Origin of the sequence: Stenotrophomonas maltophilia, from assembly GCF_002799155.1 — a bacterium.
GTDB classification, from domain to species: domain Bacteria; phylum Pseudomonadota; class Gammaproteobacteria; order Xanthomonadales; family Xanthomonadaceae; genus Stenotrophomonas; species Stenotrophomonas maltophilia_R.
This window is the reverse complement of the sequence record NZ_NERD01000002.1, coordinates 3892501-3943488: the sequence shown is the minus strand read 5'-3', so window position 1 is coordinate 3943488 and position 50988 is coordinate 3892501. Positions and strand designations below refer to the sequence as shown.

74 protein-coding genes (2 of these 74 cut by a window edge) are annotated in these 50988 nt (G+C 64.5%); 52 read left to right on the top strand and 22 right to left on the bottom strand.

Annotated elements, in window-relative coordinates; all coding sequences use genetic code 11:
- The 5 genes from kdpB to pyrE all read right to left on the bottom strand — a co-directional run.
- A protein-coding gene (gene kdpB / locus B9Y82_RS18875; protein ID WP_100474878.1) for a potassium-transporting ATPase subunit KdpB crosses the window boundary here: on the bottom strand, positions 1–320 show its 5' end (the start). It extends 1738 nt beyond the left edge of the window; 320 of the gene's 2058 nt are visible here — the first part of the coding sequence; the start codon lies at positions 318–320; its stop codon lies beyond the left edge, outside the window.
- A 10-nt stretch (positions 321–330) separates the two neighbouring features.
- Positions 331–2040, bottom strand: coding sequence for a potassium-transporting ATPase subunit KdpA (gene kdpA, locus B9Y82_RS18870; RefSeq protein ID WP_100474877.1), 1710 nt, complete (start codon positions 2038–2040; stop codon positions 331–333).
- A gap of 12 nt (positions 2041–2052) precedes the next feature.
- Positions 2053–2145: a potassium-transporting ATPase subunit F gene (locus B9Y82_RS18865; protein ID WP_005407770.1), complete on the bottom strand. Its 93-nt coding sequence runs from the start codon at positions 2143–2145 to the stop codon at positions 2053–2055.
- Positions 2146–2325: 180 nt separating this feature from the next.
- Positions 2326–2988 (bottom strand): hypothetical protein, encoded by a 663-nt coding sequence (locus B9Y82_RS18860; protein WP_100474876.1) that lies wholly within the window; start codon positions 2986–2988, stop codon positions 2326–2328.
- Between the two features lie 18 nt (positions 2989–3006).
- Entirely contained in the window at positions 3007–3666 is a 660-nt protein-coding gene (gene pyrE / locus B9Y82_RS18855; protein ID WP_100474875.1) for an orotate phosphoribosyltransferase, read from the bottom strand.
- 368 nt (positions 3667–4034) lie between these two features.
- On the opposite strand from pyrE, the gene B9Y82_RS18850 reads away from it, so the two are divergent.
- On the top strand, positions 4035–5234 hold the full coding sequence (locus B9Y82_RS18850) for a tyrosine-type recombinase/integrase (protein ID WP_100474874.1): 1200 nt from the start codon (positions 4035–4037) through the stop codon (positions 5232–5234).
- Here the strand turns inward: B9Y82_RS18850 and B9Y82_RS21070 are convergent.
- Positions 5161–5358, bottom strand: a complete 198-nt coding sequence (locus tag B9Y82_RS21070) for a helix-turn-helix transcriptional regulator (protein WP_428993190.1) — start codon at positions 5356–5358, stop codon at positions 5161–5163. The two genes, B9Y82_RS18850 and B9Y82_RS21070, sit on opposite strands and share 74 nt — an antisense overlap.
- Positions 5359–5380: 22 nt before the next feature.
- Positions 5381–5689 carry a hypothetical protein gene (locus B9Y82_RS18840; protein ID WP_100474872.1) on the bottom strand — a complete coding sequence of 103 codons (309 nt, stop codon included), beginning with the start codon at positions 5687–5689 and terminating at the stop codon, positions 5381–5383.
- A gap of 51 nt (positions 5690–5740) precedes the next feature.
- On the opposite strand from B9Y82_RS18840, the gene B9Y82_RS18835 reads away from it, so the two are divergent.
- The gene (locus tag B9Y82_RS18835; RefSeq protein WP_157804681.1) at positions 5741–6223 is read left to right on the top strand and encodes a hypothetical protein; all 483 of its coding nucleotides are present in this window, start codon (positions 5741–5743) and stop codon (positions 6221–6223) included.
- A gap of 5 nt (positions 6224–6228) precedes the next feature.
- On the opposite strand, the gene B9Y82_RS18830 is transcribed toward B9Y82_RS18835, so the two are convergent.
- On the bottom strand, positions 6229–6960 hold the full coding sequence (locus tag B9Y82_RS18830; RefSeq protein WP_157804679.1) for a hypothetical protein: 732 nt from the start codon (positions 6958–6960) through the stop codon (positions 6229–6231).
- A 73-nt stretch (positions 6961–7033) separates the two neighbouring features.
- Between B9Y82_RS18830 and B9Y82_RS18825 the strand changes: the two genes are divergently transcribed.
- Positions 7034–7261: a hypothetical protein gene (locus B9Y82_RS18825; RefSeq protein WP_100474869.1), complete on the top strand. Its 228-nt coding sequence runs from the start codon at positions 7034–7036 to the stop codon at positions 7259–7261.
- 13 nt (positions 7262–7274) lie between these two features.
- Here the strand turns inward: B9Y82_RS18825 and B9Y82_RS18820 are convergent, their stop codons facing one another.
- The 9 genes from B9Y82_RS18820 to B9Y82_RS18785 all read right to left on the bottom strand — a co-directional run bounded on the left by B9Y82_RS18820 (position 7275) and on the right by B9Y82_RS18785 (position 10915).
- Positions 7275–7736, bottom strand: a complete 462-nt coding sequence (locus tag B9Y82_RS18820; protein ID WP_238381644.1) for a class I SAM-dependent methyltransferase — start codon at positions 7734–7736, stop codon at positions 7275–7277.
- Between the two features lie 40 nt (positions 7737–7776).
- The gene (locus B9Y82_RS18815; RefSeq protein WP_100474867.1) at positions 7777–8838 is read right to left on the bottom strand and encodes a hypothetical protein; all 1062 of its coding nucleotides are present in this window, start codon (positions 8836–8838) and stop codon (positions 7777–7779) included.
- Positions 8835–9044 carry a hypothetical protein gene (locus tag B9Y82_RS18810; RefSeq protein WP_100474866.1) on the bottom strand — a complete coding sequence of 70 codons (210 nt, stop codon included), beginning with the start codon at positions 9042–9044 and terminating at the stop codon, positions 8835–8837. Before B9Y82_RS18810 ends, B9Y82_RS18815 begins: the two co-directional genes overlap by 4 nt.
- An 87-nt stretch (positions 9045–9131) precedes the next feature.
- Positions 9132–9374 (bottom strand): hypothetical protein, encoded by a 243-nt coding sequence (locus B9Y82_RS18805; protein WP_100474865.1) that lies wholly within the window; start codon positions 9372–9374, stop codon positions 9132–9134.
- A complete protein-coding gene (locus tag B9Y82_RS18800; RefSeq protein ID WP_100474864.1) occupies positions 9374–9754 on the bottom strand; it encodes a hypothetical protein in 381 nt (126 codons plus the stop codon). Before B9Y82_RS18800 ends, B9Y82_RS18805 begins: the two co-directional genes overlap by 1 nt.
- Positions 9747–9923, bottom strand: a complete 177-nt coding sequence (locus tag B9Y82_RS20700) for a hypothetical protein (RefSeq protein ID WP_157804677.1) — start codon at positions 9921–9923, stop codon at positions 9747–9749. Before B9Y82_RS20700 ends, B9Y82_RS18800 begins: the two co-directional genes overlap by 8 nt.
- Positions 9920–10255 carry a hypothetical protein gene (locus tag B9Y82_RS18795; protein ID WP_100474863.1) on the bottom strand — a complete coding sequence of 112 codons (336 nt, stop codon included), beginning with the start codon at positions 10253–10255 and terminating at the stop codon, positions 9920–9922. Before B9Y82_RS18795 ends, B9Y82_RS20700 begins: the two co-directional genes overlap by 4 nt.
- Positions 10256–10511: 256 nt before the next feature.
- On the bottom strand, positions 10512–10727 hold the full coding sequence (locus B9Y82_RS18790; protein WP_100474862.1) for a hypothetical protein: 216 nt from the start codon (positions 10725–10727) through the stop codon (positions 10512–10514).
- Positions 10724–10915, bottom strand: coding sequence for a hypothetical protein (locus B9Y82_RS18785; protein ID WP_065200523.1), 192 nt, complete (start codon positions 10913–10915; stop codon positions 10724–10726). The genes B9Y82_RS18790 and B9Y82_RS18785 overlap by 4 nt, the downstream gene beginning before the upstream one ends.
- A gap of 288 nt (positions 10916–11203) precedes the next feature.
- Here B9Y82_RS18785 and B9Y82_RS18780 point away from each other — a divergent pair, with 288 nt between their 5' ends.
- Positions 11204–11551, top strand: coding sequence for a hypothetical protein (locus B9Y82_RS18780; protein WP_065200524.1), 348 nt, complete (start codon positions 11204–11206; stop codon positions 11549–11551).
- Between the two features lie 2 nt (positions 11552–11553).
- Complete coding sequence (locus B9Y82_RS20695; RefSeq protein ID WP_155760534.1) at positions 11554–11931, top strand: hypothetical protein; 378 nt, start codon at positions 11554–11556, stop codon at positions 11929–11931.
- Positions 11932–12022: 91 nt separating this feature from the next.
- Here B9Y82_RS20695 and B9Y82_RS18770 read toward each other — a convergent pair whose 3' ends face one another.
- Positions 12023–12697, bottom strand: a complete 675-nt coding sequence (locus tag B9Y82_RS18770) for an XRE family transcriptional regulator (protein ID WP_065200525.1) — start codon at positions 12695–12697, stop codon at positions 12023–12025.
- Positions 12698–12770: 73 nt separating this feature from the next.
- On the opposite strand from B9Y82_RS18770, the gene B9Y82_RS18765 reads away from it, so the two are divergent.
- The 14 genes from B9Y82_RS18765 (at position 12771) to B9Y82_RS18705 (ending at position 18795) form a co-directional block, all read left to right on the top strand.
- Complete coding sequence (locus tag B9Y82_RS18765; RefSeq protein WP_065200526.1) at positions 12771–13229, top strand: hypothetical protein; 459 nt, start codon at positions 12771–12773, stop codon at positions 13227–13229.
- Between the two features lie 58 nt (positions 13230–13287).
- Positions 13288–13473, top strand: coding sequence for a hypothetical protein (locus B9Y82_RS18760; RefSeq protein ID WP_008268731.1), 186 nt, complete (start codon positions 13288–13290; stop codon positions 13471–13473).
- A 226-nt stretch (positions 13474–13699) separates the two neighbouring features.
- A complete protein-coding gene (locus tag B9Y82_RS18755) occupies positions 13700–14014 on the top strand; it encodes a hypothetical protein (protein WP_065200527.1) in 315 nt (104 codons plus the stop codon).
- A 1-nt stretch (position 14015) separates the two neighbouring features.
- Positions 14016–14945: a helix-turn-helix domain-containing protein gene (locus B9Y82_RS18750; RefSeq protein WP_065200528.1), complete on the top strand. Its 930-nt coding sequence runs from the start codon at positions 14016–14018 to the stop codon at positions 14943–14945.
- Positions 14935–15597, top strand: coding sequence for a hypothetical protein (locus tag B9Y82_RS18745; RefSeq protein ID WP_100474861.1), 663 nt, complete (start codon positions 14935–14937; stop codon positions 15595–15597). The genes B9Y82_RS18750 and B9Y82_RS18745 overlap by 11 nt, the downstream gene beginning before the upstream one ends.
- Positions 15594–15788 (top strand): hypothetical protein, encoded by a 195-nt coding sequence (locus B9Y82_RS18740; RefSeq protein WP_005418745.1) that lies wholly within the window; start codon positions 15594–15596, stop codon positions 15786–15788. The genes B9Y82_RS18745 and B9Y82_RS18740 overlap by 4 nt, the downstream gene beginning before the upstream one ends.
- Positions 15788–16153, top strand: a complete 366-nt coding sequence (locus tag B9Y82_RS18735; RefSeq protein WP_100474860.1) for a Ref family recombination enhancement nuclease — start codon at positions 15788–15790, stop codon at positions 16151–16153. The genes B9Y82_RS18740 and B9Y82_RS18735 overlap by 1 nt, the downstream gene beginning before the upstream one ends.
- Positions 16150–16353 carry a hypothetical protein gene (locus B9Y82_RS18730; protein ID WP_100474859.1) on the top strand — a complete coding sequence of 68 codons (204 nt, stop codon included), beginning with the start codon at positions 16150–16152 and terminating at the stop codon, positions 16351–16353. Before B9Y82_RS18735 ends, B9Y82_RS18730 begins: the two co-directional genes overlap by 4 nt.
- Entirely contained in the window at positions 16350–16577 is a 228-nt protein-coding gene (locus B9Y82_RS18725) for a hypothetical protein (protein ID WP_100474858.1), read from the top strand. Before B9Y82_RS18730 ends, B9Y82_RS18725 begins: the two co-directional genes overlap by 4 nt.
- A complete protein-coding gene (locus B9Y82_RS20690) occupies positions 16574–16741 on the top strand; it encodes a hypothetical protein (RefSeq protein WP_157804675.1) in 168 nt (55 codons plus the stop codon). Before B9Y82_RS18725 ends, B9Y82_RS20690 begins: the two co-directional genes overlap by 4 nt.
- Positions 16741–17100, top strand: coding sequence for a hypothetical protein (locus tag B9Y82_RS18720; RefSeq protein WP_100474857.1), 360 nt, complete (start codon positions 16741–16743; stop codon positions 17098–17100). Before B9Y82_RS20690 ends, B9Y82_RS18720 begins: the two co-directional genes overlap by 1 nt.
- A gap of 99 nt (positions 17101–17199) precedes the next feature.
- A complete protein-coding gene (locus B9Y82_RS18715) occupies positions 17200–17898 on the top strand; it encodes a hypothetical protein (RefSeq protein WP_238381643.1) in 699 nt (232 codons plus the stop codon).
- Between the two features lie 97 nt (positions 17899–17995).
- Positions 17996–18484 carry a glycoside hydrolase family 24 protein gene (locus B9Y82_RS18710; RefSeq protein ID WP_100474855.1) on the top strand — a complete coding sequence of 163 codons (489 nt, stop codon included), beginning with the start codon at positions 17996–17998 and terminating at the stop codon, positions 18482–18484.
- The gene (locus B9Y82_RS18705; protein WP_032129818.1) at positions 18481–18795 is read left to right on the top strand and encodes a hypothetical protein; all 315 of its coding nucleotides are present in this window, start codon (positions 18481–18483) and stop codon (positions 18793–18795) included. The genes B9Y82_RS18710 and B9Y82_RS18705 overlap by 4 nt, the downstream gene beginning before the upstream one ends.
- Positions 18796–18912: 117 nt before the next feature.
- Here the strand turns inward: B9Y82_RS18705 and B9Y82_RS18700 are convergent, their stop codons facing one another.
- The gene (locus B9Y82_RS18700) at positions 18913–19212 is read right to left on the bottom strand and encodes a hypothetical protein (protein WP_100474854.1); all 300 of its coding nucleotides are present in this window, start codon (positions 19210–19212) and stop codon (positions 18913–18915) included.
- Between the two features lie 75 nt (positions 19213–19287).
- Between B9Y82_RS18700 and B9Y82_RS18695 the strand changes: the two genes are divergently transcribed.
- The 29 genes from B9Y82_RS18695 (at position 19288) to B9Y82_RS18550 (ending at position 44096) form a co-directional block, all read left to right on the top strand.
- Positions 19288–19716, top strand: a complete 429-nt coding sequence (locus B9Y82_RS18695) for a hypothetical protein (protein ID WP_100474853.1) — start codon at positions 19288–19290, stop codon at positions 19714–19716.
- Positions 19692–19970: an Rz1-like lysis system protein LysC gene (lysC, locus tag B9Y82_RS18690; RefSeq protein WP_100474852.1), complete on the top strand. Its 279-nt coding sequence runs from the start codon at positions 19692–19694 to the stop codon at positions 19968–19970. Before B9Y82_RS18695 ends, lysC begins: the two co-directional genes overlap by 25 nt.
- A gap of 218 nt (positions 19971–20188) precedes the next feature.
- Positions 20189–20704: a KilA-N domain-containing protein gene (locus B9Y82_RS18685; RefSeq protein ID WP_100474851.1), complete on the top strand. Its 516-nt coding sequence runs from the start codon at positions 20189–20191 to the stop codon at positions 20702–20704.
- 166 nt (positions 20705–20870) lie between these two features.
- A complete protein-coding gene (locus B9Y82_RS18680; RefSeq protein WP_238381642.1) occupies positions 20871–21233 on the top strand; it encodes a DUF1064 domain-containing protein in 363 nt (120 codons plus the stop codon).
- Positions 21234–21407: 174 nt separating this feature from the next.
- On the top strand, positions 21408–21698 hold the full coding sequence (locus tag B9Y82_RS18670) for a hypothetical protein (RefSeq protein WP_100475280.1): 291 nt from the start codon (positions 21408–21410) through the stop codon (positions 21696–21698).
- Complete coding sequence (locus B9Y82_RS18665; RefSeq protein WP_099553154.1) at positions 21698–22021, top strand: HNH endonuclease; 324 nt, start codon at positions 21698–21700, stop codon at positions 22019–22021. The genes B9Y82_RS18670 and B9Y82_RS18665 overlap by 1 nt, the downstream gene beginning before the upstream one ends.
- Before the next feature lie 152 nt (positions 22022–22173).
- Positions 22174–22551, top strand: a complete 378-nt coding sequence (locus B9Y82_RS18660) for a hypothetical protein (RefSeq protein ID WP_231109154.1) — start codon at positions 22174–22176, stop codon at positions 22549–22551.
- Positions 22508–24388: a terminase large subunit gene (locus B9Y82_RS18655; protein ID WP_081275859.1), complete on the top strand. Its 1881-nt coding sequence runs from the start codon at positions 22508–22510 to the stop codon at positions 24386–24388. The genes B9Y82_RS18660 and B9Y82_RS18655 overlap by 44 nt, the downstream gene beginning before the upstream one ends.
- Before the next feature lie 8 nt (positions 24389–24396).
- Positions 24397–25659, top strand: coding sequence for a phage portal protein (locus tag B9Y82_RS18650; RefSeq protein ID WP_065186821.1), 1263 nt, complete (start codon positions 24397–24399; stop codon positions 25657–25659).
- The gene (locus B9Y82_RS18645; RefSeq protein WP_065186822.1) at positions 25637–26479 is read left to right on the top strand and encodes a head maturation protease, ClpP-related; all 843 of its coding nucleotides are present in this window, start codon (positions 25637–25639) and stop codon (positions 26477–26479) included. The genes B9Y82_RS18650 and B9Y82_RS18645 overlap by 23 nt, the downstream gene beginning before the upstream one ends.
- 11 nt (positions 26480–26490) lie before the next feature.
- Positions 26491–27735 (top strand): phage major capsid protein, encoded by a 1245-nt coding sequence (locus B9Y82_RS18640; RefSeq protein ID WP_065186823.1) that lies wholly within the window; start codon positions 26491–26493, stop codon positions 27733–27735.
- A 60-nt stretch (positions 27736–27795) separates the two neighbouring features.
- Positions 27796–28062 (top strand): hypothetical protein, encoded by a 267-nt coding sequence (locus B9Y82_RS18635; protein ID WP_065186824.1) that lies wholly within the window; start codon positions 27796–27798, stop codon positions 28060–28062.
- A 1-nt stretch (position 28063) separates the two neighbouring features.
- Positions 28064–28543 (top strand): head-tail connector protein, encoded by a 480-nt coding sequence (locus tag B9Y82_RS18630; protein ID WP_100474849.1) that lies wholly within the window; start codon positions 28064–28066, stop codon positions 28541–28543.
- Positions 28540–28875, top strand: a complete 336-nt coding sequence (locus B9Y82_RS18625) for a phage head closure protein (RefSeq protein WP_065186825.1) — start codon at positions 28540–28542, stop codon at positions 28873–28875. Before B9Y82_RS18630 ends, B9Y82_RS18625 begins: the two co-directional genes overlap by 4 nt.
- A gap of 4 nt (positions 28876–28879) precedes the next feature.
- Complete coding sequence (locus B9Y82_RS18620) at positions 28880–29371, top strand: HK97-gp10 family putative phage morphogenesis protein (protein WP_238381641.1); 492 nt, start codon at positions 28880–28882, stop codon at positions 29369–29371.
- Positions 29368–29730, top strand: a complete 363-nt coding sequence (gp17, locus tag B9Y82_RS18615) for a tail completion protein gp17 (protein WP_049450661.1) — start codon at positions 29368–29370, stop codon at positions 29728–29730. The genes B9Y82_RS18620 and gp17 overlap by 4 nt, the downstream gene beginning before the upstream one ends.
- A 78-nt stretch (positions 29731–29808) precedes the next feature.
- Positions 29809–30282, top strand: a complete 474-nt coding sequence (locus tag B9Y82_RS18610; RefSeq protein WP_053497212.1) for a phage tail tube protein — start codon at positions 29809–29811, stop codon at positions 30280–30282.
- Between the two features lie 125 nt (positions 30283–30407).
- Positions 30408–30782, top strand: a complete 375-nt coding sequence (locus tag B9Y82_RS18605) for a hypothetical protein (RefSeq protein ID WP_053497214.1) — start codon at positions 30408–30410, stop codon at positions 30780–30782.
- Positions 30783–30838: 56 nt separating this feature from the next.
- On the top strand, positions 30839–31075 hold the full coding sequence (locus B9Y82_RS18600) for a hypothetical protein (RefSeq protein ID WP_238381640.1): 237 nt from the start codon (positions 30839–30841) through the stop codon (positions 31073–31075).
- Between the two features lie 2 nt (positions 31076–31077).
- Positions 31078–33045 carry a hypothetical protein gene (locus B9Y82_RS18595; RefSeq protein ID WP_238381639.1) on the top strand — a complete coding sequence of 656 codons (1968 nt, stop codon included), beginning with the start codon at positions 31078–31080 and terminating at the stop codon, positions 33043–33045.
- Between the two features lie 4 nt (positions 33046–33049).
- Positions 33050–33811 (top strand): hypothetical protein, encoded by a 762-nt coding sequence (locus B9Y82_RS18590; RefSeq protein WP_238381638.1) that lies wholly within the window; start codon positions 33050–33052, stop codon positions 33809–33811.
- A 74-nt stretch (positions 33812–33885) separates the two neighbouring features.
- On the top strand, positions 33886–34236 hold the full coding sequence (locus B9Y82_RS18585) for a hypothetical protein (RefSeq protein ID WP_065200555.1): 351 nt from the start codon (positions 33886–33888) through the stop codon (positions 34234–34236).
- A gap of 88 nt (positions 34237–34324) precedes the next feature.
- Positions 34325–38941: a tape measure protein gene (locus B9Y82_RS18580; RefSeq protein WP_100474845.1), complete on the top strand. Its 4617-nt coding sequence runs from the start codon at positions 34325–34327 to the stop codon at positions 38939–38941.
- Between the two features lie 5 nt (positions 38942–38946).
- Entirely contained in the window at positions 38947–40761 is a 1815-nt protein-coding gene (locus tag B9Y82_RS18575; protein ID WP_157804673.1) for a hypothetical protein, read from the top strand.
- The gene (locus B9Y82_RS18570) at positions 40761–41024 is read left to right on the top strand and encodes a hypothetical protein (protein ID WP_099475744.1); all 264 of its coding nucleotides are present in this window, start codon (positions 40761–40763) and stop codon (positions 41022–41024) included. Before B9Y82_RS18575 ends, B9Y82_RS18570 begins: the two co-directional genes overlap by 1 nt.
- Complete coding sequence (locus tag B9Y82_RS18565) at positions 41024–41722, top strand: hypothetical protein (RefSeq protein ID WP_100474843.1); 699 nt, start codon at positions 41024–41026, stop codon at positions 41720–41722. The genes B9Y82_RS18570 and B9Y82_RS18565 overlap by 1 nt, the downstream gene beginning before the upstream one ends.
- A 13-nt stretch (positions 41723–41735) precedes the next feature.
- The gene (locus tag B9Y82_RS18560; protein WP_157804671.1) at positions 41736–42104 is read left to right on the top strand and encodes a hypothetical protein; all 369 of its coding nucleotides are present in this window, start codon (positions 41736–41738) and stop codon (positions 42102–42104) included.
- Between the two features lie 432 nt (positions 42105–42536).
- Positions 42537–43469: an SOS response-associated peptidase family protein gene (locus tag B9Y82_RS18555; RefSeq protein WP_100474841.1), complete on the top strand. Its 933-nt coding sequence runs from the start codon at positions 42537–42539 to the stop codon at positions 43467–43469.
- Between the two features lie 342 nt (positions 43470–43811).
- Positions 43812–44096 carry a hypothetical protein gene (locus B9Y82_RS18550; RefSeq protein ID WP_428993176.1) on the top strand — a complete coding sequence of 95 codons (285 nt, stop codon included), beginning with the start codon at positions 43812–43814 and terminating at the stop codon, positions 44094–44096.
- Positions 44097–44137: 41 nt separating this feature from the next.
- Here B9Y82_RS18550 and B9Y82_RS18545 read toward each other — a convergent pair whose 3' ends face one another.
- A complete protein-coding gene (locus tag B9Y82_RS18545; RefSeq protein ID WP_065186841.1) occupies positions 44138–44836 on the bottom strand; it encodes an NYN domain-containing protein in 699 nt (232 codons plus the stop codon).
- Positions 44837–45403: 567 nt separating this feature from the next.
- On the opposite strand from B9Y82_RS18545, the gene B9Y82_RS18540 reads away from it, so the two are divergent.
- From B9Y82_RS18540 to B9Y82_RS18530, 3 genes are all read left to right on the top strand, one after another.
- On the top strand, positions 45404–46210 hold the full coding sequence (locus B9Y82_RS18540; protein WP_049448589.1) for an exodeoxyribonuclease III: 807 nt from the start codon (positions 45404–45406) through the stop codon (positions 46208–46210).
- Positions 46207–47508, top strand: coding sequence for an AmpG family muropeptide MFS transporter (locus B9Y82_RS18535; RefSeq protein ID WP_100474839.1), 1302 nt, complete (start codon positions 46207–46209; stop codon positions 47506–47508). Before B9Y82_RS18540 ends, B9Y82_RS18535 begins: the two co-directional genes overlap by 4 nt.
- Positions 47509–47586: 78 nt before the next feature.
- Positions 47587–47817 (top strand): hypothetical protein, encoded by a 231-nt coding sequence (locus B9Y82_RS18530; RefSeq protein ID WP_005420465.1) that lies wholly within the window; start codon positions 47587–47589, stop codon positions 47815–47817.
- A gap of 72 nt (positions 47818–47889) precedes the next feature.
- Here B9Y82_RS18530 and B9Y82_RS18525 read toward each other — a convergent pair whose 3' ends face one another.
- Positions 47890–49017: an anhydro-N-acetylmuramic acid kinase gene (locus tag B9Y82_RS18525; RefSeq protein ID WP_100475278.1), complete on the bottom strand. Its 1128-nt coding sequence runs from the start codon at positions 49015–49017 to the stop codon at positions 47890–47892.
- A 65-nt stretch (positions 49018–49082) separates the two neighbouring features.
- Positions 49083–50555: a M23 family metallopeptidase gene (locus B9Y82_RS18520; RefSeq protein WP_100474838.1), complete on the bottom strand. Its 1473-nt coding sequence runs from the start codon at positions 50553–50555 to the stop codon at positions 49083–49085.
- A 167-nt stretch (positions 50556–50722) separates the two neighbouring features.
- Here B9Y82_RS18520 and tyrS point away from each other — a divergent pair, with 167 nt between their 5' ends.
- On the top strand, positions 50723–50988 hold the 5' portion of the coding sequence (gene tyrS, locus B9Y82_RS18515; protein WP_100474837.1) for a tyrosine--tRNA ligase. It continues 946 nt past the right edge of the window; only the first 266 of its 1212 coding nucleotides appear in the window; it begins with the start codon at positions 50723–50725; its stop codon lies beyond the right edge, outside the window.

Here is a 50988-nt window from a genome sequence, read left to right as displayed (position 1 = left end):
TGGCGGGCTCGGCGCAGCGAGGCGGCCTGGCCACGGCCGCGCGCTTCGGCCACCGCCTCGGCGAAGTTGCCGAACAACACGGTCACCAGCAGGATCGCGGTCACCGCCAGGCCGAAGCCCAGCGGCGCGTTGCCGGTCAGGGTGACGATCGCGGCGACGATCGTGCCGGCCATCACCACCGCCATCACCGGGCTGCGCACCAGATGCATCGGCGACAGCTTGCGCACCGCTTCGACCAGCGCACGGCGCAGGCCGGCGCCATCAAGCAGGGCGGGGCGCGGTGCATGGGTACTACGGGTTGAACTTGCTTGGGTACTCATCAGGGTGTCCTTAGTGCAGTCCCAGGCTCAGGTGGTCGGCGATCGGGCCGAGTACCAGCGCCGGCATGAACTGCAGCACGGTCAGGATGACGATCACCGAGACCAGGGTCAGGGCGAAGGTCGGGGTTTCAATCTGCAGGCTGCCGGCAGACTCCGGCGCCTGGCGCTTGGCGGCGAGCTGTGCGGCCACCACCAGCGGGATGATCAGCAGCGGGAAGCGGCCCAGCAGCAGCACCAGCGAACAGCTCAGGTTCCACCACAGCGTGGCGTCACCCAGCCCTTCGAAGCCCGAGCCGTTGTTGGCGTAGGCCGAGACATACTCGTAGAACACCTGGCTGATGCCATGGAAACCGGGATTGGAGGTGCCGGCCAGGCCGGGCACGGCCAGGGTGATCGCGGTGAACACCAGCAGGGTGATCGGCTGCAGCAGCACCAGCAGGGCCAGCAGCCGCACCTGTGGCGTCTCCAGCTTGCGGCCGAACAGTTCCGGCGTGCGCCCAGTCATCAACCCGGCCAGGAACACGCCCAGCAGCAGATAGACGATGAACTGCTGCAGGCCACAGCCGATGCCGCCCCAGATCGCGCTGACCAGCATGTTGACCATCGCGATGCCACCGCTCAGCGGCGCCAGCGAATCGTGCATGCCGTTCACCGAGCCGTTGGAGACCTGGGTGGTCACCGCCGCCCACAGCGCCGTGCCGTCGGCGCCGAAGCGCACTTCCTTGCCTTCCATCAGCAGCGGGGTGGCGGCGCTGGCGCTATGCCCTTCGCTCCACACCATCGCGCCGGTGGACAGCAGCGACATGCCCAGCATGCAGCTGAGCACCAGCGCGCCAAAGCGACGGCGCCCGGTGAACGCGCCGATCATGAAGATCACCGCCATCGGCACCAGCAGGATGCCGACGATCTCCAGCGCGTTCGACAGCGGGGTCGGGTTCTCCAGCGGGAAGCTGCTGTTCGGGCCGTACCAGCCACCACCGTTGGCACCCAGCTGCTTGGCCGCGACCATCGCCGCCACCGGGCCCAACGGCAGTTTCTGTTCGGCCATGCCGGCGCTGGCATCGATCGGCGTGGCCTGCGGCCCACCGGCCATCGTCGACGGTACGCCCTGGCTGGCCAGCAGCAGGGTCCATACCAGGCACAGCGGCAGCAGGAAGCGCACGCACAGGCGCACCACGTCCACGTAGTAGTTGCCGACCGCCACCTGGCGATCATCGCCGGTACCGCTGGCCGCCGTGGCCTGCGGCGCACGCGAGAACAACGCGCGCAGCGTCGCCACCGCCAGCGCCAGGCCCATCATCGGTGTCACCACCTGCAGGCCGGTGATGCCGGTCATCTGCGAGAGGTAGGACAGCTGTGCCTGGCCCGAATAGTGCTGCTGGTTGGTGTTGGTCAGGAACGAGATCATCGTGTGCAGCGCGGTGTCCCAGCGCATGTTCGGGATCTGGTCCGGATTCAGCGGCAGCCAGGCCTGGGTCATGAACACCGCCTGGGTCAACACAGCGACCACCACGTTGCTCAGCACGAAGGCCAGCACGTAGCCGCGCCAAGACATCGAGCGCGACGGATCGACGCCGAACACTCTGTACAGCGGCTTTTCAATCCAGTGGAACAGCACGTCGACCTTCATCGGCGTGCCGCGCATCACGCGCGCCAGGTACAGGCCCAGCGGCCAGGCCAGCAGCACGCTGGCGGCAAGAATGGCAAGAATCTCAGTCATGGCCGGCTCCGCTCAGAACGACTCGGGCCGCAGCACGACATAAAGAAGATAGGCGGCGGCGACCAGCACCAGCACGCCACACAACAACGACAGCCAGGGGGACATTGCAATAGCGTCCTGGTGGAACCCCTCCACCTCAGGCCGTCATCGTCATCCTGCCCCCCATAAACGCACTACGCGCCGGACCGGGCCGACGCGTAAAGAGTGCATAAATTCCGTGGGCCAAGCCGTAACCAGGCCCGCCTTCCGTAGAGCCGGGCATGGGCCCGGCTCTGCAACGGGGAATCAAGGAACCTGGCTCGCCGGCACCAGCCCCTTCAGTTCGCGATAACGCTGCAGGCTGCTTTCGATTTCCGCCCTCAGCGCCTGCTGCTGCTGCAGGAATCCGGCCTGCAGGCGCTGTTGCGACTGCAGCTGCACGTGCCGCTGGCGGATCGCCTCGGCCTGCTTGTCGGCCACCTTGGCACCGGCCAGTTCACGGTCACCGGCGGCTGAAAGCAGCGCCACCAGCGATTCGCGCAGGCTGGTGACGTTGTACTCGGCGGTCTTGAGGTTGTTGTCCAGCACTTCCTGGCGTTCGGCGAACACCCGGCGCAGGTCGTCCTCGCTGCCATAGGTGGACAGCATCGCCTGCTCGGTGCGCTGGCGGGTCTGCTCGGCCATCAGGTCCAGCTGCTGCTGCTGTGCCACGGTGCTGGCCGCGGCGCGCTCTTCGTCGGTCAACGCGCGCTGGACCTGCGCATTGCGCAGGCCGCTTTTCGCATTGAACTCCTCGCGGGCGTGATTGACCGCATCGGCCGGCAGCGAATCACTGCAGATCCGCTCCTTGCCCTCGTTCCAGCAGTACAGCTTCTTTTCCACCCTGCCGCCGTCGCGCGACTGCGCCGGCAGCGTGAACGGCACGGCCAGCAGCAGGCCGGCAAAGAGAACAGCAGGAACTCGGGACATGACCTTTCCCCTGGTCGGTCAGCGGATCGAACGAACGCCGTACTGGGCCCGGTAGGCTTCCAGCGGCTGTCGGTAGCCCACAAGTTCCGGGTTGCCGGAGGCGAAATCAAGCAGATCGGCCAGCGATGCCACGGCGATCACCGGAATGCCGGCCTCTTCGGCCACCGACTGCGCCGCCGAACGGCGGTCGGTTTCCGAGGCGATCTCCTGGCGGTCCAGTGCCACCACGATGCCGGCCGGGGTGCCGCCGGCAGTGCGGATGATGTCCAGCGCTTCGCGGATCGCGGTACCGGCGGTGATCACGTCATCGACGATCAGCACGCGCTTGCCATTCATGTCGGCGCCGATCAGCTTGCCGCCTTCGCCATGGTCCTTGGCTTCCTTGCGGTTGAACGACAGCGGCAGGTCGCGGCCACGCTGGGCCAGCTCGCAGGCCATCGCGGTGGCCAGCGGAATGCCCTTGTAGGCCGGGCCGAACACCACGTCGTACTTGATCCCGGTGGCGTCGATGGCATCGGCATAGCAGGCGCCGAGCTGCGACAGCAGCGAACCGGAGTCGAAACGACCGGCGTTGAAGAAATAGGGGCTCAGCCGGCCGGACTTGAGGGTGAACTGGCCGAAGCGCAGGGCGTCGGCGGTCAGGGCCAGCTGCAGGAAACGGTGGCGGTGGTCGCTCATCAAAACTCGATTCATCTTCATTTGGAGCACAAATCCTAATCCAGCTGGGCGTTTCGCGCTCGTCCGGGCCCTTGTGAAGGCTGTCCAGGCCCGGCCCTGCGGACTGCGCAGCGCTGCGGGCAACCGGTATGCTTGCCCGGTTTCCCGCCGCAGGTCCCCGCATGCGCATCATCAGTTTGAATGGGGTCACGGCAATCATGAGAAATCACAAGCTGTCATCGAGTTGCTGAAAGTGCCTTGTTTTCAGCCATAACGGCTGAATTTTGCATTCAGAAGGGATCACGAGCCGTCATAAGAGCGCACGAAATTGTTGGTACGGATGTTGGTATCATCTGGCCCACAATGCGTACAGGGACGGACGACGTTCGATGGCTCTTACAGACTTCAAGATTCGCGGCGCAAAGCCGGCAGAGAAGCCCTATCGACTGAGCGATGGTGGTGGGCTGTTCCTCGAAATCCGGCCCAACGGATCGAAGCTGTGGCGGTACGCCTATCGCCTCGATTCCAAGCAGCGGCTGCTGGCCATCGGCAGCCTGCAGGACGTGAGCTTGGCGGATGCGCGCGCTGCGATGCGCCAGGCCAAGTCGCAGGTGAAGCTTGGGCAAGATCCAGTGCTGCAACGGAAGATCGCCAAGGCCCGCAGCGAAGAGAGCGCTCTTAACACTGTCGCGGAGAACGCTGAGGACTGGTATGCAAGCGCGGAGAAGGGTTGGTCGGCCTCGCATCGAGATCGGGCAAGGCGCTACCTCGACCAGCGGATCCTGCCAGAGATTGGGAAGTGGCCGATCCGTGAGGTGACGCCTGCTGATGTGCTGAAGCTTCTACGCAAGGCCGAGAAGGCCGGTCCCCACGTGGCCATCGTCACCCGGCAGACGCTGTCGTCGGTGTTCGAGCATGCGATCGTCAACCTGCGCGCCGACGCGGACCCAACACACCCCGTACGCCGCGCGATCAAGAAGCCGCCCGTGACGCACGCTGTGGCGCACTCCGCCGCGACAATGGGCAAGCTGCTCGCTGGCCTGGAGACGTACCCCGGGAATCGTGAGACGGCCATTGCGATTGAGCTACTGGCGCTCACCTTCGTCCGCACCAAGGAGCTGCGGACCGCCAAGTGGGTGAACATTGACTGGGAAGCTGATCCGCCGCTGTTGAAGATCGACGCCGGTGAGATGAAGAAGCGCCGTAAGCACTGGGTGCCGCTGGCCCCGCGCGCTGTCGCGCTCCTCTGTGAACTGCAAGGCATCACCGGCGCCGGAACCTATCTGTTCCCCAATCAGCGGGATCCGAAGAAATCCATGTCACGCGAGGCGGTGAACATGGGCCTGAAGTACCTCGGTATGGATGAGATCTCTGGCCACGACTTCCGCGCGACCGCATCGACCTGGCTTCACGAGGCCGGATACCCGTCGGCCGTGGTAGACATGCAGCTGGCGCACGCCAAGACGAACAAGACCGGCGCGGCCTACAACCACGCCGAGTTTCTGGCCGATAGGATCAAGATGATGGACCGGTGGGCTGATCACCTGGCGAAGCAGAAGCAGCGTCAGTCCCGGCAACCCAAGTCCTGATCACTGATTCCGGCCAGCCGATGGCACGCGGCCCCAGTCGTTTGCAGGCGGGGAACGTGCCATTGCGCATGCCGCGGCGGATCGAGGATTCGGAAAGAGCAGTGATCTTCACAACGACGGGCATTTTCAGAATGGGATCGATGTTTTCAGCGGACATTGTTGCTCCCGGAAGCGTGTTTCGGAGTTCTTGAGGTCAGCCCCAACTGGAACTGCAGGACGTTGTTGGCCGTCGCAGCCACTGCGGCCGGCCGCGCGCTGCGCTCGGGACGGTTGAGCCGTCGCCACGCTGCGATGGCCTTGTCGGGATCGGCATGCTTGCTGGTCGACCTGCAGGCGCATTCGACCAGGTGGCCACCGCCGGCGGAGGCGCAGCGCTTGTCGTGGATGTGGCGCACGCGGTGTCCGGCGGCGCAGTTCGGCAACCCTTCCGGGTGGCTGATATGTTCCTGGGTCATGTGTCAGCTCCGTTGGAAACGAGGGGAATGGCTAGCGCTACACTGGGGTGCATGAGTCAATATGCGAATTCGACGCATGCGGAGTTGTGGCTCCGCGCCAAGGCTGAGGCGGGCGCTCTGCGACAAAGCGCTGACGTTCAGGACTTGGTATTGGCCAAGAGGCCGACGACGCATTGGCAGCGGCAGCAGATCCGTGCGGCCATGGCTCCTGGCGCTGACCGATCGCTGGCCGACCTTTTGGATGCGCTGGCCAGGCAGGTTCACCACGGTGAGCACCTGGAGGGCGACGCCGCGCAACAGCTTCTGGAGCCGGGCGCGACGCTGCTGACTGTGTTCGGCCCTCGGCTCGCGAATGGGCATAGGAATGCTCGCCACCAGGTCGTTCTGGAAGCGGCAAACCTGGTGCTTCGGACGCGAGCGAAGGAATGGCTCAATGCGGGAAAGCCCGGGGAGACCCGGCATGATCGAGCTATTGCCAGCAATCGCGGCCTGGCGGCCGTGCTGGGCGAGCTTGAGGCGGAGCGGAAGCGCTAGAGCGGTCATGCGAACAGGTCCAGTTGGGCCGGCAACGGCGGCGGCAGGGTGTGGGTGGGCGGTGGCACCGCAGCAGCACGGCGTGGCTTTGCCGCAGGCGGTGCACGGTGCACCAACTGAAGGTAGTCGCCGTCTCCGCGCATCTGCCAGGGGCGCCCCTTGATCGGGCAAACGTCGTGGTAGCCCGCGTCGTAGTGGGTGGCGGGCGGCCCTTCGCGATACCTGAGCTGCACTTGGTAGTGCGATCGACCGGCGAACTTTGCCGGTTCGAGGTGTGGACCCGTCACGCTCTTGACGGTGAACAGCGGAAAGCACCGACTCCAGTTTATGTCGTCGCCCGGCTGATCGGGTTGGCCATAATCAGCCCTGGGCTCGTCCTTGTACCAAGCCCAGACCTTGTCACCGACCTTGAACGGCTGCAGATCTTCAGTATCTGCATGGGTGCGATATGGAAGCGGCGGGAACAGGTCGCGGATTGAGTACCAGTACCCACGACCGTTCATATCGCTCAGCTGCGTCATCGGGAAGAGGGCGACCACGATGACGCCACCGCGCATCAGATAGAACGCACGCCCGCATGGCGACGGACCTCCCTCGATGCTGGATAGGATGGTTTGACGCGACCATCCCTTGGCCAGCCTCCGAGAAACGATGCCGTCGGCGATCTTGAACGCTAGGTCTTGATCGATGACGCCTTTGCCTTTCCCTGGTGCAGCGGTGAGCAGCTGGTCAGCCATTGTTGAGGCCATTGGGAGTAGTGGGTGCCTTGTGTATGCTCAGGAATGAGAGGTTTTGTTGAAGGGGTAGTGCATGGCAGAAGAAATCCGCTGGTACGAGAATTGGAACTTCAAGGTCAGAGCGCGTGATGTAACCGTTCGAGTTGCGTTGGATGGCCCCGGAAAAGGCTCGCTTACTGGCTTCCAAGTGATCTACGGACCGAGTCAGATTGGCCTGGACATTCCGGTGACTTCCCGCGAAGACGCGCGAAACAAAGTTGAAGCGCTGCTTTGCGAGCTGATGGGGAGAGATTGGTGTTGAGATGAGCAGCTGGTCAGCCATGGGCGGGCTCCTTCATGAAGCAGATCCAGTGGGTTCCGGCGCGCTTGCCGGACGGATGCCCGAACAGCGGGCGAGCGTCGGTCAGCGCCAGCACGTCGCGCGTGGCCACCTGCACCTCCGACCATTTGAAGATCAGCACGCCTTCGGGGCGAAGCACCCGGAAACACTCCGCGAACCCGGCGCGCAGATCCTCGCGCCAGTCGTTGCCGAGCTTCCCGTACTTGACGGCAAGCCAACTTCCGTTGCCCGCACGCACCAGGTGCGGCGGATCGAACACCACCAGCGGGAACGATCCGTCCGCGAAGGGCGGGGCGCGGAAGTCCAGCAGGCAGTCCGGATGGATGGACAGGACGCGCGTGCCGTCTGCGCGATGGGTGCGGTCGATCACCGTGATGGTTTCGTGCCGCTGGTCGCCAAACAGGGCGCGCTGGTCACTGGGGTCGAACCACATCATGCGGCTGCCACAGCACGGGTCCAGAACGGCCGGGAGAGCGTCACCCATTGCCCACCGCCTGGCTGTCGAGGACGCGCCGCGCAGCCTGCAGGTCTACGTCGTTGGCTTCCATCACATCGACCGGATCGCAGGTGCCGCCAAGATCCCTGATTCGATCCCGGCCAGATTCCAGCAGGCGGACGTAGGCTCGATACAGTGCCTTGAAGTCGCCCAGGTCCACGGCCTGCGCGGGCTTGTACTCCTCCGCCGCCTCGATGGCGTTCTGCCAAGGGCAGTTGGCACTGCTGTGCTCACCGATATCCACGCCAGTGATGGCTGCGATGCGGGCGGCCAGCTCGTCGGCTACTTCTTCGCAGCGGTCGCGCTGGTCGATGGTCTCGCTATGGGAGCGTTCTTCTGCGAGCAGCGCAGCCTGATAGTCCACGGCCTGCGCGGGCGCTTCATACGTCGCAAGCTGCAACTCCAATGCGGCAATCTTGACTTTGGCGCGTGCAAGCTCCACTGCCTGCGCGGGCGGGGCGGCGTAGAGGTAGTGCAGCGTGTGACCGTGGCGCTCTGCCCACGCGATTGCTTCCGCGCCCGGGTTCCCGCCGAATGTGACCGGCCCAGCCTCGCCGGTGTCAGAGAAACCGTAGTACCAAGCCACCGGCTCCCCCACCGGCTGGCGGGCGGCGAGTGCTGCGATAGCTGCGTCCAGTGCCTGCTTCTGATTGACCGATGGGACGAGCCGCCGCAGTTCTGCCAGCTCTTCAATAATGAAGAGCACATCCTGACCACCCGGGGAGGGCTGGGCGGAGAGGGCGGACTCGATGGCACGGCCAGCTTCCTCGGCGCCGGCCACGCCCTTTGAGTATGCGAAGGCCACAAACGGGAGAGCGGCGCGCGCTGCATCAACCAGATCCCCGACTTGCACCGGATTCTCCGTCAGGAAGATCAGGCGCTGCCCTTCCTCCGGGTAATGATTCAGCTCAGCGATCTCGCGTGCACCGCATAGCTTCGGCATCTTGTTCGGGTACTGGGTGGCCCAGCCGGTCCAGCCATCCCCCAGCCTCACCATCCCACCGGGCTGCACGTCCGCCAGGGTCTTTTTGTCGGTGGTCATGCCTGCATGTCCTTGCTGTTGGTGGAGCGCGCGCTGTGCGCGGCGAGGTGTTCCCAGCGTTCGACCTCGCCGATGTAGTGAGCGGCGCGCTCCTCCCGCTCTGCCTCGGTGAACTGCACGTCGTGCAGCGCGTGTTCGGCGGCGGCGCGGTTGGCCGCTGCCATGCGGGCTGGGTCGTGATCGAAGATGTCGAGCTGGTTACGCACGCTGGACTCCTGGAATGGGTTGCCGGCTGTTGGAACCCGGCCGGCGCGGGTTCCCTGCGCTACAGGGGGAGAGCGCAGGGCAGGGGGTCAGTGGGTGTCGTCGGCGGGCAGCGGTGTGCGCGCTCGCTCTGCCGAGCGCTGGCGCATTTCGTCGCGGAACGCGGGCCAGTTGCGCCGCAGGTCGCGCACGCCGCACCAGGTGAAGAAGACAACGCCAGCACCAAAGGGCGGGAGGAGGGAGCCGGCATCGGTGTAGATGGCGCGCGCGAGCAGCGCCAGCAGGAGGGCGACGACGACGGCGCAGTAGAAGGGCAGGGCCAGGTGGCGCATTACTCGCTCTCCCTGACCAGGCCGTAGTCGGCGAACCGGTGGAAGCTGGGGTTGTCCACTTCCCAGTAGACGGCACTGTCCGCGCTACGCACCCACGCCCCGGTAAGCTCCGCCAGCTCGGCCTTCTTCTCGGCGGAAACGCTAGTCAGGAACGCGTCTGCGGCCTCGCCGACGATCTGGAACATGGCGTCCTGCAGCTGGTCGATCAGGTGGTCAACATCGACCAAGCGGCTGGCATCGACATAGTTGTTCTCGCCGACATTCACGCCCTCGGCGTCGACCCCGCTGTCAAAAGCGTCCTGCACGGCCTCATCGATCGAACCAAAGTCGCCGGTGTAGGTGTCGCAGTTGCTGGACCAGCTGTAGGTGGGCTTATCCATTGCTCTGTTCCTTCTGGAGGGTGGTCATTCGGGTGATCGTTCCGTCGGCCGCGACCTCGGCCACGACGGTTGTGTCGGTGCCGGCGGCCAGGTCGAGGCCGATACGGATTGGCGGGGTGATGGGCGGGATGCCGACGGCCATGGCGGCGAAGAAGTCGGGATCGGTCATTCGGCACCAGCCATGGCGCGTAGGCTGGGCCGCCCGGCGACCTCTACGGATGGATAGAAGACGCGGTGCTTTCCGGTTTTGAGGTTCCTTGTCCGGATGCTGACCGAGGCCCAGGGCTCGCCATCGATGCCGATGTGCAGATCCACGGCCGTGCTGACGATCAGCGCCACGCGTTCGACAACGGGATGGCCGTAGCGCTGGGAACGGACGATGCAGCTGGCGCCGGGGGGATAGTCATCCTGTGCGACACCGAATGCCTCGCGGGCGGCCCGCTCCAAAGCCGACAGTGCTGTGTCGAGCTGCGGCAGCTCGTTTCTATACTTGCGGCTCATGCAGCACCGCCTTTGCCACGCGCCAGGGCGCGTTGGCAGCGAGGGCAGGTCACAGGATGCGATTCGCAGGCGGTCCAGCCCACGGAACGGCGCCCTGGCGCTGCCCCGCATAGGGCCTTGCCGGTGGCTTCGACATATCCACCATGACGCCGCACCTGCGCGGACGGGATCGCATGCAGGTTGGTGCCCTGTCCCCGCTCGAGGCCGTTTGCACAGCGGCCGGCCAGCTTCGCCGCCAGCACTTCAGCAGCGGCGCTCATGCAGCACCGCCTTTGGCGCGCGCTGCACGGCGGACGGCGGCGACTACGCCTGCAGCGCTCTGGCCGTGCCGCAGGACGGCATTGGCGGCGATGCTGGAGGCGATGACGACCTGGTAGGGGAGGAGGCCCCAGCGGCGCCCGGCGCGGGCGACGATGCCTGCGGCGGCGGCCGCGCGCTGAGCGTTGGAGTGGCGGGCGAGGGTAGCGCTCATGCGGCGGCGCCCTGCTGCGCGGCGCGCAGCTGCTTGGCGGCTTCCAGCAGCTGGCCGGCATAGTGCTCGGCTTCGTCAGCGGACTGAAGGAGGCGGGCAGCGCCCAGGTCGGAAACCACCTTGGCGTTGAGGCTGTCGGCGGCGACGGTTGGCGTCGACTGGCGGACGCCGAGGGAAAGGGTGGCCATGCTGATCTCCTGCGCCTGGCCCCGGGATGGGGTGATGTTGGGCGACAGGATGTAGACTACGGAATACCGTAATACCTTGTCAAACGGAATTCCGTAGAAAATTATGAACCTACGGAATTGGGTTCATGAATGGCTCGTCCGCCCCTGCAAGTGACACGGCTGAGCCAGGCTGGGATGCTGCTCCTTGGGCAGTAGTAGCAGTACTAATGACTGCAATAGGCACACACCTATATGATTCGGCTGCCCAGGACGGGCGGACGACAGGGGAATGGCTTGAGTAAGGTGACGATGAAGCACGTGCAGCACCCCGCGTTTACCAGCGCCATGGCGACTGGAATCGCGCTGGCTGGCCCTAGCCCGGACGGATATGTGCATATCCAGTACTGGCGCGAGGGTCTGCGCATGCTGCAGGAGAATTTCGAGCAAGAGATCTTTGTTCAAGACGGAATTCAGGTCGCTCGCCTTAAGGCCGAGGGCAACGAAACGGAGGCCTTCCGGGAGGACGTTGCAACGGTTCTCATCCCAGTGGCTAAGTTCGACGAATTCTGCGACGCGATGTGCAAGATGCGGGACTCACTTAAGCAGTCCCTAGCGGCGCGTGAAGCCGCAATAGCCAAGCACGGCACGGAACCTTAACGGTGTCCGGCGTAGACAAGGCTGGTGGTCTGGACTTCGTTGTTCAGTTTCCAGCAGCCATCGTGTCGTCTTCTCCGGACGGGCTGAGAACGGTAGTTGTTAGAGTAAGCCCGTCGGCCCCCATTCTGAAGACGTTGGAAACACCCGTGTCGAGTTCGGGTCCGCAACCTATGACTGATTTTTCAAAGTTCGACGACCGTCTCCGTGCGGTCGAAATCGATGTTGCGACGATCAAGGAGCGCATCACTCATATGCCTACTACCGTGAAGATGTGGGTGGCGATAGCCTCCATCACGATTCCGGTGGGAGCGGCCGTTGTGGGTATCTTGAGCTGGGTTCTTCAGAACATGCTGGAACCGCTATTGAAGGCTGCGACGTAATCGCCTTGCTTGTCGCTGGGAAGAAAGCCCCGCTCCGGCGGGGCTTTTTTGTTGTCCCAGATTGGGACGATAGTGGCAGCCTGTTGCGACCTCAGAACTTCCGCAGCCCTGCGTGGATCAGCGCCTTGCCAAGGATGCTCACATCGCCAGGATCCGGCCTATAGGCTGGGAAGTCGGTGTTGACACTTACAACGTAGAGACCGTCGCCACGCTTCTGCAGCATCTTGATCTGGGTCTCGCCCCCGATGTTGATCAGGTAGTAGTCGTCGCCGTCGAAGTAGTTGCAGCTGGTATCGATCCAGACAATGTCGCCGTCTTCGAGCTTGGGCCGCATCGATGGCCCGCGGCCGGTGATGATCTGGATCCTGCCAGGCTTAGGTAGGTATCCGAGCTTCCGGCGGACCTCCCACTCGGCGACCTCGATGGTCTTCACTACCTCCGGGTAGTCCTGGTTGACCAGCCCTGCACCCATCCCTGCACCCCCTTCAAACAAGTCGAAGCGAACATAGCCCGGGGGCGTCTCAGTCTCCGAGAACGATGCGACTGGAGCCCCACGGTCACCCTTGGGGCCGCGTCCGGTTTCCAGCCAATCGGCATGGACACCGAGTCGAGCGGCGATCTTGTGTAGGGCGGTGCTGGACTTCGATAGGCCCAATTCAAGATTGGAAAGGGTGGTCGGCGCGATGCCGGCGAACTTTGCCAGTTCCCCGCGACTGATCCCCTGGGCTTCGCGCTCTGCGCGAATTCTTGTGCCGATAGTCTCCATCCCATCATTTGAACGGAACTCCGTAACGGAATGCCGTTGACTTGATGCTACGGAATACCGTAGTGTGGCCGGCATGGACAAATCTTGGGCTTCCATCATTGGTGAGCTTCAGTCGGTGGGTATGACGTATGCCCAGATCGGCGAGGCGATCGGCGCAGCTGGGTCGACCGTGGGTGATCTCGCCACGGGACGATCACAGTCGCCTCGAGCGGCGAGTGCCTTTGCGTTGCTTAAGTTGCATTCGAGCAGGTTCCTCCAGGGCAGTCCGGCTGAAGGTTCAACCCTTCGCCAGTTGGTCGACAGCCGCATGAACAAGCGCGCGCTGCGCGCCCGGCTCGGCCTCGCAAACGACAAGCACCTCGCGACCTTGCTCCAGCTTCCCGTAGCTGAGGTCGAGGCTTGGCCGGAAGAGGGCGTTTTGCCGGCACTGCCGCAGATCCAGCGCCTGCTCGGCGGCGAGGTGAAGCCGCCCGATCCCGTAGCACCTACCGATTTCGACCATGACCGAATTGTCCCGGTCGATGCGGCCTGACGTGTCGCGCGCTGTAGCAGTTCGTTCCACAACTTCCTCCTGAACTTCTCATACGGATATGTACGCAGATCCTTCGAACCTTCGTGACAACCCGATCAAGGTCCGGTTCAACGACACGGAAAAGGCATTGATCGATGCGGCGGCGAACTTCAACGGGCGCCAGCCTGCGGTGTTCGTTCGTGACTTGGTGCTGGCCGGCCTCGCCGCGCTGGAACAGCGTAGCCCCGACCGTGATGTGGCCTGAAGGACCCAAAGAGTCCCTGGGGAGGGTCCATGGAAATTCAGCTGTCGCGCGATCAGCGAAAGCTGCTTGATCAATACGCGGCCTCGCTGGGGATCACTCCTGAGGAGGCCGCAACAGAGCTGGCACGCGGCGAACTTGGGCGCCGCTACCGGCTCCCGAGAACCAACGGCGAAGTAGTCCCTTTTCAGGGACTGAAACGGCCCGAAGACCCTACGAGGTAGTACCGATGAGCAGCACGCTCGCGCGCTCCACCGATCCGCACACCAGCCATGCCGCTGCTGCCGAACTTGTCGCCAGCGGCGCGCTACGCGTCCAACACGCCAAGGCTGAGGCTGCGGTGATCCGCCATCCAGGCCAGAGCAGCCTGCACCTGTCGACGCTGACTGGCCTCGATCGCCATATGTTGGGTCGCCGACTGCCTGAGCTGGCCCGCGAGGGACGCATTTGGCGCGGCCCAACCGCGCCGTGCGCAACCACGGGCAAGCCTGCATGCACCTGGTGGCCGGTTGCGCCGGGCGAGAACCTGACGCTGGGGCTCTGACATGTCGACCATCATCATGTCTCAGTGCTGGCCGCTACAGGGCCTGAGCGTCACGCAGAAGGCGGTGCTGATCTCGTTGGCTGATCAGGCGAACGACGACGGCGTGTGCTGGCCGGCGGTGGGCACCATCGCCGCGCGCTGCTGCATGTCGGCGCGCGCTGTGCGCACGGCAATGGATCATCTGGAGGCCGTTGGCCTGCTGACCCGTGACCGCCGGTTCAACAGCAGCACGGTCTACAGGGTCACTCCGGCCAACTTCGACAAGGCCGCTGCGCCGTCGAAGGCTGGCCGCAAGTCTGGAAAAGCAGGTACTGCACCGGGCGCAGGGGCTGCGCCCCATGCAGGGGGTGCGCCCGATGCAGGGGGGGATGCGCCCCATGCAGGGGGTGCGCCCGATGCAGGGGGGGATGCGCCCCATGCAGGGGGGGATGCACCGGGCGCAGGTCTGGGGGTGCGCCCCGTGCCGCCTAACCGTCATATAACCCTCAATGAACCGTCAGGAGAACCGTCATTTCCGGCGGGCCTGCCGGCCGCGCCGCCGGCGGCGGATTCCGAGACCGACCTGCAGGCAGCGTGCAGAGCCACCTGGGCGGCCTACGCCAGCGCTTACCGCGACCGCCATGGTGTGGCGCCGGTGCGCAACGCGAAGGTCAACGCCAACGTCCGGCAGATCGTGCAGCGGCTCGGCCACAGCGAGGCGCCGCTGGTGGCCGCGTGGTTCCTGACTGTCAACGAGCGCTACGTGGTGCAGAACATGCACGACCTGGGCGCGCTGCTGGCGAAGTGCGAGGCATACCGCACGCAGTGGGCCACCGGTCGGCAGGTGACCGAGGAAGCCGCCCGGCAGACGGACAAGACCCAGACCAACCTGGGCGCCGCCGACGCCGCCAAGGCGCTGCTGGCACAGAGGAGGGCGGCACATGCTGGGTAATCAGGAGCAGGATCGGCTAGTCGATCTGCTGGTGGCCACCGCCGAGGTGATTGGCGACCAGCTCAGCCCGAACGCCGCCGCCTACATGGTTTCGGATCTGGCGCAGTACCCGCTGCCGATGCTGGAGCGCGCGCTGGCGGCCTGCCGCCGAGAGCTGAAGGCGCGGCTTTCGCTGGCGGCGATCCTTGAACGCATCGAGGACGGCCACCCGGCACCGAATGAGGCTTGGGCCAACGCGATCCGTGCCGCCGACGAAGGTGCGACCGTGGTGTGGACTGAGCAGACCCGAGATGCGTGGGCGGCGGCGCTGCCGCTGGTGCAGGCGGGCGACAAGATCGCTGCCCGGCCGGCATTCCTGGAGGTCTACACCCGGTTGGTGAAGGAAGCGCGCGCTGCGCACCGGGGCGCCACCTATCAGCTGTCCCTTGGCGGCGACGTGTCCGGTCGGGATAGCGTCCTGCGCGAGGCGGTGGCCGCTGGCCAGCTCATGAAGGAGCAGGTGGAGGAGTACTTGGCCCTTCCGCCCGCCACTCCGGCCTTCGACCCGGTGGCGCTGCTGGCCGGAACCGTTGAGGCATCGCCGACCGCGGACGAACGGACCCGTTCGCGCCTGGCTGAGGTCGTCGCGCTGCTGGAGGGCAAAGCCGCATGAGCCCCGATCACTTCAACGTCGAAGTGCGCCCTGTGAGCGAGCCGGTGGCCGAGGCGGGCTGGTATCTGGCCTACGGCTACGGAATCAAGCCGCTGGTGGTCTACGCGACGCGCGGGATGACTGTCTGGCGCGACGGCATGCGGCGGATCCCGATCACCCGCTACGCCGGCCCGATCCCGGAGCTGCGCTGATGTGGTCGAACGCACCGCCGCCGACCGAGGCGGAGGCAGCACGCATCGAACTGGCGAAGACCGGGCCGTGCATGGCATGCCTCGTTCGCTACGCGCAGGGCCTGATGGCGAAGAAGCACGTGATCTACGGCTGCGAATACAACCACGCCAAGTCGGGAAACATCCGGCGCGGCCATTTCTTCGGCTATGCGTTGTGCCAATGGCATCACCAGCGATACCGCAGCGAACACATGACGCAGAAGCAAATGGTGGCCCGCTGGGGCCCACCCCTGCACTGGTCCAAGAGATTCCACGAGGCGTTCGGATCGGACGACGACCTGATCGCACAGCAGACCTACATCAACGAACTGAGGGCGGCAGCATGAAGAAGACGAAGACCTTGGCGCCGAGGCTGAACCCGCAACGCGCACCACGCGAGCGGCGGATGGACCACAACACGGTATCCCGGCCCAAGCGAGCCAAGGCACGTGTGCTCGCCGATGGCCCGGCCGAGACGGTGGAGCAGTTCGAGGCCCGCGGCGGGCAGGTGCAGCGCCTGACGGCCAGCTGGGAGCAGCGAGCATGAGCATCCGCCAGGAAATCAACAAGGCGTTCACCGATGCCGAGGCTCGCCGGCGCGAGGTCATGTACACCGGCAGCATCGCTAAACGCATTGGGCAGCCGACCAAGGTAGTGCTCAAGGAGATGAGGGAGCTGGAGTTGGACGGAGCGGTTGTTCGTGTCCCCAGCTACTGCGCCGTCAACAACCTGGCATGGATGCGTGTGATCGATTTCGGAGGTGCAGCGTGACCGCGCCCACATTCTGGAGGCCAATCGCCGAGGCGCCGCAGGACGGTACACGGCTGATGCTGTGGGACTCGGTGAGCAAGCGGCCAGTGTTCGGCAGCTGGCGGGGTGACAACCCGGCGATCACGCACTATGCGGCCGAGCCGGCCGGCCCGGAGGTGCGCTGATGGACGCCATCGAGAAGCGGGCGCGGGAGCTGCTGGACGCTGAGCTGCGAAAGCTTGGGCTGCATGAGGACGCCTATCACGTTGGATGCGGTGCTGACCTCGACAGGAACGATCAGGCCGCGATCCACGCCATCATCGCCGCCCTCAGGCCGCCCGAGGAACCGGATCAGGCGCTGCTGGTGAGCATGGCGATGCTCGTCTACCACGGGTTCGGCCTGCTGGCGCCAGAACAGAAGCAGTCCCAGCTGCGCGAAATGCGCAAGCTGTGGGACGAAGTCATGGGCCGAGGCTACTACTCGCCCGCCAACCGGGAGCGCTACGTCGCCATGCTCGCCGCTCGCCCGGAGGTGCCTACCTGATGGGACAGCGAGAGAGGGCCTCAATAGGGCCGCAGCAAATCACCACCTGGCGCGATCGCGCGCTGCACGAGCAAACCACCAAGGGGAAGGCGCATGGGAATGAACGAGGCACGCGAACTGCTGTCGAGCCGGACGGGACCGAGGGCACTGAGCTTCGACGGAAGCATTGGTGGACCGAGCACTGAGGAAATTCTGGCCGCCCTGGCGTACGTCCCGGCCGGCCTTGGGCGCGAGTTGCTGGAGGCGCTGTGGTGGCCGGAGAGTGGCCAGCGGAGGCGCGAGCAGTTGCGCCAGGCGGTTGTCTCCCTGGTCGCGCCCGAGTTCACCCGCCAGATGCACGCCCTTGCCGATGCCCGGACTGACTACGGCATCGCCAAAGCCAGCATGGGCTGGTGCGGTGGTTCGGTTACCGAGGCGCAGAGGCGGGAGCTGGTCCGTACCGAGAAAGCGCTGGAAGATGCGCGCGCTGCCGCCTGGCCGAACAACACGATGGAGCAGCTTGGGGTGCTGGCCGGGGCGGTGATCGAAGAGATGGCGGGGGCATGCGAGTGTTCCCACTGCGGAGGCAAGAAGGCTCTTCCCAACCCTTCGGTCTCGGGAATCGTGAGCTGCGACAGCTGCGGGGGGAGTGGCTTCGATCCGCTCAGTGGCCGAAAACGTGCGGCCGCTATCGGTGCCGATTGGTCTGCCTACAGCCGTTTCTGGCGACCGGTCTATGAATGGATGCTTTTCAGCTTCCGCGCAGCGGAAGCGCGCGCTGTCAGGCAGTTCAACAAGGCCCTCACCAAAGCCGCATAGCGATGACTTCCTAGGTCATCGGAAAAGGCGGCAATCTTGCCACCATCCAATCGCAAGCCCCGGCCCAGCCGGGGCTTTTTCTTTGCCCGGAGAAGCTATGGCGCAGATCACTCCCCAACAGGCTGGCGGCGTGAACGTCGTGGCCTTCCTCGACATGCTGGCGTGGTCCGAAGGTACGGACAACGGCAAGCAGGCCACCAAGGACCGCGGCTATGACGTGATCGTTGGCGGGCAGTTGTTCAAGAGCTACGCCGACCATCCGCGCGTGGTGGTGGATCTGCCGCGGCTGAAGATCCAGTCCACTGCAGCCGGCCGCTACCAGCTGCTGCGCCGCTACTACGACGCCTACAAGAAGACGCTCGGCCTGAAGGATTTCTCGCCGCTGAGCCAGGACTTGATCGCGCTGCAGCAGATCCGGGAGCGCCGCGCGCTGCCGCTGATCCAGGCGGGCGAGATCGAGGAAGCCATCAAGGCCGTCCGCAAGATCTGGGCGAGCCTGCCAGGCGCCGGCTACGGCCAGCACGAACACAAGCTGGCCGACCTGCTGGCGGTTTACCGCAAGGCCGGCGGGACGGTGGCGCCATGATCGGGGTCGACGTGGATTGGCAGGCAATCGGCACCGCCGTCGGCGGCCTGATGGTTGGGGCTGGCGGTGTGGCGCTGTGGTGGCGCAAGCAGTTCGTAGAGACAGCCAGGGAAGGGGCCGAGGTCAACGTGATCCAGCTGATGCGCGAGGAAGTGACACGGCTGGGCGAACGGGTTGGCCGCATGGAGGCCAGGGAGCTGCGGCTCATCCGTCACATCTACCGGCTCGAAGGGCTGATGCGTGCGGCCGGCTTGGAGCCGCCGCCGTTTGACCCGGACAGCGACACGATCAGAGCAGGAGGTTCGGAATGAACGACAAATGGAATCCGCGCCTGTGGCTGCGGGACTGGTTGAATAAGCCTTCGAAGGCAGAAAGGAGGGCCAAAGATACTCATTCGGCCCTCATGGATCTATGCAAAGAGACGAGCCTTACGGATCCCATCCGACAGTTGCTGAAATGACCTTTTCAGCTTTGTCGCGCATAGCGGCATATTTGGCTTTGCCGATGGCGTGTGCGGATGAGGCGGAATCGCCTTCAAGTGACTCAGCGGCCTTGTAGAAGAGGTTCTCCTCTTCCTTCATCAAGTGGTCGATAGCGATCCGGAACTTGTGAGGCTCTGGATGCGTGGTAATCAGCGCGGATAGCAACAGCTCGAGTGCGCGTTGTTTCCCTTGGGCCTCAAATCCTGTCAAGAAGCTCTTCTCGTCAAAACCAACAATCTCAGTCATTTCGCCCTCCTTGGGCTGTGTCGGTAGCACGCACAGCGTACCCCAGGGAGGGCGACCCATTTATGTAGGTGCCCAATGCTGGACCCACTACGCCCTTACGCCGACCTGCTCAAGCTGCTGGCGGTCCTGGCGCTGGTCGGCGGCTTGTTCGTTACGGGCTGCCAGCACGGCAGCGACCACCAGGCTGCCAAGGATCAGGAAACCATCGCCAAGGCCGACAACGCGCGCGCTGCCGCAGAGGCTGACGCTGCAGAGAACCTTCGTGCGGCCAACGCCTGCGGCCTCCTGCTGGAGGACGTGAACCGGCAGACGCAGGCATCGATCGATGCTGCCGCGCGTCAGAGGGCGGCAGCCGATGAAGCTGCGCGCCAGGCGGAAGCGGCGGCAGCCGAGAGCAAGCGCCGAGCCGACAAGGCTGAGCAGGCGCTGCAGGCCGCCAAGAGCAAGCCGGCATGCCGGTCCCAACTGGAGATGGCCCTATGCGCCGACATACCGCTGCTTTGATGCTGGTCGCTGCGCTGCCGCTGTGCGGGTTTGGCAGCTGCAGCAAGGCTGCCAAACCGGACATTCCCAAGGTGGTGTACGTCACGGTGGAGAAGCCGGTGGCGCCGCCCGCTGCGTTGACCCGGCAGTGCCCGATCACTCGGGCACAGGATCGGACCGTTGAACAGGTGGTGTCCGCCTACAACGCCAACATTCTGAGCCTGCAGCAGTGCAACAAGCAGCTGGGCGAGATCCGGCAGTTGCAGGCTGATTGAAGCGCGAATCGCGCCTATCACATCTGCGGCAGAAAGTCTTTGAAACTGGTTACCAAGACATTGGAACCAGTGAAGTCAAACCTAACGAGGCCCCGTCTGGATGTGACCCAGCGGGGCCTCAGCGTTTCAGCGCGGCCTAGGTTCGCTACCGAACGTCCGTCGTCCTGCCCGATGGGCTGGCCGCGCTTCCTGTTCAGGCAGATCCAGAAGGAGCAGGTATGTCCAACATCATCAACCTCGACTTCAAGGGGAGTGCCGTTCGCTTTACCGACGACGGCTGGTTCCATGCAACGTCGGCCGCCGATCGCTTCGGTAAGCGTCTGCAGAACTACCTGGACAACGTGGACACCAAGGAATACATGGCAGCGCTCTGTGTAGCCCTAAATCACTCCAAAGAGAGTGATTTAATCCGGGCGACCCGAGGCAGGGCCGGTGGCACTTGGTTCCACCCGAAGCTGGCGGTTCACTTCGCGCGCTGGCTGAGCACCGAGTTCGCAGTCTGGTGCGACCTCCAGATCGACGAACTGCTGCGCACTGGCCAGCGGCGGGCTATGACGGTCTGGCAGCAGCTCCAAGCCGCCCAGGTGGCGGAGAAGGACTCGGCTGCCAAGGGCTCCTATGGTTCGCGCCTGATGAACGACCGTAAGCGCGAGAAGGCTGGGCTGCAGCGGGAGTTGGCCAGGCTGGAGGCACAGGTGGTCATCCCGCTGTTCCCGAACGAGGCCGCGGCATGAATTGGATTGAGGGATTGGTGTGCATCGCGGCCATCATCGGCCTGTGCGTCATCGTGGATGCCGTCTGCGCCACGGTACGGTACTGGTGCGGGGAGCGACAGCGGCGCTACTACCCGATGCCGGCGCCGCCGGAACGCAGCCCGACCGCTCCACCAGGAGAGGAATAATGGCCGGCCAGGTTGGAGCAGGGCGCCGTATGCTGGCGCTGGGAAGGCTTAAGGCGGGAGCGCTCAACAAGACTGAAGCCGCCTATGCCGAGCGCCTGCGCGCGCTGGAGGCATCTGGCCAGATCCTCTGGCATAAGTTCGAGGGCATGAAGCTGCGCTTGGCTGACAACACGTTTTACACCCCGGACTTTGCAGTCATGGCTGCCGACGGCGTCATGGAGTGCCACGAGGTGAAGGGCCACTGGCAGGACGATGCCAGGGCCAAGATCAAGATTGCCGCGGCCATGTACCCGTTCCGCTTTATCGCGGTGAAGGTCAGGCGCAAGCGCGACGGCGGTGGCTGGGAAGTGGAGGAATTCTGATGCACGCGACAGTGACTGCGTCGGTCCGCCTGCGCTGGTGGCTGCGCTGGTGGCTGCGGTGGTATCTGGCTGCCGTGGTGTGGTTTGCCCGGGCCACGGGCATGGAACCGGACTGGGAGCGGGTCGAGTGGTGGATACGCCGCGGCCTGGTACTGCGAACGACGAGGGATGGTGATGGACGCTGCACGGATTGAAGAGGTGGCGGCTGCCCTGACCGCTGAGCAAGCGGCGCGCGCTGGTGCTGATGCTGCCCTGTCAGCGCTCATCGAAGGCAGCACCGACAGCCGCATCGACCGACTGGTCGGGATCATCGAGCAGCAGGGCAAGCAGATCGCCGAGCTGGCAATGCACGTTGGCCTGCTCGTGCAGGCGGTGGCGCAGCTGCTGGGCGAGGAGGCCGGTGCACCGGTGCAGGATGAAGATGCCGAGCCTGAGCGCGTCGACCTGGACGGGAAGCCCTACTGATGAGCGCCCGAGGGCTGGCAGGTAACCGGCAGGCCAAACGCGCCTTGCCGACGAACAGCCGAGCTTGGCGCGCGCTGCGAGAGACCATTCTGGTTCGGGACCTGTACCGATGCCAGGAACATGGCTGCGGTGTTCTCTGCACCGGGCGCGGCCAAGCCCACGTCGACCACGTGGATGGTGACCCCAACAACAACGCCCCGGAGAACCTGCGGACGATGTGCATCAGCTGCCATAGCCGGAAGACGGCCCGCGAGGACGGCGGCTTTGGGAACGCCCAGCAGGTGGTTGTGGGGTGCGACGCCGACGGTTGGCCGATCAAGTAGGCCAACAGCGCCGGCGCGGGGTTATCCACAGAAAGCTGAATGAAAAGGGGAGGGGGGGCTCAAAAGTTTGGGCCGATCGCCCGGCGATACGAGCGCCCCCCGTTCTTCGCGCATCCACAGTTGGAAAGACGACCCCCCGACCGGGGCAGAAAATGGCAAATCCAAGGACACCAGCCGCAAAAGCAGCAGTTTCTGGCGCAGCGGCCAAGAACCCAAAACGGCACAAGGACCGCAAGACGCCGAAAAAGGCCAAGGCGGTCGGGCCTCCCTACAAGGGGATGACGAAACCGCAGATCGCGGTTTGGCGTGAGCAGGTCGAAAACATGCCGTGGCTGCATGCCGGCCACCGGCTATTGCTGCGCCAGGTCTGCATCTTGGCGGCTCGGATGGAGACCGACCCAGAGATGGGGGTTTCGGCCCTCCAGGCGCTGGGCTCCCTGCTTTCCAAGCTCGGCGCAACGCCGGTTGACGAGACAAAAGTGAATCATGGCGGCGAAGAGGACGAAGACCCCGACGACAAGCTCTTCTGATCGCACTTCGGCCTATGCGCTGGCCGTGGTAGCAGGTGAGATCGTGGCCGGTCCCCATGTGCGAAATGCATGCCGCCGGCACCTTAAGGACCTGCAAGACGGTCACGAGCGCGGCCTCTACTTCGACCAAGCTGCGGCGCAAAGGGTTTTTGAGTACTTCGAGACGATTCTGAAGCTCTCCGAGGGCCAGTTCGAGGGCCGCTCTTTTGAGCTGCACCCCTCGCAGGCATTCATTCTCGGATCGCTGTTTGGCTGGAAGAAGGCGGACGGCAACCGGCGATTCCGTCGCGCCTATATCGAGATGGGCAAGGGCAACGGAAAGTCGCCCATGGCCGGCGGCATTGGTTTGTATGGGATGACCTCCGACGGGGAGGCTGGCGCGCAGATCTACGCCGCGGCCGCGAAGAAGGAGCAGGCCGGAATCCTGTTCGCCGACGCGGTGAAGATGGTTAAGGCGTCAAAGGCGCTGATGAAGCGTCTGGAGTTCTCCGGCGGCGAGGGGCGCGAGTACAACATCGCTCACCACAAGAGCGGCAGCTTCTTCCGGCCGGTTTCGCGGGACACCGGGCGAACAGGCTCCGGTCCTCGCCCGTACTTCGTGCTTGCCGACGAAGTCCACGAGCTGCCCGACCGGCGCGCCATCGAGATGCTGGAGCGCGGCTTCAAGTTCCGGCGACAGCCGTTGCTGTTCATGATCACCAACTCGGGCAGCGACCGAAACAGTGTTGCCTGGGAGGAGCACGAGCACGCGGTGAAAGTGGCGGCTGGGCATACCGAGGCGGTCAACGATCCGACCTTTGTCGGTGAGCCGCTGGACGATCGCACTTTCAGTTACGTGTGCGCGCTCGATGATGGCGACGACCCACTGGAGGATCCGACCTGCTGGGCCAAAGCGAACCCGTTGCTCGGGATCACGATCACGGAGGAGACGCTGCGGGACATTGTTCACCAAGCGAAGGCGATTCCCGGCCAGTTGAACGGCGTGCTGCGCCTGCACTTCTGCGTCTGGACCGATGCTGAAACTGCATGGATGACCCGCGCGACGCTGGAGCCGGCATTGGCCGACTTCGAGATTGCCGAACACCACGGAAAGCCGGTGTATGGCGGGCTCGATCTGTCGCAGGTGCGCGATCTGACCGCTGCGGCGTTCGTCGTCCAAACCGGCAGCTTGCCGATCACCGTCATGGTGGAGGGCGAGGAGCGCGTGGTCGAGAAGCCGACGTTTGATGCTTGGATTGAGGCATGGACGCCCGGCGACACGGTGGACGCACGCCAGCTGAAGGACAAGTTGCCCTACCGGACGTGGATCGAGGCTGGCCACTTGCACGCGCCGAAGGGCAAGACGATCAGCTTCCGACATGTGGCTCAGACGCTGGCCGACTACGACCAGGGCTACTCCATTCAGCTGATGGCCTATGACCGGTATGTGTTCCGCCGCTTCGAGGACGATGCCAAACAGATTGGCCTTTCGCTGACCTTCGCCGAGCACCCGCAGGGCGGCACCAGGAAGGGCAAGCCGCTAGAGGCCGCAGCCGAGGCCGCCAAAGCAGCAGGGCAGCCGGTGCCAGAGGGCATGTGGATGCCCGGCTCGCTCAACCTGTTGGAAGAGGCCCTCTTGGAGGGCCGGATCCGACTGAAGAAGAACCCGGTCCTCGTTTCAGCGCTCATGTCGGCGGTGATCGAAACCGACAAATGGGATAACCGCTGGCTCTCCAAAGAGCGGTCCATCAACAAGATCGATCCCGCCGTCGCACTGTGCATGGCTATTGGTGCAGCGCACGCGAGCTTTGTCCGCTCAGCTTCTGTGTACGAGAAGCGCGGGATCCGGTTTCTATAGGGAAAACCATGTCCAGGTTCAATGAAGAAGACCTGAAGTCGCTGGACCGGCTCTGGAATCCGCCGCCGGCGGCGCCACCCAGCGCACGCGCTGAGGCCGGCCAGTTCACGGGAATGAATGACCCGGCTTTGCTGGAGTTCATCCGATCACAGGGCGGCCACGGCGGCGGTGGCTACCAGCTGCGCAACATGGCGGTGCTGAGGTGCCTGTCCCTGATCTGCGGGACCATTGGCATGCTGCCGCTGAACCTGGTTGAGTCGGGCGGGAAGAAGCGGATAGCGGTTGAGCATCCCGCGCACCGCCTGCTGAAGATCAAGCCGAACCCGTGGCAGACACCACTGGAGTTCAAGCGGCAGATGGAGCTGGCCCGGCAGCGGCACGGGGACGCCTACGCGCGGATCGTTTGGTCAGCAGGCCGGCCAATCCACCTGATCCCGCTGGACTCCCTCGCGGTGCGGGCTGAGCTGGGCGACGATTGGCGGATGATCTACCGGTTCAACAGCAAGAAGCGCGGCGAGGTGATCCTCAAGCAGGAGGAAGTGCTGCACATCCGCGATCTATCCGTGGACGGCGTGACAAGCCTCTCCAGGATGAAGCTGGCAGATCGGGCCATCCGCCTGGCGCTTGATGCGGAACAGGCGGCGAGCCGGATCTTTGAAACCGGCAACATGGCTGGCGGTGCCATCGAGGTGCCCAATGCGCTCAGCGACGTGGCCTACGAGCGCATGCGCACGTCCCTCGACACCGAGTATGCCGGCGCCGCCGCGGCGCAGCGCTGGATGCTGCTGGAGGAGAACGCCAAGGCCAACAAGTTTGGCAGCACCGCGCAAGAGGCCCAGCACGTCGAGAACCGCAGCGCACAGGTGGAGGAAGTGGCCAGGCTCTATGGCGTTCCCCGCCCGCTGCTGTTCCTGAGCGACACCAGCTGGGGCACAGGCATCGAGCAGCTGGGCATCTTCTTCCTGCAGTTCACGATGCTGGAGCACTTCACCAACTGGGAGCAGGCGGTCGCGCGATCGCTGATCGATGAGCGGGACCTGGAGCGCTACCAGCCGAAGTTCAACGTGCGGGCGCTGATGCGCGGCACGCTCAAGGATCAGGCCGAGTTCTTTAAGGCGGCTCTGGGTGCGGGCGGCAGCCAGCCATTCCACACTGCGAACGAGGTCCGTGACCTGCTGGATTACCCCGAATCGGATCAGCCCGGGGCCAATGACCTGATGAACCCCATGACACAGAAGGGAAAGAGCAATGAGCCTCCGGCAGCTGCCTGAAATCCGTGCCGAGCGTCGGCTCGGCGCCGCCCAGTTCGACATGCGCCCTGACGCGCTCGAACGCTGGGAGCCTGAAGTACGCGCCGCCGGCAACGACGCGAACAGCATCTCGATCTATGACTCGATCGGCGAGAACTGGGAGGGGACCGGCGTAACCGCCAAGCGGATCAGCGCCGCGCTTCGTGCCATCGGCGCGAAAGACGTGGTGGTGAACATCAACTCGCCCGGCGGCGACTTCTTCGAGGGAGTTGCGATCTACAACCTGCTGCGCGAGCACCAGGGCAGAGTGACCGTCCAGGTGATGGGCCTGGCCGCGTCAGCAGCGTCGGTGATCGCGATGGCCGGTGACGAGATCCTGATGGGCGACGGGTCGTTCCTGATGATCCACAACGCTTGGGCGGTGGCCATCGGCAATCGGCACGACATGGCCGACGCGGCAAAGCTGCTGGAGCCCTTCGACGCAGCCATGGCAAAGGTCTACGCGGCCCGCTCGGGTGTCACCGCGGCCGAAGCGGCCCGGATGATGGACGAAGAGACCTGGATCGGCGCCGCCCAGGCGGTAGAGGACGGCTTCGCCGATGGCTTGCTGGACGGAGCTGCCGCTACCAAGGATGCCAAGCAAGCATCGGGTGGACGCAAGGCCCTGGCCTTGGTCGAGGCGGCGATGGCCAAGGCAGGCCACTCCCGCTCCATGCGGCGCGACACCCTGAAATCGCTGTTCAACGGCAAGCCGAGCGCTGCCGGGTCCGCCACGCCGAGCGCTGGCGGCAACGAAACCTCGGCCCTGCTGCAGGGCCTTCTCGACAACATCAAAGCCTAAGAGGCCAACACATGACCAAGATGACCCATGGCCGCGTCCCGCGCGGCCTCGTTTCCGTGCACGCCGATGGCGGCAGCCAGCCCGACGTGAAGGTGCTGGTGGAGTCGCTGAACAAGGCATTCGCCGACTTCAAGGCCGAGCACACCAAGCAGCTGGAAGAGATCAAGAAGGGTAGCGCCGATGCATTGCAGGCCCTGAAGGTCGACAACATCAATGCTGACATTACCCGCCTGCAGGCCGCGGTCGACCAGGCCAACACCCAGATGGCCGCGTTCCAGATGGGTGGCGGTGCGGGCGGTGAACGGCTGGCCGATGCGGAATACAGCACTGCCTTCTCGGCGCACTTCCGCAAGGGCGACGTGCAGGCGGCGCTGAACAAGGGCGTGGCTGAAGAGGGCGGCTATCTGGCTCCGGTGGAATGGGATCGCACCATCACCGACCGGCTCGTCATCCTGTCGGACATGCGCCAGCTGGCCAACGTGGTGCCCTGCTCGGGCGCTGGCCTGACCAAGCTGTACAACATGGGCGGCACGGCGTCCGGCTGGGTCGGCGAAGAAGATGCTCGCCCGCAGACCGCTGGCCCGCAGTTCAAGTCGCTGGGCTTCGGCTGGGGCGAAATCTACGCCAATCCGGCCGCCACCCAGCAGCTGCTGGATGATTCGGAGATCGACCTGGAAGCATGGCTGGCTGGTGAGGTGGATACCGAGTTCGCCCGGCAGGAGGGCGTCGGCTTCTTCGCTGGCGACGGCGTGAACAAGCCGTTCGGCATCCTCACTTACGTGGAGGGTGGTGCCAATGCGGCCAAGCACCCGTTCGGCGCCATCAAGGCGGTGAACAGCGGGGCGGCGGCAGCGATCACTGCCGACGGCATCATCGACCTGGTGTACGACTTGCCATCGGCCTTCACCGCCAATGCGCGCTTCGCCATGAACCGCAAGACCCAGGGCGCCGTGCGCAAGCTGAAGGATGCCCAGGACAACTACCTGTGGCAGCCGTCGCTGATCGCCGGCCAGCCTGCCACCCTGGCCGGCTTCCCCGTGCAGGATGTGGCGGCGACCCCGGATGTGGCCGCCAACGCTGTCGCAGCACTGTTCGGTGACTTCAAGCAGACCTACACCGTCTACGACCGCAAGGGTGTGCGCGTGCTGCGCGATCCGTTCACCAACAAGCCCTACGTGCAGTTCTACACCACCAAGCGTGTGGGCGGCGGTGTGCACAACCCGGAGCCGATGCGAGCCCTCAAGATCGCCGAGTAATCGGCCCAGGGAACAGCGGAACCTGGGGCGGCTTCGGCCGCCCCTTCACTGGGAGAAGCTATGAGCAAGCTCACGAAGCCGTTTCGCGGTGTACGCGACGGCGAGATTTACCCGACTGATTTCACCGTCGGGGATGAATGCCCGCCCGAACTGGAAGCAGGTGCCCGGGCCTTGGGTGCGTTGTCAGAGGACAAGTCTTCGGCTGGACCGGAATCGGATGAGAAGCCGGCGCTGATAGCCAAGCTCGAGGCCGCCGGCATCCCGTTCGACAAGCGCTGGGGGGCGGAGAAGCTGGCCGCGGCTCTGGCTGAAGGGAAGAAGGACTGACATGCCCATCGTCTCACTCGCACAGGCCCGCTCGCATGTGCGAGTTGAGGCCGATTACCCCGAGGAACAGCTGCAGGCCGCCATTGCCGGCGCGCAGGATGCAGCGCAGGCATACCTCAATCGGCGGATCTACGAGGACGCCGACGCCTTGGCTCTGGCAAGGCGAAGCTACCCAGCCGTAATGCAGGCCGCCGCGCTTGCAAAAAGCCAGGCGCTGGCAGATGCGGCGTTCATTGAGGATGGGGACGAGCGCACCGCCGCGATACGGCTGGCGGTTGTCGCCCATCGCGAGGCGACAGTAGAGGCGGAGGCCTGCATCCACGGCGTTGTTGCGAATCCGAGCATCTTCTCTGCCATCCTGCTGACGCTCGGTCACCTCTACGCGAACCGCACTGATGTGATCGTGGGGGCTCAGGCGGTCGAGCTACCCAACGGTGCCAAGAGCCTGCTGCGCCCATACCGAAGGGTGATGATGCCATGACGCTTCTAGATGGCGATCTGCAGCACCGAATCCGCTTCGAGCGCAAGACCGAAACGCGCGACCCGCTGGGCGGCCCAGGTAAGCCGGTGTGGGTCGAGGTTGTGAGTGTGTGGGCCAAGGCCACCAACAATCTTGCGGCAACGACAGAGGCGGTCGCCGCCGGTGCCGAGCGCTACCGGGAGCAGGTTCGGTTCGATATCCGCCCGCGTGACGTTGATCCTCAGTGGCGGATCGTGTTCCGTGGCCGTGTCTTCGATATCAAGAGCATCGCACCCAGCAACGACCGCAGCGAGATGGCGATCATCGCCGTAGCGGGGTTGACCAATGTCTGAGCAGGTGAAGATCGACGGTCTGGACGGCCTCCTGCGTTCACTACGGGCCGCTCCCAAGGCGATTCAAGGGCGAGCCGTGCAAGCCGGTATGCGCAAGGGCGGCAACGTCATCCGCGACGACGCCCGGCGGCGGGCTCCGAGAGCATCGGGGTTCATGGCCTCGCAGATCGTCACCCGCCGGGCCAACACCAAAAGCCGGCAGCGGGCAGGTGTGGGCCAAAGCGGCGAGTACTTCACGGTTGGGGTTAAGACCGGTCGTCGCCGCAAGTACGCCAACACCAAGCGGAACCGGCGCCGTGGCCGCGTCGGGAAGGTCTATGAGGAGGCGGGCTGGGCCTATTACTGGCGCTTCAAGGAATTCGGCACCAGAAAGATGAGGGCCGAGCCGTTCCTCACGCCGGCAGGCGAGGCCAAAGGGCCGGAGGCGGCGCAGGTAATCATCAATGAAGCCTGGGCGGCGCTCGACAAGCAGCTCAAGAAGGATGGCTGGCGATGATGGTTCCCCTGATCCAGTCCCTGCTGCAGGGTGATGCAGCGGTTCGGCACGTGCTGGGCGACCCGATCCGGTTGTGGCCGGGAACCGCGCCACAGGATGCAGCACTGCCCTACGCGACGTGGGAGGTGGTCGGCGGATCGCCCACCGCGATGCTGTCCGATGCGCCGCCGGCCGACGGCTGGCGAGTCCGATTAACCGTGTGGGGCAAAGCCATGACGCAGGCCAACGGCGCGGCCGTCGCCATCCGCGACGCGATCGAGCGCGTGGGCAGCATCGAGTCTTACAACCCGACGCCTGACAGCGACGGCACGGACGCCTTTGGCATCTCCTTCGACGCCAGGCTCCTGCAACTGCGCTGAACCACACAACGGCAAACCACTGGCCCCGCAAGGGGCCTTTTTCATGCCCGGCGACGGGCGCAACACAAGGAAACCCTTATGGGACAGGTAATCAAGTCGAAGCACTCGCAGCTGTTCGTCGCCATCGCCGCGGCCGAGGTCATCAAGGTGACCCGCCTGCGTTCGGTCGGCTTCCCCGATGGCCAGGCATCGGAGATCGATATCTCCGACTACGACGACGACTGGGACCAGTTCGTCGCCGGCCGCAAGCAGACCGGCAGCACCAGCATCGAGATCATCTACGACAGCGTCGACCACGAGAAGCTGGAAGAGCTGCACGAGACCGGTGCCGTGGTGAATTGGCTGGTGACCGCGCCGCTGTCGGAAACCGAGGGTGTGGCCAAGCCGACCGCCGTTGCCGGCAAGATCACCCCGCCGGACACCGTGCTGTCCAAGCAGTTCGACGGCTTCGTGCAGAACTTCGCGGTGACCAGCCAGGACAACGATGTGTGGAAGGCGACGATCACCATCCGCGGTTCCGGCGCCGTCACCACGCACCGCCCGACGCCGTAAGGCTGCGGCAACGGCGCACACCCAGGCCCGCTCCGGCGGGCCATCTCTCTGACGGGGCGCGCGGATCCTCCGCGTGTTAGCCGTGCGCGGCCCGCGCGCCCTGTCGCCATTCAAGGAAACGGCCAATGAGCAAGACCAGCGAAACCACCCAAACCCAGCCGCAGCAGCCCGTGAGCATCCTGCAGTCGTTCACCAACCTGGGCATGTTCGCCTCCAAGGACGTTCGTGCCGACACGATCACCTTGCCCAACGGTGCCAAGGCGCAGTTCCATGTTCGCGAGCTGCCGGATGCGGAGTTCCGCAAGCTGTGGGGCGAAGGCGACCGCGCCAAGCTGATCGCAGCGACCATCTGCGACGAGGACGGCAAGCCCGTCATGAATGTGGAGCAGGCCGCCCAGCTCAAGCCGCTGGTTGCCGCTGAGCTGCAGCGTGTGGCTATGAAGCATTCCGGCTTCGGCGAGGATGCTGCCCAAGCCCAGGCCGACGCGGGAAACGGCTAAGGCAGCGCGGTGAGGACTGGTTCTGGAAGGTCCTCGCCGGCCACCTGCATCGCACGGTGTCTGAGCTGCAGGCGAGCATGTCGCGCCGGGAGTTCTTGGAATGGTGGGAGTTCCATAAGCGGAATCCCATCGACCCGGTAAGCCTGCACATCAAGCCCGCTGCCTTCGCCGCGTACATCACCGCCTCACACAGCCAGGGCGGCACCAAGCGCTCCTTCCAGGAGTACTTGGAAACCCTCGCGCCGCGTTCCGAGGAGGACGAGGCGCAGGACTGGTTCGATCGACTGGGATGACCATGACCAACACCTTCGGGCGCTTTGCTGCCCTCCCCATCGGCCCTCTGCTCGCTGCGCGCGACGGAGGGCTCACGCTCGCCACGACGAGCGCGGCCGACCTCAACCGCATGGCACGGTCGGACATAGCGCAAAGTGCCGGCACGGTGGGCGCAGAGTTCGCCCTATGGGGTGAGGACGATATGTCGGCGGTGGTAGGCATCGTCAACGGCGCGGCATCGTTGGCCGGCTATCCGGGCTCAGATGCCGGCGGAATCGGCTGGAACCTTGCTGGGGGAAGGGTGATCGCCAATGGCAGCGCGGTCGCGGTAGGGCTTCCATTCGTTGGCCGAGGGGATACCGCTGGCGTACTGGTGGAAATCGGAATTCCGAACCGCCTTAAGCTGTACCGCAACGGTGAACTTGTCCACGAGCGGGATTTCACGTTGGCCGGGCCACTGCACTTCGCCGCTGCACTCGCCGCAACCAAGGCCGGCGGGCTGTCCCTGGTGGTCAATGCGGGTCAATGGGGCGCACGGAGCCCTGCCGCCGCCGCTGGTTGGTACACCCCAGGACCTGCCGCCGATGTGGTGCGCCTCGCCGACGCTGACTGGCTCACGGCCCCGGGCGATACACCTGCGAACGTTCGCTTCGAGGGGTTGGTTGCCGAGGGCCTGACCCTTGTTAGCGAGATCAGCTTCTGGCCGTGGGGAGGCGAATCCCTGATCCAGACCAGTGCCGCGGAATGCTTGGTGCTGGATGCTGAGGGGCTTCTGGACGGACTGGCACAAGGCGGTGTGTCTGGATTGCCGGTACAGATCCGAACTGGTCCGGAAGACGGCATGCTCAATGACACGGTGCCTGTGTTTCGCTTCGCGGTGGATCGCATCGAGATCAACGACGACGGCAGTAAGACGTTGCACTTCAAAGACGCCCACGATGATCTTGACGGGACGATCAACCGTGGGGTCTTCCTGCCCAACATTCCCGCACTCGCCTGGAAGCCGCAGCCAGTGGTAATTGGGGCTGTTGCCAGCGTACCCGCCATGGGGGCCAACTCAGATGCCACGGCCATGTTTGTGGCTGATGCGCCGATCTATGCGGACACGGTGATGGACCGAGGCGACACATTGGAGCCTGGAACGTTCAGCGTCTCGCCGGATGGGCAGCAATTGCTGATGAAATCGCCACCGGTAACCCCTGTGGTGGCAGACCTGTCCAGCATCGGCCCGGGGCAGCAACCTGCCACACTGCGGCAGGCTATGGCCGATATCATGGGAAGGCTGGGCAAGACAGCATGGGTAGCGGCTGATTGTGCAGCGATCGATGGCGAAACCGGGTATGCCGGCATTGGCTACTACGCCGGCAGCGCGGTCACCGGTCGAGATGCAATGAACGCGATCCTCCCCAGCTACGGCGCGGGTTGCTACCAGGATCCGAGCGGGCCGCTACGATTCACGCGGGTGATTGCGCCGGAGACCTCCGGGGCAGCGCCAGCGTTTGATCTGAGCGAGGCGGACATGGCTGAAGACCTGCTCTGTGTCCCCGATGACGCGCCGAATCTGACCCGCCGGATGGCGTATCGGCCGAACGCCCAGGCGCTGTCGGCATCGGACCTGGTGACAGACGTAGTGGATGTGCCTCAATGGCGCCGCGACGAACTGGTGGGCCTGTTCAGGGCGCAGGTATATGGAGCCGGGGCGCTCCATCCTCACTATCGCAGAGCTGACGCAGCCGACCCGGTCGTGTCGCTGTTCTGGCGCTCGGTGGACGCACAAGCAGAGATCGACCGCGTAGTGGGCATCTACCGCGACCAACGCTTCTTCTATCAGGTCACCGTCCGGGGCGATCAACAGTTGGCCCCGCTTCCGGGACAGATTGGCCGGCTGACTTACAGCCGTTATGGCCTGGCCGACGGTAAGCCGGTGTTGGTGCGGCGCGTGGAGCGCAACCCTGCCACGGGGGACGTGGTGCTTACCCTGTGGGGATGATGACGTGTTGATTGGATATGGCATGCCGGCGGTGGAAACCGTCACCCTCACCGGCGGAACGTGGCTGTCGGCGGACCAGGGCTCGGCGCTCTTCGATGGTAAGCCGGGGCGAGCGTCGCGGATGCGGCGCACCAGTTCGCTGGCGATCACGATCACTCTGGCCGAGGCTGTTGTGCCGGGGATCATCGCGGTTCTCGGCCTCAACATCCCGCCCGGCGTGCAGGTGAGCGCGGCCGGCGCCAGCGGCACCACGGTGCGACTGCCCGACGGGAGTGTCTGCGCATGGCTGTTTCCGAAGGCCGATGCCCTGGTTTCGACCGTGTCCGTCGAGTTCGCGACAACCGCGACGAACGTGGACGTGGGCGAGATCGCGATCTTCCGGGCAGTCGAGGTGGGCATCAGCGACGGCTGGGCGGTGGCCACAATCGACACCAGCGTCCACACCCGTACCAAGGGTTCGCAGGTCAACACGGTTGCTGGACGTCTGTACCGCCGGCTGACTTGCACCCTGTCTGGTCGGGCGACGGCTGCCGTGCGCGGCGGTGGACTGGGCGGGACCGATTGGGAGACGGTGGCCGCTGCGATCGCGGGACGCCGGCGATCCTGCGTTGTGCCGCAGTACCGGGACATGATCAGCAAGGCGTTTGACCCGCTGCTGGCGGCGCGGTCGGCGCTCTACGGCTACCCGACGCAGCTGCCGTCGGCGGAGAACATCAGCCGGCAGTACTTCACCGGATACATGGAATTCGAAGAGGTTCCCGCGTAGCTGTTTGTTGAGGCCCTAAGAGAGTGCGAGAATCGGCGTGGAAGACTGACACGGGGATCGCAATGAGAAATCCAATGGCTTTGACAGCGGCTGCCGTCGTGCTGGCCTCGGGGATGCTCCTTGCCTCCTGTGGCGGCACGTCGCCAGAGCAACGCGCCTACCGCGAGGCGAGCAAGAATTGCCAGCAATGGGTCAAAGAGTCGGCCAAGAACCCATCCTCGGCGAAGATCCCGCAACCGGCCTCGGTCCGCAGCGCCAGCGGTCAGATCATCGTCCAGTGGGGGCATGGTGAGGGGCTGACGCTGATGAACGGTTTCGGCGCAAACGTCGACGCCACCGCGCGATGCACCATGTCGTTGGATGGCCACTTTCTGAAGGAGCTGGTGATCAACGACGAAGTGATCCGAAGATCGTCCTCCGACTGAGCGATCGTCAACAGAAGCCGCCCAATGGGGCGGCTTTTTTGTACCCATCTCGGCCCGCCATGTGCGGGCTTTTTTTGTGGATGACGGCATGAGCCTTTACACCCTTACCGTAGACCTGTTGCTGAAGTCGGGATCGTTCGAGAGAGACAGCGGGAAGGCCGCGCGTGTTGTAAAGCGCGACATGGAGACAATCCAGGCGTCAATGTCGGATGCTTCGCGTCGTGGCGCGGATGAGGTGTCTGCTGGATTCCGCCGCGTGGCCTTCGAAGCTGTTGGGATGACCTCGGCCTTGGCGGCGGTTAAAGCCGTGATTGGGAAGGCCGATGAGTGGACCAACCTGAACAACCGGCTTCGTCTCGTCACCAAAGACCAAGCGGCGTTCGTTGCAGCCCAGCAAGACGTTGTGCAGATCGCCAAGGCTACGCGGCAGCCGCTCGGTGCGACCGCCGAGCTGTATCAGCGCATCGCAATGAATCAGGATGCACTGGGGCTTTCCGGCGCGGGTCTTGCGCGAGTCGTCGAGACCATCAGCAAGACGATGGTGATCAGTGGCAGCAGTGCGGCCGCTGCCGAGGGCGCGTTGATTCAGTTGGGGCAGGCGTTCGCATCTGGCGCACTGCGGGGTGAGGAACTGAATTCAGTGCTGGAAGGCGCTCCGGCGCTCGCGCAAGAGATTGCTAAGGGGCTGAATGTCCCGATGGGCAAGCTGCGCGAACTTGGGCAAGCCGGAAAGTTGAGCGCTGACCAGGTAATCAACGCTCTCCAGCGCCAGGCCAGTGCGGTTGACGAGGCGTTCGGCAAGATGGACGCGACGGTTGGCCAGTCACTGACCCTGCTCAATACCAATCTTTCGGAGATGATCGGGCGCGCGGATGATGCGACTGGCGCCTCCCAGGCACTTGCAGCTGGCATTGGCCTGCTGGGCAGCAATCTTCAGACGGTCGCCGTTGGCAGCGCCGCAGTGGCCTCCGGCCCATTGGTGAAGGCGCTTCTGTCGCGGGTGGCGGCGGCAAACGCCGCGGTCGCCGCAGATCGCGCTGCAGCTGCCCAGAGTCTGGCAGCCGCTCAGCAGTTGGAGCTGCGTACGCGAGCGGCAATGCTGGATGCTCAGGCCGAAGCTCGCCGGATGCAGGTGATCGGCGGAAGCGTTTCGGTAAGTGCCAAGGCTGCTGCCGCGACGCTGGAGCATAGGCAGGCGACGTTGCTGCTCGCGCAAGCTCAGACTCAGGCCGCTGCGGCGAATGCTGGGTGGCTGGCGCGCGCGGGCTCGGCCACGTTGTCGGTGCTGGGCGGCCCTGCAGGCATCGTCACGATGCTGGCTACGGCGGCAGCCGGCTGGCTGCTCTTCCGAGACAACACTAACACCGCATCAGCTGCACTGATTGACTTCGGTGGCGCCGCCGATGTGGCGATTGAGAAATTTCGGGAGTTGAACCGGCAGCAGCAGGCTGGCGAGATCTTGCGGCTGCAGAAGGAAATCGGTGATGGTTACAAGGAGATCACGGCAACCATCCGTGACATGGCGCTGGAGTCTCAGAGGGGTATCACGAACTCCTACTCGGACGCATACGCGGCTTCGATCCGGCGTCTGGCCGACGAACTCAAGGCCGGCAAGCTCAGCGCTGACGAGTTCAGCGCACGACTTGAACAGGCGAATGCCAAAGTGCTCGAGGGTGCGACCGGCGCGGAGAGGTTCCGCGGTCGCATGGTGGAACAGACCGCAAGCGTCGCAACGCTCGCACGTGAAACCGAGCGTCAGGGCAATGTTCTTGAATCGTTGAATGCCGCCACCACCCAGGCCAAGAGCGCGACCGATGCCCTGTCTGGCTCCTTCAACGTATTGGGCGACTCGGCAGGCGCCGCAGGCAAGCGCATCGCGTCGGCCATGCAGTCGCTGCCGGGTCAGCTCGCCCGCGTGGGCAAGAGTGCAGCCGAAGTCGCACAGCTGGACGTGAATGACTGGTTCAAGGAGGCCCAAGCCAGCGGCGTCGACTTCTCCAAGCGCGATGACCCCAAGGTCAAGCAGTACATCGAGCAGGGCGCACAGTACATCCGGCTCCAGACGGAGCTGGCCGCTGCGCAGAAGAACTTCACGGAGTCGCGCAAGGCGTCGGCAGCCGCTGAGCGCGCCGGCGCCAAGGATCGCACGGCAGACGCGGAAGCGATCAAGCGCTACAACGAGCAGGCTGCAATGGCCGCGGCAACGATGGCCGGGCCGCTGGCCGAGGCCACCGAGCGGCAGAAACAGCTCGAGGACAAGCTCAAGGAAGCGCTGAAGGAAGGGCGCATCGAGCGGGCCGCGTACAACACGCTGGTCCTGGAGTCGCAGAAGGCGTTGGAGCAGTCCAGCGCGGAGATCAAGAATGCCCTCGCCAGCCCCGAGGCGCTCCTTGCGACGATGGATGCCGAGGTCGCCATGCTCGGCAAGGTCGGCCGTGCGCGCGAACTGTCGCGGCGCGAGATGATGAACGAGCGGGACATGCGGCAGGAGCTGCAGAAGGCGGTGGAGGCCGCGGGCAGCAAGGAAGCGCTGGCGCTGTCCAAGGGGGCAGCGAGCTACGAGCAGTACGAGCAGTCCATGCTGGACGCAGCCCGAGCATCGGCCGATCTGTCGCTGCGCGTGGAGGAGGCCGCTGCCAACGTTGAGGCGTGGGCCGGCGTGGTCGTCAACGGCGTGGGCGATGCCGCCGACGCCATGTCCGACTTCGTTGCCGGCGGCGTGCGCGACTTCGACAACCTGTGGGACGACCTGAAGGACACCGCCCGACGCGGGCTGCGCGACCTGACCCGCGAGCTGCTGCAGCAGAAAATCGTGATCCCCATCCAGACTCAGATCCTCAACGGGATGAACGGGCAGGGCGGTGGCTTGAGCCTGCAGAGCATCATGGGGCTGTTCGGTGGGAACGGCACCGCTGGTGGCGGTCAGAACCTGGGCACCATTGCCGGGCTGCTGTCCAAAGGGCAGGGGTTGTTTGGCGCGGGTGCCGCGTCCACCGGAGGAACGGCGGCCGGGTCGATGCTCGGTTTCGGCAACAACGTCGTTGCATTCACAGGTGGAGGAACGGCTGCCGCGGCCGGCGGTGCTGCCTCAGGAGCCGCTGGCGCGGCCACGGGTGCGCTCGGTGCCGTGGCGGCGTTTGCTCCCTATGCTGCCCTGATTGCGATGGGCATGCAGATGGCCGGGAGCGCCTACAAGGAAGGCTTCGGGCTGGAGAACCAGGACAAGTTCGATCTGCTGAAACGTGGTCACTTTGCTTCCGGCGGTCTGCTGACCCCGGTCATGCTCGACAGCATGTCGCTGGACTACCTCGGCCGCGCGCTGGGCATGAACCGGAAGACGGCGGCGATCTTCTCGGGTAGCTCGCTGATGGGCAAGGCGTTTGGTCGCAGTGCCCCGAAGATCACCGGCCAGGGCATCACGGGTTCGTACGGATTCGGTGGACTGGACGGTCAGAGCTACGCGGATGTGAAGCAGAAGGGCGGGTGGTTCCGATCCGACAAGAAGTGGACGCAGTACGGTGCCCTGGATCCGGGCATCGATCGCACGTTCGACATGGCTGCACGGCAGATCCGGGGCGCAACAACGGACCTGGCCAAGCAGTTGGGCGTGGACCTGTCGCGTCAGCTGGCAGGCGTCAAAGTCAGCCTGGGCAAGCTGCAGCTGTCGGCGGATTCGGAGGAGGCGCAGAAGCAGCTCGAAAGCTACCTGGCCGACATGCAGGACCGCCTGTACACCGAGGCGGTGAGGGCAGCGGGGTTCGGTGGGCAACTGGATGGCTTCTACAGCTCAGCCGATGTTTTTGGAGCGTTGAGCGCATCGATCCAGCTGGCGGTGGGCAATGCGGACGACCTCGGACGGGCGTTGAATGGCCTGGAGATCGACAAGGTCAACAAGGCCGTGGACTACTTCCAGGAGCTGGCAGCGGTGGCTGGCACGGACTTGGCCACACAGATCCAGAAGGTCAGCGGCCTGTTGGGCAACTACTCCACGCTGATGGCGGACGTTTCCACGCAGCTCATGACCGGCGACCTGTCCAGCTACCAGCAGCAGGCGCTGAGCATCGAGCGAACGTACCGGCAGCAGGTGAAGTCGGCCAACGACTACGCCAAGGCCCTGGGCTTGTCCGGTGCACGTGCCGAGGACCTGGCCAAGATCGAAGCGCTGCGCGCGATGAACATGGGCAAGCTGCAGGCACAGATCGACAAGGACAAGAAGGCCATGCAGTACGGCCTGTCGATCAGCGACCTGTCTCCGCTGACGGACCAGGAGAAGCTGGGCGAGGCGATGAAGGAGCTGCAGCGGGCGGTGGCCGGTGGGGACACCAGCGCTGCGCAGGCTGCGGCCCAGGCGGCCCTAGGCTTCGGTCGGAACCTCTACGCCAGTGGCAAGGACTACAACGGGCTGTACGACCAGGTGACCGGGCTCATCGACGGCATGAAGGTGGGCAACCTCGACAAGGATGACGGCACCAGCATGGGCCAACTGGCGGACGCTATCGAGGCCCTGCCGGACAACTTCAGCCGTGCCGTGTTCGACCTGGTGGTGGACAACAAGGCTCAGGCGGAGACGACGGCAGCAGTACGGGAAACCAATGCACTTCTGACCGATGCCCGCTCACTGCTGCAGGACCTGGTCTCCGTGACGACGCAAGGGGTGCGGACCAGCACCAGCTCGGCCATTCGCGCGGCTCTCAACGCAAGGTAAGTCACATGAAAGCAAGGAAAATAACCCTGATCGAGATCGGGGCAGGGCCGCTTCCATCGGTGACCCCTGTTCCGCTGCGGGAATCCTCTTGGTTCCCGATCGCGTACGTGTCTCCGGATGTGCCACCGGTGGAGGGTGTGGTGCCCAATCCGGTCGCCGATGGCGTGCTCATCGAGTGGGACGCCGTAGACCAGGAGGGGGTGATCTACATCATTGAGCGCGGACCAACAGCGCAGGGGCCGTGGACGGAGATCGCCCGGGTGGTTGAAACCCGCTATCTCTACAGCGATGGCAGTGGGCAGGAATGGTGGTTCAAGATCACCGCCAGCGTGCGCGGCAAGGCGGGAGAGGGTTCCATCATTCCGGTGAAGCCCCCGCCGACGGCGCAGGAGATCATCGACCTGATCGAAGAGCAAAACCGGCTCGGTCAAGAGATGGCAGCGGGGTTCGCCGAGCAGGCACAGCAGATCGCCAATCTGGACGCTGCCTTGAATGCGGCTGTCTTTGACCCTGAGATGGCATACAACCCGGGGGCGGTCGTTAAGTGGGAAGGCGGGCTGTACTACGCACTCGTGGAAACGAAAGGGAATTTGCCATCGGATGCGGCGTTCTGGAAGAAGATCGGCGACTACAGCTCCTTGGCGGAGGCGGTAGGGGCTCAAGGCTTGCAGCTGACAAATCACAGCGTTCGCATCGAGCAGACGGAGAATGGCCTGGCGGTCATCTCCGAGCGCGTTGATGGTGTGGCAACGGCGCTGGAACAAAAGGCAGACGCGGCTGCATTGAACGCCCTATCGAGCCGGGTGAGCGAGAGTGAGGATGGAATCCGAGCCAACGCCGAGGCAATCTCCGCAGCCAACGCGGCGATTGCAGGAAAGGCGGACACGTCCGCAGTGACGGCACTGTCCACCACGGTGCAACAGCAGGGCGAGAGCATCGCGGCGAACGCATCGGCGCTGACCAGCGTACGGTCTGAGCTGGGCGGCAGCGGAAACCTTGCATTCAACACGGGATTTGAGTGGGATGCGGGTGGATGGGACTGGATCTGGAATCCGGCCGGCTTCCAGGTGATGCGCAGGGATTGGTGGTCTGCGGACTGGTTCCCTGTCGGGGGGCATACGATTGGCTCAGCCGCCAACGGTGGGGCCGCGAGCTACAACATCCTGCGCAACGGAGCCAACGTGTCCTGCAAGCCTGGGGAGAGGTTCTGCGCCTCGACCAAGTTCCTGGCACATCGATGCGATATCGCCTTCGGCATGATCTTCTACGATGCCGATGGCATTCAGATCGGGGAGCCGCAGGCGGCAGCGTCCGCACGCAATCCGCAGGGTGGTTCGGTGTACGCCAACTATGCCACCTCTACGCGATTCGCCACTGCGCCTGCTGGTGCCGCATCTGTGCGCCCTGTGCTGTTCGTTTGGACCACGACCGAAACCAGCTGCAACTTCTGGCTGCTTGAGCCGATCTTTGCCCGCGTGACGGCGCAGCAGACGGTGCCGCCTCCCTACCAGCTCGGCGTTCGCGGCATGGATTACAAATATGCTTCGGTCACCCAAGCGATTGAGGCACGAACGACGATCAATGAGAACGGGATCGCCGAGTATCGAGCCAGCTGGACCATGTCGCTTGACGCCAATGGTCGGGTGGCCGGTATACGTTCGGTGAACAACGGCACGACGAGCACGATTGATTTTCTGTTCGACAAGGTGCGATTTGTGTCACCTGGCAACGGCCGGCGGATGGAATACAGCGATGGGCACTTCACCGGATACGACGAGAACAACAAGCGGCGCATCCGTCTTGGAACATGGAGCAGCTGATGCCTACTGGACTGCAATGCTGGGACGAGTTCGGCAACATCACCGTTGACCTGACTAGCCGAATGACCCGGCTTCTTGGAGTTGTGAATCAGAGCGCCGGTGGATCGCTTCAAGAGCCTGCGCTCTCGCAGGGAATCCCATTCGTGCTACCGATCCTTGACCAGAACGGCCTCATGTATCCGGTCGATATCACCGTGCCGACTATCAGCGGCACAAGCGTTAGTTGGACCACACCTGCGAACTTCTACTTTGGGACGTACTGATGCCTGCCGGGTTCCAGTTCATCAACAACAATGACAACGTCATCATCGACGAAAATTTCTTCAACTACGCCTTCATTTCAAAGCACACGCTGACCTTCCAGACTGCAGCAGGGCCGGTCACAGGAGGCTTCGGAAACCAAGCCTTCCTGACCGTCACCGGCGACAGACCATTGGTGGCCGCGCGCTGCAGCAAACCATTCACCGTGAGTCGTGCGCGCCAGGTGAGCGGGGGGTGGGAGTTCGGCTGGATCAGCGTGCATGGAGGCGGTGCTGCAGTCGGCGACACAATTGAGGTATTCGTGTTTGACCGACCTCCCGTCCGGTCCGGCCCGGGCTTCGGATTGCAGGTGTTCGACGCCCAGGAACGCGTTGTTTTCGACTCGCAGAACCGGTACATGCGCGTGGTGGATGCTCGCACCCTGGTGGGCTCTACGCCGTCCGCAGACGTGAACTTAGGTCCAGGCACCTACGCGCAGATCATCACCGTGCCGGGCTTTCGCTGGACCGGCGTGCAAGCCTCGCCTAGCGCGGATTGGCAGTGGGCTTGCTTCGCTGGCTTGCTTACATCAAACGGAAACGGCTACACGGTCGCCCAAGGGACGACTGGGGAGGGGACATATGCATTCTTTGGCAATCCGGCGCCGCGGGCGATTAGCAGCCAGATGCACATCATGACCGTAAACGTGGCGGGGTACTGACATGGAGACCAACATGGCGTTGATAAGCGAGAGCGCGGCCTTCGGAACTCGGGTGGAAGCAATTGCGCCGCGCATAGGCATCGACTGGAACCCGTACACCAACGATGGCCCCGTAACATTCCACTTCGAGAAGCTGACCACACAGGCAGACGGCACGGTGTTGGAGCGCACCTTTCTGGGCGTCCTTCCCGCAAAGATCAGTGACCTGTTAGCAATGACATACGTCATCACCAACCCGCTGACCGGTGAAGAAAGCACTGAACCTGGGTGGAAGCTCATGGCGATGATCAAGGCAGCGACCGATGCCGTCTATCTTGCGAGCCTGCAGCCACCATCAGGCGCGGCACAGCTGCCCCCGGTGGATCCCGGACCGACCGCTTGAGGGGCTGTCCCCTGCAAACGAGTTTGCGGCGGTGTCGGCGTGAGAGCGGGGTGCTGATGGTTTTGCCGGTTCAGAAATAGTCGACGTGGAAAATTGGTGTGGAAGGTGAAATGCTCATATCACTTCTTAGTGGAGTAGATGGGCATGAATGATCGTTTCAGTTTTGAGGCCTTCCATGACGTACGGAGAGGTTGCGAAATAACAGTCAATGTTGTGACCGATGGTTCAATTGCAGCCAGCTTTCGAGTTGAACATGGCAGCACACTTCTCGTAGAGGAGGAACTCGTCGATAGCTTTGATTGCGTTATGGCAGCGCGGGAGGCAGGGTTTTCGGCGGCCGGGACGTGGATGGCCGTTAACTGGCCATAGCGCCTCTTTTGACGCTGGGCTTCCTCACGCCGCCACGACGGTGGCTGCGGCCAGATTGCGCCCATGTGCTATTCCGCCCAGATCACCGCCGCCTATCAGAAGCTGGTCCGGATGACCGGCGCCACCCTGTCGCTGCAGGAGTTCGCCGCGCTCTACGCGCATGACCCGGGCAAGAAGCGGCCCAAGACGCCGAAGGCCATGGATGACGCCTTCCGGGCTGGCGCTAGCCCGGCGGAGCTGGCGGTGTGGGCCGAGATCGAGCAATGGAACAGGGCCGAGGCCACCATCCTGGAGCAGGAGCTGTTCGCCAACCGCAAGCGGCTGGCCGACGCTGAGCGCGCGCTGCAGGTGAAGGAGACGAAGAAGGCTCGGGAGGATGTGCGGATCGCCGGCAACAAGATCGAGCGGGCCAAGGCACGGCTGGCGGACCTGCAGCGCGTTGAGCCGAAGGACCGCGACAGCCGCATCTTCCCCGGCGTCTACGCCCCGGTGATCATCTCCGAGGGCGGGAAGCTGGTCATCAAGCCGATGCGCTACCAGTGCCGCCTGGCCGGGAAGCCGGCCAACTACGACCAGCGCTTCCCCGGCACCTACAACGCCCGCCGCGACAGCCTGGAGAAGTTCTGGGCGCCGGCGTTCGGACACACCCACGGCCTGATGGTGGTCGACACGTTCTACGAGAACGTCGAGGGGCCGGACGGGAAGAACCAGGTGGTGCAGTTCACCCCGCGCACGGGCGAGCCGATGCTGGTCGCGTGCCTGTGGTCGCACTGGAAGGACCCGGCCGGCAAAGAGCCGGATCTGCTGTCGTTCGCTGCCATCACCGACGACCCCGAGCCCGAGGTGGCTGCCGCCGGCCACGACCGGACCATCATCAACATCAAGCCCGAGCACGTCGAAGCGTGGCTCAACCCGGACCCCGCTGACCTGGTCAGCCTGTACCGGATCTTCGACGACAAGCGGCACCCGTTCTACGAGCATCGGCTGGCGGCGTAGGGAACTACCGATCCTGCCGCGCGCAGTTGCCCTATGGCACTGGTGAGGCGGGACGAGCATGCTGGCCATGCCGGACTCGGGGCCTATGGCAGCTCAACCCGGGGGCGCGTGAGCAGCGCCGCGCCGGCACAGAGTCGAGCCAGGCTCTGCCCTGCAATTCGGCCAAATTGACCATTTCGTCAAATCGCCGGTGCAGCGCTTAACAACTCCATCCCCTAACGATTCAGGCAGGACGCCAACGCGATCGCGGCCCTTGAGACGACTGGCCGTATGCTGCCGGCCATGACGCTCCCCCCTGACTTTCGCTGGACGACCCGGTCTGCCAGCCTCCCCGATGACCCGTTGACCGTGGTCGCCTGCCACAGCGTGTGGGTGGTGGCCATGATCCGTCGGGTGAACGACGGCATCTGGATTGCCTCGCTGGACCGGCACCGGCATGGCCCGGGCGGTCCGTTCCGCGTGTGCAGCAGCTACGAGCAGGGCCGCGCGGGGGCCGAGCTGTGGGTGACCAGGCACGAGGCCAGGCTGCGGGAGGATGTGGCCGCCATCTTGGCCTGGCAGGAGAGGGTCCGCGGCAACCGGCTGGCCAAGGCCGACCTGAAACCGCCGTTCGGCTGGATGGGGTAGGGCCAGGACCAGGCGACGTTCGGTCGGCGGGACGCGGTTCTTCAGCAAGCCTGTGGGGTTGTCGCCGAAGGATCAACGGGTAGCAGATCCACCAACGATCGTGCACTGGCCGGAATCAAAAGGTCGCAATTCTCGGACATCTCTTCCTTCACCCCATGCGCGAGGGTGAAGAGGTGGAGCTGCGCGCCCTCGCGTCTAGCAAACTTCATAGCCGGCACGAAATCGCTGTCTGCCGTAACCATCGCGATCACGTCGACATGCTTCTTCAGGGTTAAGGCGGCGATATCCATGCCGATTCGCATGTCGACGCCCTTCTGACGTATCACCGGCTTCAAGTCGGTTGGGCGAACTTGCAGCGTGCTGTTTTCAGAATCGAACCTCGCCGCTGAACGCTTCAATTTTTTGAACTGGGCGCTCCAGCCGTCGTGCGTACACTCTCCTTTGCGGAGAGCAAAGTGCGGTAGCTTCGCTACCTCTTTGAGCAGCGCTACGTTCTCGTTGAACACATCTGTACTGCCGTACTCGATTGATTCTCCCGTGAGCGGGTGATCGACTGATCGACCCAAGGGAGCTGCGTCGTAGTAGTAGATGCGGTGAAGTTCAAATCCCGATACAGCTTCATGCTTGCGAATAGAGGCGACCAACCGCTCAATGTTCGAAGCCGTCACTCCGCCAAGATCTCGCTTGATCTTGCGCTTGACGAACCCCGCATCCAATAGCAGCGCGTACCTCTTACCCACGGTATCCCCTTCCTTTGGGCAAAAAAAAGCCGGTTGCAGGTGGAGGTCGAGCCTCTCTTATATGTCACCTGCAAACGGCCGTGTTTTCTTTTGGATGGGGCCTATGGCCCTTCCGTGGACGAATTATTCCCATGGGAAGATGGCTTCGCAAGCCGCCAAGGATGCCTTCTATTCGGCGGATATCCACAGGCTTATCCACTGAAACTCCCAAGATGTTGTGGTTGAGGATCGCCTCTTCCTACATGTTGTGGTCTCAGCCGCTGCGACATTGGCTTGTTTAGTTCAGCTTCCATTCAGTATGCATCGTGGAGCAAAAGTAGATTTTTTCAGGTTAGGCAAACACTTAGGCAAGGTGCCCTTCGCTAATGCCCGCTTGGAATCGACACAGCGCGGTGCAGCTGGACCGCAGAGAACCCGGGCGGGCCTTACCGTATGGCAATGTGGATCTGTGAGACGTAGTCTTGCGGGCGCAATTGTGTTGGTACGCAGCGCCTGAAATAGTTGGTACTGGTGTTGGTACGGAAGGCACGAAGCTCCATAGACCTCCTTTAAGAACAATAGGTTACTGTGACTTTTCGCATCATCAGTTTCAACGCCAATGGCATCCGTTCCGCCGCGACCAAGGGCTTCCTCGACTGGTTCCGTGCCCAGGACGCCGACGTCCTGTGCATCCAGGAAACCAAGGCCCAGGAAGACCAGCTGACCGACCCGATGTTCCGCCCCGATGGCCACCACTGTTTCTACCGCGACGCCATCACCAAGAAGGGCTACAGCGGCGTGGCGATCTACAGCAAGCGCGAGCCGGACCAAGTCATCACCTCGCTGGGCTGGGCCCCGTTCGACGACGAAGGCCGCTACATCGAGGCCCGCTACGGCAACCTCAGCGTGGTCTCCTTCTATATTCCGTCCGGCAGCTCGGGCGACCTGCGCCAGGGCTTCAAGTTCGAAGTGATGGAATGGCTGCGGCCGATCCTCGAGGAGTGGGCGCGCAGCGGTCGCGACTACGTGCTGTGCGGCGACTGGAACATCGTGCGTTCGGCGCTGGACATCAAGAACTGGAAGTCCAATCAGAAGAATTCCGGCTGCCTGCCGGAGGAGCGTGACTGGCTCAACGCCCTGTGCGCCGACCACGGCCAGGCGACCGATGTCGCCGCTGGCCGCGGCTGGGCCGATGCCTACCGCCTGCTCAACCCCACCGGCGAGGACTACACCTGGTGGAGCAACCGTGGCGCCGCCCGCGCCAACAATGTCGGTTGGCGCATCGATTACCAGTTCATCACCCCGGGCCTGCGTGACCGCCTGCGCAGCTGCTCGATCTACCGCGACGAGCGCTTCTCCGACCACGCGCCGTTCACCGTGGACTACGACCTGTGACCGAGGCCGCCACGCCGGTCAGCTACAAGGGCTGGGCAGGCATCAAGCGCGCCTTTGGTACCCCGTCGGCGCTGACCATGGCCATGCTCGGGTTCGGCAGCGGCCTGCCGTTCCTGCTGATCGCTTCGCAGACGCTGTCCACGCGCCTGCGAGACGTCGGCCTGGACCTGGGCAGCATCGGCCTGATCAGCCTGGCCAGCTTCTTCTACCTGCTCAAGTTCCTGTGGGCACCGCTGCTGGACCGCTATGCCTTTCCGCTGCTGGGCGGGCTCGGCCGCCGCCGTTCGTGGCTGCTGGTGTCGCAGGTGCTGGTGCTGGTTGGCCTGGTCGCGCTGGCCTTCGTGCGGCCGGAGGAGGGTGTCTGGCCACTGGTGATGTGGGTGCTGGTGGCGTCGTTCGCCGGTGCCACCCAGGACTCCGCCGTCGATGCCTATCGCATCGAGATCGCACCGCAGGCCGCCCAGGCGGCGCTGGCGGCCACCTATACGCTGGGTTACCGGATCGGCCTGATCCTGGCCGGTGCTGGCGCGCTGTACCTGGCGCAGTTCGAAGGCTGGATCGTCGCCTATCTGGCGATGGCAGCGCTGATGCTGCTGCCGATCGTCACCACCCTGCTGTGCGCCGAACCGGAGCGCCCGGCCATCGCCGTGCAGCGCCGCATCGATATCGCCGAAGCATTCGTCCAGCCCATCTCCAGCTTCTTCAGCCGCAATGGCGTGGCGCTGGCGCTGGTGCTGCTGGCCTTCGTCGGCCTGTTCAAGTTCCCCGATCAGGTGATCGGTGTGATGGCCGGGCCGTTCTATCTCGATTCGGGGTTCGACAAGGCCGACATCGCCACCGTGTCCAAGCTGTTCGGCGTGTGGATGGGAATCGGCGGCGCGTTCCTGGGCGGCATCGCGGTAGCCGCGTTCGGCTTCCGCCGCATGCTGCTGGTGGCCGCACTGGGCGTGGCGCTGTCCAATCTCGCCTTCCTGCTGATGGCGCACAATCCGGGCAAGCTGTGGGCGTTCTATGCCGCGCTCAGTGCCGACAACCTGTTCCAGGGCTTTGCCGGCACCGTGCTGGTCGCCTTCATGTCGTCGCTGACCGACCGCAACTTCACCGCCACCCAATACGCGCTGCTGGTCTCGCTGGCCAACCTGCCGGGCAAGTTCGTCGGCGGTGTCTCCGGTTATATCGTCGAAGCCACGTCCTACAGCACGTTCTTCATCCTCAGCTCGATCACCGTGGTGCCGACCCTGCTGCTGCTGGCGTGGCTGTGGCCGCGGATCACCGACCGCGGGCCGCCGGTCACCTGATTGCCTGCCCGCCCCGACTGCGGGATCATCGCCCCCGACGCGCCGAGGGGGCGGTGCCCTGCGAACGGGGAAGTGAGCATGGCCGATGTTGTGCTGCGGGACCTGGACCCGCTGCTGCTGGAACGTATCCGACGCGTCGCGGTTGCCCGCGGCTGGACCCACGAACAGACCTGCGCCGCCTTGCTGGAGCAGGGCCTGTTCAGTAGCGAACTGGAGGTCCGCTCCGGCTTCGGCGATCCCGAAGTGGACGCGCTCTCCGACGCCATCGCCGCCCTGCAGGCCCTGCCCGCAGGACAGGGCTTCGATTAGCGCCTTTGGGGAGTCGAGCCATGCTCGACTGCCGTTCCCGGTAGATCCACGCCATGCGCGGATGGCACCACCTCACGCCAGGTGGATCGCGCCCAGGATCCGCGGCCCTTTCGCCCCGGTCACGCTCGGCAGGTTGCCGGCCAGCCCGTCCATCGTCCGCTGCGCCAGCCAGGCAAAGCCCATCGCCTCGACGTACTCCGGGTCCAGCCCGTGCACCGCGCTGGACTCCACCTGCACTCCCGGCAGCCGCGCCGCCAGGCGCTTCATCAGCTGCTGGTTGCGCACGCCACCGCCACAGACCAGCAGGCGCCGGGTCTGCGGCTGCTGCGCCAGCAGCGCATCGACTACGGTCGCCACGGTCAGCTCCAGCAGGGTGGCCTGCACATCGGCGGCGGCGTACTGGCCTTCGTCCATATGCGCCTCGGCCCATGCCAGGTGGAACTGTTCGCGGCCCGTGCTCTTCGGCGGCGGAAGCGTGAACCACGGGTCGGACCGCCAGCTGGCCAACAGGCTCTCGTCCACCGCACCACTGGCGGCATACGCGCCGTCGGCATCGAAGGTGCGGCCGGTGTGGCGCTGGCACCAGGCATCCATCAGCGCGTTGGCCGGGCCGGTATCGAAGCCACGCACCGCGCCCTCGCGCGGGATCAGGGTCAGGTTGGCGATGCCGCCCAGGTTGAGCACCGCGCGGTCTTCATCGGCCGTGCCCAGCATGCCCAGATGGAAGGCCGGCATCAGCGGCGCACCATGGCCCCCGGCCGCCACGTCGCGGCGGCGGAAGTCGGACACCGTGGTGATCCCGGTCAGCTCGGCGATGCGGTTGCCGTCGCCCAGTTGTACGGTGAACGCCGGGTCGGCCAGCGGGCGGTGGCGCACGGTCTGCCCATGCGAGCCGATCGCGCGCACCTGGCTGCGGTCCACGCCGGCTTCGGCCAGCAGCTGGTTGGCGGCGTCGGCGAAGTTGATCGCGATCCGCGCATCCAGCTCGCCCAGTTCCTCCAGCGAGTCCAGCGGTCCACCTTCACCCAGCGCCACCAGCCGCGCACGTAGCACCGGCTCCCAGCGGGCGGTCAGGCCGTGCACGAAGCGGCAGCCACCGCCACTGGGGAACTGCACCAGCGCGGCATCGATGCCATCGGCGCTGGTGCCCGACATCAGGCCAAGGTAAAGGGGGGCGTCAACGTCGGCAGTCGTGTTCATGGCAGGCATAAAAAAAGGACGCGGCAAGCTTGGGCTGCCGCGTCCTTCTTCGTCAACGCAGGGGCTCAGCCGCGCTTGCGGCCGGTCGCCTGCTTGTCCTTGGCACTGGCCACCTCGGGGGCGGCCTCGTCGCGGCTGGTCGGTGCCGGGCTGGCATCGGCGTAGATCAGCTTCTCCATGCCCTGGATGCGCGCCATCGCCGGTGCGGTCTGCGCGCGGAAGGCGACCAGCTCGGCACCCTTCAGCGGCTCCGGCGGCGGCATGGTTACGGTCAGCGGGTTGCGGTGCTCGCCGTTGACGCGGAATTCGTAGTGCAGGTGCGGGCCGGTCGCCAGGCCGGTCGAGCCGACATAGCCGATCACCGTGCCCTGGGCCACGCGCTGGCCTGTCTTGATGTTCGCAAAGCGCGACATGTGGCCGTACAGGGTGGTGTGGCCACGGCCGTGGTCGAGGATCACCACGTTGCCGTAGCCGCGCTGCACGCCGGCGAACTGCACGCGGGCGTCGCCGGCGGCCATGATCGGGGTGCCGGTGCGCGCAGCGTAGTCCACGCCCTTGTGCATGCGCATCTTGCCCAGCACCGGGTGCTTGCGCGCACCGAAGGTCGAGCTCAGCCGCGCGAACGGGATCGGCATGCGGATGAAGCTCTTCTTCAGCGAGCGGCCGTTGATGTCGTAGTACTCGGACTTGCCGTTGCGGTCGAAGCGGAAGCCGGAATAGGTCTTGCCCCCGGTGGTGAAGGTCGCCGCCAGGATCTTGCTGGTGTCCACCTTCTCGCCTTCGCGCCAGGTCTCATCCATCACCACGCTGAAGCGATCGCCCGGTTGCAGGTCTTTCGAGAAGTCGATGTCGTACTTGAAAATGTCGTCGGTCATCGTCGCGATCGCCGACGGCGACAGCCCGGCCCGGCGGGCTGCGGCATACAGCGAACTGGTGATCTCGCCGCTGGTGACCACGGTGCGCGTGGAAGTCTCGCGCTGGGTCACCTTCTCCTTGATGTCATCGCCGGCCAGGCTCAGTTCGACCCGGTTGTCGGCATCCCGGTCGAAACGGATGCTGCGCAGGTCGCCGGACAGCGGCATGTCGAAGGCGATCTCGGCACCCGGGCGAAGCTTGGTCAGCGCCTCACGCGCGCCCGGGTGGTCCAGTACCCGGTGCAGGGTGGTGGCCGGGATGCCAGCCTTGTCGAACAGGTCGCTCAGGGTCTGGCCGCGCTGCACCCGCAGCACCTGCCAGCTGTCACCGGGCACCTGCTGCTGGCGGGCCATCGCCAGCGGTGGCAACGGCAGCGCCAGGCTGGTGTGGCTGTCGGCGTAAGGTGCATCGATGGTGTGCGAGAAGCCGGGGACGATCGTCGCCACCAGGGCGCCGATGGTCGCGAACAGGCTGGCGTGCATCCAATGGCGGCGGGTCCAGCGCTCATTGAAGGCGGCGGGAAGATGATGCCTGAGCTTCCGATGCAGGGCGTTGTCGTGCAGGACGTGGAGGCGTTCCTGGAAGCGCTGCTTGCGTGCGCGCCCTTGTTCGGAATTGTGCATCTGCGGTTTTTTCCTGGCGGCCCGGGAGCGCGGGCCTGATCGCCGGTTACCATAGACACCTGAGAAAACCGCGTCAAACCCTTGTGCCCATTGGCTTTTGTGAAGCCAATCGGGTTAACTTTGCTTTAACACCCCACACAAGAATCGGCGTTGCCGGGAGTAGTCACGTGTCCTCGATTGAAGAAGCCCTTGCCCTGATCGGCCGCGGTGCCGACGAGATCCTCAAGCTCGAGGATCTGCGTGCGCGCCTGCAGGAAGGCCGCCCGCTGCGGATCAAGGCCGGCTTCGACCCCACTGCGCCCGACCTGCACCTGGGCCATACGGTGCTGCTGAACAAGATGCGCCAGTTCCAGGACCTCGGCCACCAGGTCATTTTCCTGATCGGCGACTTCACCGGCATGATCGGGGACCCGTCCGGCAAGAGCCTGACCCG

Excerpts from the sequence above, each read along its gene's own strand:
- B9Y82_RS18825 (WP_100474869.1), top strand. The coding sequence starts at position 7,034 with ATGGCAGAAGAAATCCGCTGGTACGAGAATTGGAACTTCAAGGTCAGA.
- B9Y82_RS18650 (WP_065186821.1), top strand. The coding sequence starts at position 24,397 with ATGTCCAGGTTCAATGAAGAAGACCTGAAGTCGCTGGACCGGCTCTGG.
- B9Y82_RS18745 (WP_100474861.1), top strand. The coding sequence starts at position 14,935 with ATGCTGGGTAATCAGGAGCAGGATCGGCTAGTCGATCTGCTGGTGGCC.
- B9Y82_RS18670 (WP_100475280.1), top strand. The coding sequence starts at position 21,408 with ATGGACGCTGCACGGATTGAAGAGGTGGCGGCTGCCCTGACCGCTGAG.
- B9Y82_RS18635 (WP_065186824.1), top strand. The coding sequence starts at position 27,796 with ATGAGCAAGCTCACGAAGCCGTTTCGCGGTGTACGCGACGGCGAGATT.
- B9Y82_RS18755 (WP_065200527.1), top strand. The coding sequence starts at position 13,700 with ATGAGCAGCACGCTCGCGCGCTCCACCGATCCGCACACCAGCCATGCC.
- B9Y82_RS18605 (WP_053497214.1), top strand. The coding sequence starts at position 30,408 with ATGAGCAAGACCAGCGAAACCACCCAAACCCAGCCGCAGCAGCCCGTG.
- B9Y82_RS18840 (WP_100474872.1), bottom strand. The coding sequence starts at position 5,689 with ATGACCCAGGAACATATCAGCCACCCGGAAGGGTTGCCGAACTGCGCC.
- B9Y82_RS18720 (WP_100474857.1), top strand. The coding sequence starts at position 16,741 with ATGGACGCCATCGAGAAGCGGGCGCGGGAGCTGCTGGACGCTGAGCTG.
- B9Y82_RS18610 (WP_053497212.1), top strand. The coding sequence starts at position 29,809 with ATGGGACAGGTAATCAAGTCGAAGCACTCGCAGCTGTTCGTCGCCATC.
- B9Y82_RS18725 (WP_100474858.1), top strand. The coding sequence starts at position 16,350 with ATGAGCATCCGCCAGGAAATCAACAAGGCGTTCACCGATGCCGAGGCT.
- B9Y82_RS18520 (WP_100474838.1), bottom strand. The coding sequence starts at position 50,555 with ATGCACAATTCCGAACAAGGGCGCGCACGCAAGCAGCGCTTCCAGGAA.
- B9Y82_RS18835 (WP_157804681.1), top strand. The coding sequence starts at position 5,741 with ATGAGTCAATATGCGAATTCGACGCATGCGGAGTTGTGGCTCCGCGCC.
- B9Y82_RS18580 (WP_100474845.1), top strand. The coding sequence starts at position 34,325 with ATGAGCCTTTACACCCTTACCGTAGACCTGTTGCTGAAGTCGGGATCG.
- B9Y82_RS18815 (WP_100474867.1), bottom strand. The coding sequence starts at position 8,838 with ATGACCACCGACAAAAAGACCCTGGCGGACGTGCAGCCCGGTGGGATG.
- B9Y82_RS20700 (WP_157804677.1), bottom strand. The coding sequence starts at position 9,923 with ATGACCGATCCCGACTTCTTCGCCGCCATGGCCGTCGGCATCCCGCCC.
- B9Y82_RS18765 (WP_065200526.1), top strand. The coding sequence starts at position 12,771 with ATGGACAAATCTTGGGCTTCCATCATTGGTGAGCTTCAGTCGGTGGGT.
- pyrE (WP_100474875.1), bottom strand. The coding sequence starts at position 3,666 with ATGAGCGACCACCGCCACCGTTTCCTGCAGCTGGCCCTGACCGCCGAC.
- B9Y82_RS18555 (WP_100474841.1), top strand. The coding sequence starts at position 42,537 with ATGTGCTATTCCGCCCAGATCACCGCCGCCTATCAGAAGCTGGTCCGG.
- B9Y82_RS21070 (WP_428993190.1), bottom strand. The coding sequence starts at position 5,358 with ATGCCCGTCGTTGTGAAGATCACTGCTCTTTCCGAATCCTCGATCCGC.
- B9Y82_RS18820 (WP_238381644.1), bottom strand. The coding sequence starts at position 7,736 with ATGATGTGGTTCGACCCCAGTGACCAGCGCGCCCTGTTTGGCGACCAG.
- B9Y82_RS18770 (WP_065200525.1), bottom strand. The coding sequence starts at position 12,697 with ATGGAGACTATCGGCACAAGAATTCGCGCAGAGCGCGAAGCCCAGGGG.
- B9Y82_RS18865 (WP_005407770.1), bottom strand. The coding sequence starts at position 2,145 with ATGTCCCCCTGGCTGTCGTTGTTGTGTGGCGTGCTGGTGCTGGTCGCC.
- B9Y82_RS18735 (WP_100474860.1), top strand. The coding sequence starts at position 15,788 with ATGTGGTCGAACGCACCGCCGCCGACCGAGGCGGAGGCAGCACGCATC.
- B9Y82_RS18790 (WP_100474862.1), bottom strand. The coding sequence starts at position 10,727 with ATGAGCGCTACCCTCGCCCGCCACTCCAACGCTCAGCGCGCGGCCGCC.
- kdpA (WP_100474877.1), bottom strand. The coding sequence starts at position 2,040 with ATGACTGAGATTCTTGCCATTCTTGCCGCCAGCGTGCTGCTGGCCTGG.
- B9Y82_RS18530 (WP_005420465.1), top strand. The coding sequence starts at position 47,587 with ATGGCCGATGTTGTGCTGCGGGACCTGGACCCGCTGCTGCTGGAACGT.
- B9Y82_RS18585 (WP_065200555.1), top strand. The coding sequence starts at position 33,886 with ATGGCTTTGACAGCGGCTGCCGTCGTGCTGGCCTCGGGGATGCTCCTT.
- B9Y82_RS18805 (WP_100474865.1), bottom strand. The coding sequence starts at position 9,374 with ATGCGCCACCTGGCCCTGCCCTTCTACTGCGCCGTCGTCGTCGCCCTC.
- B9Y82_RS18660 (WP_231109154.1), top strand. The coding sequence starts at position 22,174 with ATGGCAAATCCAAGGACACCAGCCGCAAAAGCAGCAGTTTCTGGCGCA.
- B9Y82_RS18695 (WP_100474853.1), top strand. The coding sequence starts at position 19,288 with ATGCTGGACCCACTACGCCCTTACGCCGACCTGCTCAAGCTGCTGGCG.
- gp17 (WP_049450661.1), top strand. The coding sequence starts at position 29,368 with ATGATGGTTCCCCTGATCCAGTCCCTGCTGCAGGGTGATGCAGCGGTT.
- B9Y82_RS18625 (WP_065186825.1), top strand. The coding sequence starts at position 28,540 with ATGACGCTTCTAGATGGCGATCTGCAGCACCGAATCCGCTTCGAGCGC.
- B9Y82_RS18795 (WP_100474863.1), bottom strand. The coding sequence starts at position 10,255 with ATGAGCCGCAAGTATAGAAACGAGCTGCCGCAGCTCGACACAGCACTG.
- B9Y82_RS18740 (WP_005418745.1), top strand. The coding sequence starts at position 15,594 with ATGAGCCCCGATCACTTCAACGTCGAAGTGCGCCCTGTGAGCGAGCCG.
- B9Y82_RS18700 (WP_100474854.1), bottom strand. The coding sequence starts at position 19,212 with ATGACTGAGATTGTTGGTTTTGACGAGAAGAGCTTCTTGACAGGATTT.
- B9Y82_RS18730 (WP_100474859.1), top strand. The coding sequence starts at position 16,150 with ATGAAGAAGACGAAGACCTTGGCGCCGAGGCTGAACCCGCAACGCGCA.
- B9Y82_RS18860 (WP_100474876.1), bottom strand. The coding sequence starts at position 2,988 with ATGTCCCGAGTTCCTGCTGTTCTCTTTGCCGGCCTGCTGCTGGCCGTG.
- B9Y82_RS18680 (WP_238381642.1), top strand. The coding sequence starts at position 20,871 with ATGGCCGGCCAGGTTGGAGCAGGGCGCCGTATGCTGGCGCTGGGAAGG.
- B9Y82_RS18800 (WP_100474864.1), bottom strand. The coding sequence starts at position 9,754 with ATGGATAAGCCCACCTACAGCTGGTCCAGCAACTGCGACACCTACACC.
- B9Y82_RS18715 (WP_238381643.1), top strand. The coding sequence starts at position 17,200 with ATGAACGAGGCACGCGAACTGCTGTCGAGCCGGACGGGACCGAGGGCA.
- B9Y82_RS18565 (WP_100474843.1), top strand. The coding sequence starts at position 41,024 with ATGCCTGCCGGGTTCCAGTTCATCAACAACAATGACAACGTCATCATC.
- B9Y82_RS18560 (WP_157804671.1), top strand. The coding sequence starts at position 41,736 with ATGGCGTTGATAAGCGAGAGCGCGGCCTTCGGAACTCGGGTGGAAGCA.
- B9Y82_RS18685 (WP_100474851.1), top strand. The coding sequence starts at position 20,189 with ATGTCCAACATCATCAACCTCGACTTCAAGGGGAGTGCCGTTCGCTTT.
- B9Y82_RS18575 (WP_157804673.1), top strand. The coding sequence starts at position 38,947 with ATGAAAGCAAGGAAAATAACCCTGATCGAGATCGGGGCAGGGCCGCTT.
- lysC (WP_100474852.1), top strand. The coding sequence starts at position 19,692 with ATGCGCCGACATACCGCTGCTTTGATGCTGGTCGCTGCGCTGCCGCTG.
- B9Y82_RS18630 (WP_100474849.1), top strand. The coding sequence starts at position 28,064 with ATGCCCATCGTCTCACTCGCACAGGCCCGCTCGCATGTGCGAGTTGAG.
- B9Y82_RS18785 (WP_065200523.1), bottom strand. The coding sequence starts at position 10,915 with ATGGCCACCCTTTCCCTCGGCGTCCGCCAGTCGACGCCAACCGTCGCC.
- B9Y82_RS18525 (WP_100475278.1), bottom strand. The coding sequence starts at position 49,017 with ATGAACACGACTGCCGACGTTGACGCCCCCCTTTACCTTGGCCTGATG.
- B9Y82_RS18570 (WP_099475744.1), top strand. The coding sequence starts at position 40,761 with ATGCCTACTGGACTGCAATGCTGGGACGAGTTCGGCAACATCACCGTT.
- B9Y82_RS18665 (WP_099553154.1), top strand. The coding sequence starts at position 21,698 with ATGAGCGCCCGAGGGCTGGCAGGTAACCGGCAGGCCAAACGCGCCTTG.
- B9Y82_RS18830 (WP_157804679.1), bottom strand. The coding sequence starts at position 6,960 with ATGGCTGACCAGCTGCTCACCGCTGCACCAGGGAAAGGCAAAGGCGTC.
- B9Y82_RS18645 (WP_065186822.1), top strand. The coding sequence starts at position 25,637 with ATGAGCCTCCGGCAGCTGCCTGAAATCCGTGCCGAGCGTCGGCTCGGC.
- B9Y82_RS18655 (WP_081275859.1), top strand. The coding sequence starts at position 22,508 with ATGGCGGCGAAGAGGACGAAGACCCCGACGACAAGCTCTTCTGATCGC.
- B9Y82_RS18595 (WP_238381639.1), top strand. The coding sequence starts at position 31,078 with ATGACCAACACCTTCGGGCGCTTTGCTGCCCTCCCCATCGGCCCTCTG.
- B9Y82_RS18780 (WP_065200524.1), top strand. The coding sequence starts at position 11,204 with ATGAAGCACGTGCAGCACCCCGCGTTTACCAGCGCCATGGCGACTGGA.
- B9Y82_RS18705 (WP_032129818.1), top strand. The coding sequence starts at position 18,481 with ATGATCGGGGTCGACGTGGATTGGCAGGCAATCGGCACCGCCGTCGGC.
- B9Y82_RS18760 (WP_008268731.1), top strand. The coding sequence starts at position 13,288 with ATGTACGCAGATCCTTCGAACCTTCGTGACAACCCGATCAAGGTCCGG.
- B9Y82_RS18850 (WP_100474874.1), top strand. The coding sequence starts at position 4,035 with ATGGCTCTTACAGACTTCAAGATTCGCGGCGCAAAGCCGGCAGAGAAG.
- B9Y82_RS18640 (WP_065186823.1), top strand. The coding sequence starts at position 26,491 with ATGACCAAGATGACCCATGGCCGCGTCCCGCGCGGCCTCGTTTCCGTG.
- B9Y82_RS18710 (WP_100474855.1), top strand. The coding sequence starts at position 17,996 with ATGGCGCAGATCACTCCCCAACAGGCTGGCGGCGTGAACGTCGTGGCC.
- B9Y82_RS18750 (WP_065200528.1), top strand. The coding sequence starts at position 14,016 with ATGTCGACCATCATCATGTCTCAGTGCTGGCCGCTACAGGGCCTGAGC.